The following is a 52,917-nucleotide window of genomic DNA, read 5'->3' on the forward strand; positions in this document are numbered from 1 at the left end:
GGGGAGGTCGCGCCGAAGGCGCGGTCGGGGTGACTGCCGTGACCGCAAAACAAAAAAGGCCGCCCGGAAGCGGCCTTTCGATTGCTTGAAGCCCGATACGCTTAGCGCTTCGAGAATTGGAAGCTGCGGCGGGCCTTCGCCTTGCCGTACTTCTTGCGCTCGACGACGCGGCTGTCGCGGGTCAGGAAGCCGCCCTTCTTGAGCACGGCGCGCAGTGCCGGCTCGTAGTAGGTCAGCGCCTTGGAAATGCCGTGACGAACGGCACCGGCCTGGCCGGACAGGCCGCCGCCGATGACGGTGGCGACGATGTCGTACTGGCCGGCGCGGTTGGAAGCGATGATCGGCTGGTTGAGGATCATCTGCAGGACCGGACGCGCGAAATAGGTCGCGAATTCCTTGTCGTTGACGACGATCTTGCCGGAACCCGGCTTCACCCAGACGCGCGCAATGGCGTTCTTGCGCTTGCCGGTGGCATAGGCGCGGCCCGACTTGTCGAGCTTCTGGACATGGACGGGTGCTGCCGGCTGGGTGTTGGTGTTGCCGGTGGCGGCGCCCAATTCTGCGAGCGAGGAAAGCTCAGCCATCTTATGCAACCTTCTTGTTCTTGGCGTTCAGCGCGCCGACGTCGAGGGTGACGGGCTGCTGGGCGACATGCGGATGTTCCGTGCCTGCATAGACGCGGAGGTTCTTCATCTGGCGACGGCCGAGCGGCCCGCGCGGGATCATGCGTTCGACGGCCTTCTCGACGACACGCTCGGGGAAACGGCCCTCGAGCAGCTGGCGCGCGGTGCGCTCCTTGATGCCGCCGGGGTGACCGGTGTGCCAGTAGTAGACCTTGTCGGTGAACTTCTTGCCGGTGAACACCACCTTGTCGGCATTGATGACGATGACGTTGTCGCCGTCGTCGACATGCGGGGTGAAGGTGGGCTTGTGCTTGCCGCGAAGATGATTGGCGATGACAGTGGCGAGACGGCCGACGACGAGACCCTCGGCGTCGATCAGCACCCACTTCTTCACCACATCCGCAGGCTTCTGCGAAAAGGTTGCCATGGATTTCTGCTTTCGATTTTGACCTTCCGAAGAAGGCGTTTCTTGTTGCTTGGATTGGCGACAAGGCACTTGCCCGCCGCCAATAACAAAACGGCGGCCTTTGCGGGCCGCTGCTTCGTGACGGCTTATAGGCGAGGGGAGTGGGCACGTCAAGGCGCAGGAAACGCACGTCTGCTCGCAAAGTGTAATAAAAACAAAGGTTTGACCAAAAGGTATTATTTTACCACATCGGCGGCGCGCTTCGGCGGGATCGAATAGGTGCCGGTCGCATGCGCTACCGTGTGTTCCCTCGGTCCGCCGACGATGTCGATATCGAACACCATCAGGCTCTTGCCCAGCTTCAGGATGCGGCAATGGCCGTCGATCGGGCCGGCCTCGGCCTTGCGGACGAAATTGATGTTGAGGTTGACGGTAACCGAAAGCGCATCCGGCCCGGCATGGCTGAGCACGCAGACATAGCCGCCAATGTCGGCCAGCGTGAACAGCGAGGGCCCGGACACCGTGCCGCCGGGCCGCAAATGCCGCTCGTCGGCATTGAGCCGCACCGTGCAGCCGCCCGGAAACACATCGAGCGCCTCATACGACGTGAACTCGTCGTTGAGCTGCGGGTAGACGCTGGCCATCAGCGCATTGACTTCAGCCGCCGTCAGCACCGGCTTGAGATTATCCTGGGCGGGCATGTCGGTCTCTCGTTCTATGCCGGGCCTGTATGAACGCAATGATGCGCTTCTGGCAACACCTCTGGCGCAAGCGATGGGTGTTGATGAAACTCGATCCGATATTAGATAGTCTGGCGGCGCCCGGCGGAATCGCGGAGACCCTTGTCATGGCCGAAATCCTTTCGATCAAACCTGTTGCCATAGACGGGCCGGTCATCGCCGGGCTGGACAAGGGCGTGCTGCGCCTGACGCTCGCCAATCCGCCCGCCAATGCCTTGTCGCTTTCCGTCATGGCGGCATTCAGCGCCGAGCTCGACCGTGCCAAGGCCAACAAATCGGTCCGCGTCATCGTCTTGGCGGCCGCCGGGAAAGTCTTCTGCGCCGGTCACGATCTCAAGGAAATGACCGCGCGCCGCGCCGACGCCGACAAGGGCAAGGGGTTTTTCGAGCAGACATTTTCGGCTTGCGCGGCGTTGATGCAGCAGATCGTGCGCCATCCGCTCCCGATCATCGCCGAAGTCGATGGCCTAGCCACCGCTGCGGGGCTGCAACTGGTTGGCAGTTGCGACCTCGCCATTGCCTCGCATGAAGCGACCTTCTGCACGCCGGGCGTCAATATCGGCCTGTTTTGTTCGACGCCGATGGTGGCGCTGTCACGCAACGTGTCTCACAAGCACGCCATGGAAATGCTGCTCACCGGCGAGACCATCGACGCCGCAACCGCCAAGGAATTCGGCCTGGTCAACCGCGTCGTGCCGCGCGAATACCTGAATCAGATCGTCACCAAATACGCGCAAACCATTGCCTCCAAATCATCTCTGGTGGTCAAGACCGGCAAGGAAGCCTTTTACGCGCAGGCCGAGATGGGGTTGGCGGACGCGTATGCCTATACCGGCCGCGTCATGGTCGAGAACATGCTGGCCCGCGACGCCGAGGAAGGCATCGGTGCCTTCATCGGCAAGCGCAAACCGGAATGGACGGACGAATAGGTTTTCGATCCATGGAACCGCGCATCTCCATCATCACCATCGCCACCGACGATCTCGAGCGCGCCGTGCGCTTTTACGAAGGCATGGGCTTGAAGCGCCACGCCGGCATCACCGATGGCGTCGCCTTCTTCCAGATGGGCGGCGCCATTCTCGGCCTGTTCCCGAGGCCAAGCGCCGAGGAGGATTCAGGCATTGCCTTCGCCGCAGCACCGTCGGCGGTCTACCTCGCCTACAACACCCGCTCCGATGCCGAAGTCGACGACGTGCTGGCGGCCGCCGAGAAGGCCGGCGGCAGGATCGTCAAGCCGGCAGGCCGCGCCTTCTGGGGCGGCTGGTATGGATATTTCGCCGATGCCGACGGCCATGTCTGGGAAGTCGCACACAATCCGGCCTTCCCGATCGCGGATGACGGCACCATCTCGCTGCCGGACTGAGCGTCCGCATGGGCTATCGCAAGCAACTGACCCGGCTTAAGGCGCCTTATCTCAAACGCATCCTGATTGACCCCGAGCGCGTGGAAGATTGGGAAAAATATCCATGGAACCTGCCGCTGTTTCGCGGCCGTGAATTCGAGCTCGAATTCACCACGCCGATCACCATCATTGTCGGTGAAAACGGCACCGGCAAATCGACACTGCTGGAAGCCATCGGCGCGCTGGCCGGTTACGACGAGGCCGGCGGCGGCAAGGGCTATCGTCCGGTCGATCATTCCATCGCCATCGACAAGAGCGGTGCGGCACTGGCGAATACATTCCGCGGCCACTGGCTGCCGAAGGTCACCGCCGGCTGGTTCTTTCGTGCCGAATCTTTTTACTCGGTCGCGCGCTATCTCGACCAGGCGGCACTCGAAGACCCGTTCAGGCCACCGCCACCGGACTTTCTATCGTGGTCGCATGGCGAAGGCTTCATCCGCTTCTTCGAGGAGCGCTGCCGCCGGCAAGGCGTCTACATCCTCGACGAGCCCGAAAGCGCGCTGTCGCCATCGCGGCAGATCGAGCTGCTGAAGATGCTGCGGCGCATGGACCGGTCCGGCACGGCGCAAGTAATCATGGCGACGCATTCGCCGCTGCTGATGGCTTGTCCCGGCGCGCGGCTCTTCCGAATCAGCCGTTTCGGCCTCGATCCGGCCGATTTCAGCGACACCGATCATTTTCGTATGATGCGCGACTTCTGCACCGACCCCGAGACGTTTATGGAGGAAGCGCTGAGGGAAGGCGACGAATGACTGTTCCTGACGATGATCTCAATTGGCGGGTCGAGCAGGCTTGCCGCGAAGGCTTCCCGGCGTCGTCCGAGACGGTCGTCGATGGCTGGCTTCTGCGTCGGTCAGGCGGCAAGATTCGCCGAACCAACTCGGTTAATCCGCTACGTGGCAAACGGGCAGGGCCCGAAGCGGCGCTAGCGGCCGCGGAGGTATTCTATGCCGACCACGGTCAGACGCCTTTGTTTCGGGTCGCTGCCATTGCCGCCGAGATGGACACGATTCTTGACCGTCACGACTATGCCTTTGAAGGCGGCACGATCCACCTGCTCGCTGATATCGAGCCGTTCAAAGCATCGCGCGACGCACAGGTCGTCATCTCAACAATGCCAAGCGAAAATTGGTTCGACGCGCGATTTCGCATGGGAGCCTACGGCGACATAGATCGCCTCGTCTTTCGCGAAACGACCGGGCTGATCGCCGGGGAGAGGGCTTTTGCGTCGAGCGAACGCGACGGCGAAATTGTCGCCCTGGCCTTTGGTGTCATCCGTGATGGACTGCTGGTCGTGGAATCGGTTGAAACCGATGGCCGCTTCAGGCAGCAAGGGCTGGGCCGCAAGACGGTTGGCGGCCTGATCGGCTGGGCGGGGGGGCGGCGCTTCGGCCGCCTGCCTTCAGGTCGTCGCCGACAACGCGCCAGGCCGCGCGCTCTATGCCTCGCTTGGGTTCAACCGTGAACTCTACCGCTATCACTACCGCAGGAAGGCCGCATGAACCACGACGCATACGACAATGCCTATATCGGCGGCATCCTCAATTCTGTGAAGACCATCGCCATGGTCGGCGCGTCGGCCAACGATGTCAGGCCGAGCTTTTTCGTGCTGAAATATCTGCTGGCCAAGGGCTTTTCGGTGTTTCCGATCAATCCGGGGCAGGCGGGCAAGGAAATCCTCGGCCGCATGACCTATGCTAGCCTTGCCGATCTGCCGGAGCCGGTCGACATGGTCGACATCTTTCGCGCCTCTGCAGCGGTGCCCGGCATTGTCGATGAGGTGCTGAAGCTCGATCCCTTGCCGAAGGTGATCTGGATGCAGCTTGGCGTGCGCGACGACGAGGCGGCGACGCGTGCCGAGGCGGCCGGTATCAAGGTGGTGATGAACCGCTGCCCGAAGATCGAATATGGCAAGCTGTCGGGCGAGATTGGCTGGACCGGCGTCAACTCCGGTGTGCTGTCGTCGAAGAAGCCGCTGATGCGGTCGGGATTCCAGAGTTTCGGTGTGCGCCAGAAGTAAGGCAGTGAATGGTGAATGGTGAATAGAAGGATTTTCCTGGAAGCCGGGTAAAGGCGCATATGAGCGGCTTGCAATCAAGGTGGGACTGGCCGACTTTGCGACCACCATTCATCGCTCACCATTGACCATTGACCATTTCATCATTCACACGTTTACCGCTCACGGAGGTTTTCGATGACCCGCACGCCCGGTTTCAACACGCTCGCCGTCCATGCCGGCGCCAAGCCCGACCCGGCGACGGGCGCGCGCGCCACGCCGATCTACCAGACGACCTCCTTTGTGTTCGACGATGCCGACCATGCCGCTTCGCTGTTCGGGCTGAAAGCCTTCGGCAACATCTACACCCGCATCATGAACCCGACCCAGGCGGTGCTGGAGGAACGGATCGCGGCGCTTGAAGGTGGCACAGCGGCGCTTGCCGTTGCTTCCGGCCATGCCGCACAGGTGATCGTGTTCCACAATCTCATGCGGCCTGGCGATAATTTCGTCGCCGCCACAAGGCTTTACGGTGGTTCGATCAATCAGTTCGGCCATGCCTTCAAGAATTTCGGCTGGGAGGTGCGTTGGGCCGACACCAACGACGTCTCCACCTTCGAAAGCCAGATAGACGACAAGACCAAGGCGATCTTCATCGAGAGCCTGGCCAATCCCGGCGGCACCTTCGTCGACATAGAGAAAATCGGCGACATCGCCCGCAAGCACGGCTTGCCGCTCATCGTCGACAACACGCTGGCCTCGCCCTATCTGGTGCGGCCGATCGAGCATGGCGCCGACATCGTCGTCCATTCGCTGACCAAGTTCATCGGCGGCCACGGCAATTCGATCGGCGGCGCCATCGTCGATGGCGGCACGTTCGACTGGTCGAAATCCGGCAAATATCCGATGCTGTCGGAGCCGCGCCCCGAATATGGCGGCCTTGTCCTGCACGAAACCTTCGGCAATTTCGCTTTCGCCATCGCCGCGCGCGTGCTTGGCCTGCGTGACATCGGCCCGGCCATTTCGCCGTTCAATGCCTTCCTGATCCTGACCGGGCTGGAGACCCTGCCGCTCAGGATGCAGCGCCATTGCGACAATGCGATCACCGTAGCCGGCTGGCTGTCCAACCACCCCAAGGTCGCCTGGGTCAACTATCCCGGCCTGCCCAGCGACAAGAACAACGCGCTGCAGAAGAAATACTCGCCGCAAGGCGCCGGTGCTGTCTTCACCTTCGGCCTGAAGGGCGGCTACGAGGCCGGCATCAAGTTCGTCGAGGCGCTCGAACTGTTCTCGCACCTCGCCAATGTCGGCGACACCAAGTCGCTGGTCATCCATCCGGCATCGACCACGCATCGCCAGCTTTCCGACGAGCAGAAGGTCAAGGCGGGCGCGGGACCGGACACGGTCCGGCTTTCCGTCGGCATCGAGGATGTCAACGACATCGTCGCCGATCTGGAACAGGCTTTGACCAAGGTTTGATTTTTTGAGCGAGTAGTGAGTAGTGAGTAGTGAGTAGTGAGTAGTGAGTAGTGAGTAGTGGTCGGTATTCACTAGTTAGCAGTGACTAGTGATTAGCCACCCGTTCGAGGGAGCGCTTTCCGCTCACTACTCACTGCACTACTCACTACTCACTAACCTGTTGGAGGCAAACCCTGTCCGCGCATTACCTGGCCATATCGACCGACAGCGTCGACGCCGAGATTGGCGCCCCGGCGCCGAATCGTCTGATTGCGGGCGATCCGAAGTTCCGCACCTGGAATGTCGAGGAGCGCGATGGCCGCCTCTATGCCGGCATCTGGGAAGCGACGCCGGGCAAATGGCGCATCGAATATGACGAATGGGAGTTCTGCCACATCCTGTCCGGCGTCTCGGTGGTTGCCGAGGATGGCGGCGAGGCGCGCACGGTGCGCGCCGGCGACAGCTTCGTGCTCAGGCCAGGCTTCAGGGGCAGCTGGGAAGTGCTTGAAACGACCCGCAAGGAGTATGTGATCAAGCTCTGACGCTCGCGGCGCGCTTGGACTTCACAAAAGCCGATCGATGTCAGTGTCGGAAAAGCCGTATCCGCTCATCATCTCCCTGTGCCAGGGACTTCCAAGCAAATCACTGAGACATGAATCGACGCGCTGGAGCAGGGTGGCACTGCCTTTGGCGAGAGCGAAAGCGCCGGGCGCTGGCTGTTTTTCGACTGCCGGGACGTCGACGACGTCGAGAGGCGCGTCGGGTCGCCGGCTCAGATAGCCGCGATGCGCGAGCGCTGCACTCGCATAGGCATGCACCACGCCGGCCGCGACGGCGTTAGCTGCTTCGGCCTGAGTGGCAAATATCCTTAGCCGTTCGGGCTGAATAGCGTTTTGCAGGGCCGTCCGGTGCTGGATCTGGCCCGATATGACGCCGATCAGCGCCGTCCGATCATTGGCGACGGACCGATAGCCATCGAAGGCGCGGGGATTGTCTTTCGCGACCAGCAATCCATTCGCCAGCATCCAGATCGGCCTTGTGAAGTCGACCAGCTTCCGGCGGTCGTCGGAAATGAACAGGCCGGTGGTTATGTCCCACCGATCTTCGGCAAACCCAGGCAGCAGCTCGGCAAACTCGGTCTCGATGGGCAAAAGTTCCAGCCCGAGCGTCAGGCAGACCCTCTTGGCCAGTGGGCATCGCTGCCGCCCAGACGTCCCGATCCGTCGATAAAGCAGAAGGGTGGTTCCTGTAGAAAGGCGAATCTCATTTTCTCGGGCATGCGTCGGCTCCGCCGTCCTCACAAGCTCACAATGAGCTTTTCCAGCCCATGAAAATGATAGGTGTCGCGGAAGCGCGGCTGCTCCGCAAGATGGAGTTGCGGCTGCCGCTCGAACAGGGTTTTCAGCGACACCTGCAATTCCAGCCGCGCCAGCGGCGCACCAATACAGAAATGGATACCGGCGCCGAACGAGACATTCTTCTGGTCTGGTCGGCCGGGCCGGAAGGCGCCAGGTTCGGCAAAGGCAAGCGGATCATGATTGGCCATGCCGAGCAGCAGGCCGACCGTCTCGCCCGGTTGTACGACAACCCCGGATGTCACCTCGACCTCCTGATAGGCGTAGCGGGTGAACATGTGCAGCGGCGCGTCGAAGCGCAGGCACTCCTCGACCGTCGCAGCGGTTGCTTCCGGCGAGGTGAAGAAACGGCCGGGGTCGCCGCCTTGCGCCAGCAACGTGCGCACGGCGTTGCCGGTTTGATGGACGGTCGCCTCGTGGCCGGCATTGAGCAACAGGATGGCGGACGAGACCAACTCGTCTTCCGACAGCTTTTGGCCATCCTCCTGCGCCGCGATCAGCAGCGACAGCAGGTCGTCGCTAGGCTTCTTGCGCCGCTCGGTGACATAGCCGCGCAAAAAGTCGGAAAAATCGCGCGCGGCGCGATTGGCCGCTTGCTCGGTCTCGCGCGTGCGGCCATGCATGTACATGGCCACCATCCGGTGCGACCAGTCGAGCAGTTGCGGCCCCATTTCGACCGGCACGCCAAGCATTTCGGCAATGATGGTGATCGGCAACGGCGCGGCGAAGCTGGGCAAAAGATCGACCTGGCGCGGTTCGAAACGGTCGATCAGCTCATTGGCCAGCGCCTCCACGCGCGGCCGCAGCCGCTCGACCTGGCGCGAGACGAAGGCGCGGTTGACCAGGGTTCTGAGCCTGGTGTGCACCGGCGGCTCCAGCTCCAGCATCGAATTGCTCTCGATGCCGTCGAAAGCGGCCAAATGCGAGCGATCCTCGCCGATGCCGCGGCTGTCGGGAATGCCGGCCGGGTTCTGGCGGCCGAAGCGGCGGTCGCGCAACAGCCGGTTGACGTCGTCGAAGCCGCCAAAGCACCAGAAGCCGAATTCCTCCCAGAAGAAGGCATTCGATGCGCCATGCAGGACGGCATAGGCGTCGTAAGGGTTCTGGAAAAACGCCGGTTCGTGCGGATCGAGCCGCAGGCGGCGCGTGGCTGGATCAAAGGCGAGGTAGGGCGGCATGGATGTGGTCATGCCAGACCATTAGCGCGGCTTGCCGGCTTGGTGCCAGACCGTATGTTGGCCCCCGACGGGCCTATGAATTGAGCTAACCGAGACGGACCTCGGCGAAGTACCGAAGTCTAGTCCTGGCAATGCCTGGCAATATGCACGCGGCGCCAGCTGGTCGAGCCTTCCTGCACCACCACCCGGCGCGCCACCCTCTGGTATGACGGCGCTATCTGGGTGACGTGCCGCCGCTCGGGCCGCACCAGCACTTCATGGGCGACGCTTTCATATTCGGCCGGCAGCACAACCCGGCGTGTGCGCTCCGGTTCAAGCATCACCGTTTCGGCGACACGCGCGTAGCGGGCCTTGCGCCACACCTTGCACAGCACCTTGCGGCCCTGGATGACGCGCCATTCCCAGGCATAGCCGCCATCGTCGACCTGGACCGTGCGGTAAACGGTGCGGGTTCTCGCCGGTACGATGTCATAGGTGACTCGGGGCGGCGCGATCTGCTCGACGCGCTCCATGGTGCCATAGATCGGCGGATCATAGTCGACCAGCTGCCCGGGACTGACCATGACGTCTTCATAGACGGTGTCATAGAGCGCCGGCCTGTGCACCGGCTCATAGCATTCGGCGGCCCGGCCGTCGGCAACCGCATCGGACACCATGCCGAGACCGGCAAGGCCGGAAATGGCGAGGCAAACAGTTTTCCTGATCATGGCACTCCTCCTGTTTGAACGCGAGAAGGTGAGGTTCAACGTTGAACTGTAGGGGATGGTTCTCCGGGGGAAAGCGGTTTCGCCGCGTTTCGTTAAGCGACGCGGTTAAGGAATTGCTACACCGCAAAAACGCCGTTGGCCGCCTTCGGGCTTCCCTTGCGCGGAAACCTTGATTCGACTTAACCAGATGGCTAGGAGAGGCGGCCTTGCGCTAGGGTGAGCCGGCATCCTATTTACATTCTAACCATCAAGAACCGATTCTGCCCGATTTCCCGGCGCCGGAATCCCCATCTCCAAAAAGGGTAGTCCATGAAGAACCCCGTCGAAACCTACATGAACCTCGTTCCGATGGTGGTCGAGCAGACCAATCGCGGCGAGCGGGCCTACGACATTTTCTCGCGCCTGCTGAAAGAGCGCATCATTTTCATCACCGGCCCGGTCGAAGACGGTATGGCGACGCTGGTTTGTGCACAGCTTTTGTTCCTCGAAGCCGAGAACCCGAAGAAAGAGATCAATCTCTACATCAACTCGCCGGGCGGCGTGGTGACCTCGGGCATGGCGATCTACGACACCATGCAGTTCATCAAGCCGGCAGTGTCGACGCTGTGCATCGGCCAGGCGGCGTCGATGGGCTCGCTGCTTCTGACCGCCGGCCACAAGGACATGCGTTTTGCCACGCCGAACGCCCGTATCATGGTTCACCAGCCTTCCGGCGGTTTCCAGGGCCAGGCCTCCGACATCGAGCGGCACGCGCAGGACATCATCAAGCTGAAGCGCCGCCTCAACGAGGTCTACGTCAAACACACCGGCAAGAGCTACGAAGACATTGAAAAGACGCTTGACCGCGACCATTTCATGACCGCCGACGAAGCCAAGGATTTCGGCCTCATCGACAAGGTCATTTCGTCGCGCGAGCCGGTCGAAGGCGCTGCGGCATAAGCGCTGCATGGCAGTTGGATGGCGGGATAACGCGCTTTTGCTGGGATTTGCGGCATTTCGGCCACAATTGGCTGTTCCCTCGGTGGATGGGATTGCCTACGTTAAGGCTATGTTGATTTTCGACGGCTTAGCTTTGTGCAGGGTTGGCGCGAATCATTGCGACGTTTTCTGATTTGTGTTTCGTACGGAATGCGTTGCGGGAGCCGGGACACTGGCGGCGGCGAATTCCCGCGATAGATAGAATATGCGCCCTTTCAGCCAGACCATCGGCGGGCGGCCATGAAAGGACAGGAAAATGAGCAAAGTCGGCAACAACAGCGGTGATTCGAAGAACACGCTTTATTGCTCGTTTTGCGGCAAAAGCCAGCACGAGGTGCGCAAGCTGATCGCCGGCCCAACGGTGTTCATCTGCGACGAGTGCGTAGAGCTGTGCATGGATATCATCCGCGAGGAGAACAAGACCTCGATGGTGAAGTCGCGCGAGGGCGTGCCGACCCCGCAGGAGATCCTGAAGGTTCTCGACGACTATGTCATCGGCCAGCCCTACGCCAAGCGCGTGCTGTCGGTGGCGGTCCACAACCACTACAAGCGCCTGGCGCATGCCGGCAAGAACAACGACGTCGAATTGGCGAAGTCCAACATCCTGCTGATCGGCCCGACCGGCTGCGGCAAGACGCTGCTTGCCCAGACGCTGGCCCGCATCATCGACGTGCCCTTCACCATGGCCGACGCGACGACGCTGACCGAAGCCGGTTACGTCGGCGAGGACGTCGAAAACATCATCCTGAAGCTCCTGCAGTCGGCCGACTACAATGTCGAGCGCGCCCAGCGCGGCATCGTCTACATCGATGAAATCGACAAGATTTCGCGCAAGTCCGACAACCCATCGATCACCCGCGACGTGTCGGGCGAGGGCGTGCAGCAGGCGCTTCTGAAGATCATGGAAGGCACCGTTGCCTCCGTGCCGCCGCAGGGCGGCCGCAAGCATCCGCAGCAGGAATTCCTGCAGGTCGACACCGCCAATATCCTGTTCATCTGCGGCGGCGCCTTCGCCGGGCTGGACAAGATCATCTCGGATCGCGGCAGGAAGACTTCCATCGGCTTCGGCGCCATCGTGGCTTCGCCCGAGGATCGTCGCACCGGCGACGTGTTCCGCCTGGTCGAGCCCGAGGATCTCTTGAAGTTCGGCCTCATCCCCGAGTTTGTCGGCCGTCTGCCGGTCCTGGCGACGCTTGAAGACCTCGACGAGCCGGCGCTGATCCAGATCCTGACCGAGCCGAAGAACGCGCTGGTCAAGCAGTATCAGCGGCTGTTCGAGATGGAGAGTGTCGACCTGACCTTCCACGAGAATGCGTTGTCGGCGATCGCCAAGCGCGCCATCGAGCGCAAGACCGGCGCCCGTGGCCTGCGCTCGATCATGGAAGCGATCCTGCTCGACACCATGTTCGAACTGCCCGCTCTGGAAGGCGTGCGCGAAGTGGTGATTTCGGAAGAAGTGGTGACCGGCAGCGCCCGGCCGCTCTACATCTATTCCGAGCAGAAGGAAAAGAAGGGCAACGTCAGCGCCTGATCTGGCATCTGGTCTAACCTTTTTATGGAACGGCGCCCGCGGGGCGCCGTTTTGCTGTGGTGAGGTACCAATCCTTGTAACGGAGTGGATGAACGGACCGTGTCGACCCTTGATCTTTGCCCACCGTGCATCCAACTAACACTGGAAGGCCGAGGTGCCGAATTCTGTGCTGTAAAACTCCCGTCACAAACGGTGGTAGGCGGAACGATCCCCGGTCGTTAATATGAGATTCGCGGTTGGCTCGATTAGCGGCCGCGACATGAAAGGTTGGACAATGGCCAAAATATCCAAGGCTCCCAGCGACGGCGTCTTCGCAGTCCTCCCACTGCGCGACATCGTGGTGTTCCCGCACATGATCGTTCCGCTCTTTGTCGGGCGTGAAAAGTCGATCAAGGCGCTGGAAGAGGTTATGGGTCAGGAAAAGCAGATCCTGCTTGCCACCCAGATGAATGCCGCCGATGACGATCCCACGCCCGATGCGATCTTCGACATCGGCACGCTCGCCAATGTGCTGCAATTGCTGAAGCTGCCCGACGGCACCGTCAAGGTGCTGGTCGAAGGCGCTTCGCGTGCCAAGATCGTCTCGTTCACCGACCGTCCGGACTTCCACGAAGCTACCGCCACGGCGCTGGTCGAGCCGGAGGAGGAAGAGGTCGAGGTCGAGGCGCTCGCCCGTTCGGTCGTCACCGACTTCGAAAACTACGTCAAGCTGAACAAGAAGATCTCGCCTGAAGTGGTGGGTGCCGCCAGCCAGATCGACGACTATTCCAAGCTCGCCGATACGGTTGCTTCGCACCTCGCCATCAAGATCCCCGAGAAGCAGGAGATGCTGGCCACGCTGTCCGTCAAGGAACGGCTGGAAAAGGCGATGGGCTTCATGGAAGCCGAAATCTCCGTCCTGCAGGTGGAGAAGCGCATCCGCTCGCGCGTCAAGCGCCAGATGGAGAAGACGCAGCGCGAATACTACCTCAACGAGCAGATGAAGGCGATCCAGAAGGAACTCGGCGAAGGCGAGGACGGCCGCGACGAGGCCGCCGAGATCGAGGCGCGCATCAAGAAGACCAAGCTCTCCAAGGAGGCCCGCGAAAAGGCGGAAGCCGAGTTGAAGAAGCTGCGGACGATGTCGCCGATGTCGGCGGAATCGACCGTCGTGCGCAATTACCTCGACTGGATCCTGTCGATCCCGTGGGGCAAGAACTCCAAGGTCAAGCAGGACCTGGCGTTTGCGCAGAACGTGCTCGACACCGATCATTTCGGCCTCGACAAGGTCAAGGACCGCATCGTCGAGTATCTCGCCGTGCAAAGCCGCCAGAAGAAGCTGAAGGGGCCGATCCTGTGCCTCGTCGGCCCTCCCGGCGTCGGCAAGACCTCGCTCGGCAAGTCGATCGCCAAGGCGACCGGCCGCGAGTTCATCCGCATGGCGCTTGGCGGCGTGCGTGACGAGGCCGAGATCCGTGGCCACCGCCGCACCTATATCGGCTCGATGCCCGGCAAGGTCATCCAGTCGATGAAGAAGGCCAAGAAGTCCAACCCGCTCTTCCTGCTCGACGAGATCGACAAGATGGGCCAGGACTTCCGCGGCGATCCGTCATCGGCTTTGCTCGAGGTGCTCGATCCCGAGCAGAACTCGACGTTCATGGACCATTACCTCGAGGTCGAATACGACCTGTCGAGCGTGATGTTCGTGACGACGGCGAACACGCTGAACATCCCTGCGCCCCTGATGGACCGCATGGAGATCATCCGTATCGCCGGCTACACCGAGGACGAGAAGATCGAGATCGCCAAGCGTCACCTGATGCCCAAGGTGATCCGCGATCATGCCCTGCAGCCGAAGGAATTCTCCGTCGGCGAGGACGCGATCCGCGGCATCATCCAGACCTACACCCGTGAAGCGGGCGTCAGAAGCCTGGAGCGCGAGCTGATGAAGCTCGGGCGCAAGGCGGTGACCGAGATCCTGAAGACGAAGAAGAAGACGGTGAGCATTACGGCGGCGAACCTCGCCGATTACCTCGGTGTTCCGCGCTTCCGCTTCGGCCAGGTCGAGGCCGACGATCAGGTCGGTGTCGTCACCGGTCTTGCCTGGACAGAAGTCGGCGGCGAGCTGCTGACGGTCGAAGGCGTCATGATGCCCGGCAAGGGCCGCATGACGGTGACCGGCAATCTGCGCGACGTGATGAAGGAATCGATCTCGGCGGCGGCCTCTTATGTCCGCTCGCGGGCCATCGATTTCGGCATCGAGCCGCCGCTGTTCGACAAGCGTGACATCCACGTCCACTTGCCCGAAGGCGCCACGCCGAAGGACGGTCCGTCTGCAGGTGCTGCCATGGCGACAGCCATCGTGTCTGTCATGACTGGTATTCCGGTCCGGGCTGATGTGGCGATGACTGGCGAGATAACGCTTCGCGGCCGCATCTTGCCGATCGGCGGCCTCAAGGAGAAGCTGCTCGCCGCATTGCGCGGCGGCATCAAGAAGGTGCTGATCCCGGAAGACAACGCCAAGGATCTGGCGGAAATACCGGACAATGTGAAGAACGGTATGGAGATCATTCCGGTCTCACGTGTCGGCGAGGTTCTGAGGCACGCGTTGGTGCGCATGCCGGAGCCGATCGAGTGGGTCGAGCCAGTCAATCCGCCGGCTTCCACCGATACCGTTGACGATGCTGGAAAGTCGCTTGCACATTAGAAATTACTAAAGTTGCAGTGCACAAAGAGAGAGCCGGGCCTTGAGCCCGGCTTTTTCATGTGAAAAACCCACCTTTTCCGGGCTTTTTTCAACTTATTTCCGGCTTTTTGACTTGGGTTTGCGAGCGCTTCTTTCTAAAGTCCCTCTCCTGCCGGATGAGTCGAAAGTTCCGGTTTTCTCATGGAAGGGAATTTTTATGAACAAGAACGAACTGGTTTCCGCTGTCGCTGAATCCGCGAGCATTTCGAAGGGTGACGCACAGTCGGCGGTTGAGGCGGTGTTCTCCGTCATCACTGGCGAACTGAAGAAGGGCGGCGATGTACGGCTCGTCGGCTTCGGAAATTTCACCGTCTCCAAGCGTGCGGCATCGACTGGCCGCAACCCGCAGACTGGCGCGGAAGTGAAGATTCCGGCGCGTACCGTGCCGAAGTTCTCGGCCGGCAAAGGCCTCAAGGACGCGGTCAACTAAAAATTTTTCAGAGAATGTTGAAAAGCCGGGTTCGCCCGGCTTTTCTTTTGCCTCGATGCCAAGGCGAGGCGGCAGGCCGTCAGCCCGCTGAGGCAGGCCGTTAGCCCACCGGCGCATCCGCGCGCATCAGGCCTTCCTGCGTGAGGTCCGCCCACAGCGCCGCGGGCAGCTTGGCATCGAGCAGGGTGCGGTTGCTTTCGACTTCACTCGGCCGCTGGCCGCCGGGGATGACCGACACCACGGAAGGGTGCAGCAGCGGAAACTGCAGCGCCGCCTCGATCAGCCTGACGCCATGGCGCTGGCAGACGGCCTCGATGCGCCCGACGCGTTCCATGATGTCCCTTGGCGCCTCGGAGTAATTGTAATAGGCGCCTGGCTTTGGCCCGGTCGCCAGGATGCCGGAATTGTAAGGACCGCCGAGAACGATGCCGATGCCGCGTTGCTCACAGAGCGGCAGGAAGGTGGCAAGCGCTTCCTGTTCCAGAAGCGTGTAGCGCCCGGCCAGCAGGAACAGGTCGAAGTCGCCACGCTCCGCCAGCGTCTGGCAAACCTCCCATTCGTTGATGCCGCCGCCGAAGGCCTTGATCACGCCCTGGTCGCGCAGCGCAACCAGTCCGTTGTAGCCCGAGGCCATGAATTCCTCGATGCGCTGGTCTGACGCCTCCTTGCTGCCATGGGTGAAGATGTCGAGGTCATGGACGAAAAGGATGTCGATGCGGTCGACGCCAAGCCGTTCCAGCGACGCCTCGAACGAGCGCATGACGCCGTCATAGCTGTAGTCGTAGACCTCCTTGCGCGTCGGTGTGTCGAAGAACTTGCCGATGCCGGTTCGTTCCTCCGGCGGGCAGGCGCGCAACAGGCGACCGACCTTGCTCGACAGCACATAGTCGTCGCGCTTCCTACCACGCAGGAAGGCATTGAGCCGTGTTTCGGCAAGGCCCAGGCCATAGAGCGGCGCGGTGTCGTAGTAACGGCAGCCGGTCGCCCACGCCGCCTCCAGCGTCGCGTTGGCATCCTCGTCGGGGACGGCGCGGTAAAGGTTGCCGAGCGGCGCGCTGCCGAAGCCAAGCTCGGTGAAGTCGAGGCCGCCATTGCCGATGCGGTCGAAATGCCGTGTCTTCATGTCGTGCTGATTTCCTGGATTGATTGTCTGACATGACACTATCACGCCGCTGGCTCAGCAAAAGCCGCCATGGCCGTTGGACAGGCATTTTCGCGGTGATAGCATGAACAAAAACAAGCCTTTTTCCGAAAGCGCGCAACCCGAAATCACCGGCCACAACCCAGCCGGACAGATGGGACTCTCATGACGAATGCCGGCTCGGATATGTTTTCGACGGCCCTGCAAGAGCTGGGCTCCGTACTGGCGCGCGTCGACGAAGCCGGCATCGACACCGCCTGCGAAACCCTGGCCCGCGCGCAAAAGATCGTCGTCTATGGCTGCGGCCGCGAGGCCTTGCAGCTCAAGGGTTTCGCCATGCGCCTCTATCACCTCGGGCTTGAGGTGTCGGTGGTCGGCGACATGAACACGCCACCGCTTGGCGCAGCCGATGTCTTCCTGGTCAGTTCCGGCCCGGGCGAGACGACGACGGTGCTCACCTTGATGCAAGTCGCCCGCAAGGCCGGCGCCACCGTGCTTTTGCTCACCGCCGAGGCAGGCAGCAGTGCGGTCGCCCTTGCCGACTTCACCTTGCTGATCCCGGCGCAGACCATGGCGCGTGACCAGGGGCCGCAAAAGACATCGCTGCTGCCGATGGGCTCGGTCTTCGAAGGGGCGCTGTTCCTGCTGTTCGAGGTGATGGTGCTGAAGCTCAAGGCGCTGACCGGCCAGTCGTCCGAGGCCATGCGCACCCGCCACACCAACATGGAATAGATCATGCGCTACGAACTGATGCTGCCGCACCAGATCCGCAAGGCGATCGCCGAGAACTGGCCGGTCGCTCTCCCGCTCGGCGTGCTCGAATATCACGGCGAGCACATGGCTGTCGGCATGGACACGCTGGCCGTCATCAAGACGCTGGAGCTCTACGAGAAGGAGGCCGACATCGTCATCCTGCCGGCTTTCTACTACGGTGCGGCGAGCTATGTGGTGGCAGCACCCGAAGGCAACGGCTCGGTGCAGGTCGGCGGCAACCAGCTGGCGCCGTTCGCCGAAGAATTGTTCTACAGCCTGCTGCGCATCGGCTTTCGTAACATCAACGCCATCATCCACCACCAGACCGAGAACTTTGCCGCCGGCATGCCGACCGATCTCGCCTTCAAGGCCGCCGGCCGCCAGGCGATCTTCCGCTTCCTCGAGAAGCAGCGCGGCGAGGGCTGGTGGGGCTCAGACGAGATGGCCGATTATTATGCCGGGCACGCCGCCGGCGAGAATTTCTTCAACTGGGTGCAGGTGCACCCGCTGATGTCGGCTGCCATGAACGGGAAGTATCCGTTCGATCACGCCGGTGTTGGCGAGACATCATTGATGCTGGCACTGTGTCCGGAAGCGGTCGATGCCGGGCGTTTTGGCGAGAATACCGCGTGGTATACGGCGAGTGCGCCGGAGGCCTCGGCGGAGCTGGGGCGAAAGGGTGTGGCGATGATCATGGATCACCTGAGGGCGATATTGGGGCGCTAGCAGACAAAGTCGCTCTGTAGCTTCACACCCCGCTCTGTCCTGCCGGACATCTCCCCCGCAAGGGGGGAGATCAGATGTCATTTCCGCTTTCGCCAATCACCTACGTCGCAAGAAAAGCGATGCAGCCAAAGCTGCCGATCTCCCTCCTTGCGGGGGAGATGGCCGGCAGGCCAGAGGGGGGTGCTGTCCCGCCGAGGTCAACAGTAGAGGGGCACGCCGCCTCTCGCCTACTTCACCGCCCCAGCCGTCATGCCCATGATCAGATACCGCTCAAGCGCAATCCCGATGACCGCCAGCGGTGCGATCGCGGCGGTGGCAAGAGCCGCCATCGACCACCAGTTGATGCCTTGCGAGCCGGTCTGGCTCGCCACCATGACCGGGATGGTCTTGGCGTCGGTCGAGGTCAGCAGCGCGGCGAAAAAATACTCGTTCCAGCACAGCACCATCGCCAGGATGAAAGCGGCGACCATGCCCGGCAGCGCAATCGGCATGACGATGCGGAAAAAAGCGCCCCAGATCGAGAGGCCGTCGACCAGCGCTGCCTCCTCGAGCTCGACCGGGATCGAGTTGAACTGGTCGCGCATGATCCAGATGACGATCGGCAGCACCATCAGCGTGTAGAGCAGGATCAGGCCGATGCGTGTGTCGAGCAGACCGACCTCGCGGTAGAGCACCAGGAAGGGCAGGGCCAGCACCACCGGCGGCAGGATCAGCTGCGACAGGAAGAAGAAGGAGATGTCCTCGTTCTTGAACCAGGCGAACTGATAGCGGTAGCGGGTCAGCCCATAGGCGGCGAGGCTGCCGATGACGATGGCGAGGCTCGACGCGCCGACCGAGGTGATGACCGAATTCATGAAGCGCTTGAAAAACTCCTCCCGCACCGTCGAGGTCTGGAAGATCGAATCCGGCGACAGGCCGAGCGAGCGCCAGCCTTTCCAGTCCGGTTGGAAGTCGACGAACGGGATGAGGTGTCCTTGCGTGACGTCGACCGCGGTCTTGAACGAGGTGGTGATGGTCCAGTAGATCGGGAACAGGCAGATGAAGGCCCAGAACGCCAGCGCGCCATAGATGAAGATGCGATTGGCCAGAAAACCCAGCGGTGAGCGGATTTCCGAGGCAGCATAGTCGGTGGTCTGGACGCTCATTGTGCCTCGTCAGTTCACGTTGCGCACGAAGCGATTGGCGAATTTCAACAGCCAGGTCACGAACACGACGATGATGACGAGATAGGCCATCGCCAGCATGGTGCCGTAGCCGACATTCGAACGGTCGCGGTATTCGCGGTAGATGAAGCTCGACACCGAATCCGTGGCGCCGCCAGGCCCGCCGGAGGTGACGGTAATGATGATGTCGGCGAGCTTCAGCTTGAAGATGATGCGCAGGATCACCGCCGTGACCGACACCGGCAGCATCAGCGGGAAGGTGACCTGCCAGAAAGTCTGCCAGGGCGTAGCGCCATCGACGCGCGCCGCTTCCAGCACGTCGCGCGACATCGCCTGCAGGCCGGCAAGCAGCATGATCATCATGAACGGGATGAAGGTCCAGGCGTCGAGCACCATGATCGAGATGCGGGCGGTGATCGGGTTGGAGAAGAAGGCGGGGTTTTCCCAGCCGAGATGGCGCGCCAGCGTCGCCGCCGGCCCGAAACGGTACTCCATCAGCGATTTGCCGATCATCCACGACACCGCGACCGGCGACAGCATCAGCGGCATCAGGAAGACGACTCGGAAGAATTTGCGCGCCCGGATCTGCGCGTTGAGCAGCAGCGCCAGGCCGAAGGCAATCACATACTCAACCAGCACGGCGAGCACATAAAGCACCATGTTGAACAGCGCGTTGCGGTAGTAGGGATCGGCCAGCATCTGCCAGAAATTGTCGAGCCCGTTGAACTTGCGGCCGGAAAAGGACGACAGGTTCCAGTCGGTCAGCGCGATATAGAAGCCGAACAGCGTCGGGAAGATCACCATGGCGATGGTGAACAGCAGCGCCGGCAGCAGGAACAGCGCGCGCTGGCCGTCCTCGCCGCGCGTCAGCACCTGGCCGATGCCAAGCGTCACGCCCCACAGAACATAGGCGTAGACGATCGGACGCCAGGTCTCGAAGCCGAGCGTGGTGATCTCGTTCTTGTAGAGGATCTCAAACGCGATCACCGCCAGCAGGCCAAGCGTGGCGGCCGCCATCAGGGCAAAACCCGCCCGCTTGCGGGCCGGCGAGATCAGATCGGCTGGGCCGGCGTTGGCCGGCCATACATTGGTGGTCTGGTCAGCCACGCGTCCCCGTCCGTTTAAAAAATCAAGCCTGCGACCGGCCCGAGCCGGTCAGGTCCGGCGGCTTGCACCGCCGGACCTGTTGTCACGATAGGATCAGCCTACACGCCGAGCGAGGCCTTGTAGAGCTTGATCTGGTTTTCGCGGCCGATCTGGTCGGTCAGCTTCTCCCAGGCCGCGGCAATGGCGTCGGCGCCTTCCTGCGCCTTCATCTTGCCGGCGAATGTGTTGGCCAGAATGTCCTCGGCAGCCGAATAGTACTGGAAGATGCCGGGGATGCGCGGTTCGATCGCCGCGTTCGGATGGTTGTAGCTGTCGGCTTCCGACTTCAGATACGAGGTGATGAACGCCTCGTCGTAGCCTGCCGCCACCCATTCGGGAATGTCGAAATGCGAGTTGCGGTAGGGCTGGAACCCGGACGGATACATCGCCGTCCAGATTGACAGGTCCTTGCCGCCGAGATGAGCGGCGGCCGACCATGCCGCTTTTTTCTTCTTTTCGTCCGTATCGACGCGGGCCATGACATAGACGCCCCAGCCGAGATAGGCACAGTTTGGCGCATAGTTCGGGCCGCTGGCGAGTTTGTCCCAGGCGCCGGTCTTGGCATTGTAGACGTCGTCGGACCCCGGCAGGATCGAGAAGCCGGTGACGTCGCCGATAACCGAGCTATCGTTGGTCTTGACGTTGGAGCCGACGTCGCCCCACCAGGTGACCATCGAGCCGGTGCCGGCCAGGAACTGCTGGAAGGCTGTCGTATTCGGGTCGGCGTTGATCTGGTCGGCGGGCTCCGACGGCAGCGCGTCGATGACGTCCTGGATGGCGCGCACCCAGGCCGGATTGTTGATGCGCGGCTTCATCGTGTCGGCATCGAACAGCCAGGCCTTGTCGTCGGGATGCTTGGCATAGGCGGTGGCGCGGCTGCCGAGGAAGTAGAAGCCGAAACCGCCCCAGGCCTTGGGCGCATCGAGATAGCCGAAGACGTCCTGGTCCTTGAACTTCTTGCCCTTGAGGAATTTTGTGACCGCCTGGACTTCCTGCCAGGTCTTCGGCACACTCCATTCGGTGGTCGCGCCGCCGTCCTTCCACGCCTTGGCGAGGTCGGCATCGGCAAAAACGTCGGTGCGGTAATTGAAGTTGTGCGCATCGCCATCGACGGTGATCCGGTACTGCTTGCCGTCCCAGGTGCCGACCGGCGGCTGCAGATAGGCCACGACATCCTTCATGTCGATCTGCTCTTTGACCCAGTCGGGCATCTCGGACGTCAGGCCCTTGCCGCAGACATCGCCTTCGAAGGGCGCGCCCATCTCGATGATATCGAAGTCGACGGTGCCGGTGGCGATCGACTGCTGCAGGCGGGCATTGTAGTCGGCCTGCGCCAGGTCGATCCAGCTGATCTTGGCGCCGGTATAGGCCTCCCACGGCTTCAGGAAGCCGCGGAACAGCACATTGTGCAGGTTCTGGTTGTTGAGGCCCATGAAGGTGAGCTCGACGCCGGCGAATTCGCCTTCCTTGACGTTGGCCTTGGTGGCTTCCAGGCAGAGTTCGCCGACCTTCTGGAAATCGGCATCCGTCGGCTGACCCTTGCCGACGCCGGGGATCTGCAGAATTTTGGAGCGTAGCTCGCTGGCGGCTTCAGCCGGGCGGGTGAAAGCGCCGAGCCCAGCGCCCGATGCGGCGGCGATCGCGGCCATCGAGGCCGCGCCTTTGAGTATGTCACGCCGGGTGGCACCCGCGCGGACGAGTTTTTCGTACAGACCGACTCTCATCTATTCCTCCCAGAACAACAGTCGTGAATTAAAATGCCAATCCCTCCGACGCCGAAACGTCGGCGGTTCTCCTTTATCATACGGGGACGTGGGACCCCACCCTGCGTCGCCTGGAGCTCCGATTTTCGGATAAAAATCCGACTGCCGGATTGGCAACAGCTAATATTTGCGTAATCGATTACCTTGTCAACACGAATGGCTTTTTATCGATAACATACCGACTTGCCCTTGCCGTTGGCAATGGCTAGCTTCACCGCGAGAAAAGGGGGGACGATGGCTCAAGTCGCGATCAGCAATGTGGCCAAGGGGTTCGGAACCGTCAAGGTCCTGCACGAGGTCAGCGTCGATATCGCCGATGGCCAGTTCGTGGTGTTGGTCGGCCCGTCGGGCTGCGGCAAGTCCACGCTGCTCAGGATGGTGGCCGGGCTGGAGACCGTCTCCGGCGGCACGATCGCCATTGGCGAGCGCATCGTCAACAATCTGCCGCCGGCCAAGCGCGACATCGCCATGGTGTTCCAGAACTACGCGCTCTATCCGCACAAGACGGTGGAGCAGAACATGGCGTTTGCGCTGAAGCTGCGCAAGACCGATCCAGCCGTGGTCGCCGAGCGGGTCAAGCGCGCCGCCGACATTCTCGACCTCAATCCGTACCTGAAACGTTATCCGCGCCAGCTATCCGGCGGCCAGCGCCAGCGCGTCGCCATGGGCCGCGCCATCGTGCGCAATCCGCAAGTCTTCCTGTTCGACGAGCCGCTCTCCAATCTCGACGCCAAGCTGCGCGTGCAAATGCGCACCGAGATCAAGGAACTGCACCAGCGGCTGAAGACCACCACCATCTACGTCACCCACGACCAGATCGAGGCCATGACCATGGCCGACAAGATCGTCGTCATGCGCGATGGCCGTATCGAGCAGGTCGGCGCGCCATTGGAATTGTTCGACCGGCCGGCCAATCTGTTTGTCGCCGGCTTCATCGGCTCGCCGTCGATGAACCTGCTCAAAGGCGTGGTGCGCAAGGGCGACAAGGTCGAGATAGCAGGCACGCTGTTCCCGGTCGCGGCCGGCAGCGCCGCCAAGGAGGGCCAGGCCGTGGTCTATGGCGTGCGGCCCGAGCATCTCGAAATCCATCCCGACGGCGTGCCGGCAAAGATCTCGGTGGTCGAACCCACGGGTTCCGAAACGCTGGTCTTCGTGCGCTTCGGCGACAGCGGCGAGATGGTGGCGCTGTTTCGCGAGCGCCACGACTTCAAGCCCGGCGACACGCTCAATCTCAAGCCGCGCCTCGACCAGGTCCATCTCTTCGACGCCGAGACCGGCAACCGGCTCTGATTTCCAATCGACTTTGACCAAACTGTTTGACGAGGACTGCCATGCTCAAAGGGATCAACCCATTGCTCAATGCCGATGTGCTCCAAGCGCTCAGGGCAATGGGACACGGCGACGATCTGATCATCGCCGACACCAATTTCCCCGCCGATTCGGTGGCAAAGCAGACCGTGCTCGGCAAGCTTCTGCACATCGACGCCTCGGCGGCCGATGTGGTCAAGGCGGTGCTGTCGCTCTATCCGCTGGACACTTTCGTCGACGATGCGGCCGCGCGCATGGAGATCGTCGGCAAGCCGGACGAGATCCCGCCGGTGCAAAAAGAGGTGCAAAAGGAGATCGACAAGGCCGAGGGCAAGGCCTGGCCGATGATCTCGGTCGAGCGCTACGCCTTCTACGAGCGCGCCAAGAAAGCCTATTGCGTCATCCAGACCGGCGAGCGCCGCTTCTATGGCTGCTTCGCCTTTCGCAAGGGCGTCGTGCCGCCGGACGCCGAGTAGGGCCATGGCGTCGGGCAAGCCTGTCGTCATTCTGGGCGTTTTCGTCGCCGACACCGCTTACCGGGCCGATCGACAGCCGCGCATGGGCGAGACCATTCTTGGTAATTCCTTCAAGCTGGGACCTGGCGGCAAGGGCTCGAACCAGGCGGTGGCGGCAGGCAAGCTCGGCGCCGACATCACTTTCCTGACCCGGCTTGGCGTCGATGCTTTCGCCGACATGGCCAAGGCGACCTGGGCAGAGGCGGGCGTGAAATCCGCCGTCATCGACACGCCGCAAAGCTATACCGGCGCGGCCTACATCTTCATCGAGGAGACGACCGGCAACAACGCCATCATCGTCAGCCCGGGTGCGGCGATGCTGATCTCGTCTGAAGACATCGAGGCCAATGCCGGCCTGATCCGTGGAGCCGGCGTCTTCGTCACCCAGCTCGAACAGCCGATCGACGCGGCACTGCGCGCACTCGAGATCGCGCGCGGGGCAGGGGTGACCACCATTCTCAATCCGGCGCCGGCGGCCAAGCTGCCGGACCGCATCTACACGCTGTGCGACTATGTGACCCCCAACGAAACCGAGGCGGAGGAACTGACCGGCATCAAGGTTTCTTCGATCGACGACGCTCGCCGCGCCGCCGACAGCCTGCTCAAAAAAGGCGTCGGCTCGGTCATCATCACGCTCGGCGAAAAAGGCGCGCTGCTGCACACGGCCGCTCGGTCCGACCATGTCCCGGTGGTCAATGCCGGCGCAGTGGTCGAAACTACCGGTGCGGGCGATGCCTTCAATGGCGGCCTGGCCGCCGCACTCGCCAAAGGCGTGGAGCCGCTGCAAGCCGTCCGCTTCGCCTGCGCCGTCGCCGGCATTTCGGTGACAAGGCCGGGTACGGCGCCCTCCATGCCGACGCTGCAGGAGGTCGAGGCGCTGCTGGCCAAGGGGTGACGTCGTTGCGGGAGAGACCGAATTCAGATCCGACCGGATCTGAATTTCCACATGAAAGACCATGTTCTAGACGATTATGTCACATTTCTCCTGAGGAGAAATGGCGCGAGTGACGGGGCTCGAACCCGCGACCTCCGGCGTGACAGGCCGGCGAAAACGCCTGATTAATCAACGAATGGTTTCAATTCCTCACGCTCTCGAATTTGCGGGAAAAAGCGCGAAATTGAAACTTGCTTATCAGAACTCCTCGTCAACTCCGCGAGATATTAACTTTGATCGACGCATCCGCTGCTGCCAGCCTAGCGGCTGGACCGGGACAGACTGCTCCCGGCGACTTCTGGATCGGCTGGAGACGGCAGATCGATGCGCTGGCTTCCGCCGGATTCCGGGTCATCGTTCCCGACCAGAGGGGCTACAACACCAGTGACAAGCCGAAAGCCATCCGTGAATACACGCTCCCGAAGCTCGTCGGCGATGTCGTTGCCATCGCCGACGCGCTCGGCATCGGAAGGTTTCACCTCCTCGGTCATGACTGGGGCGGTATCGTCGCCTGGGCGGCAGGCGCAAAGCTGCCGCACCGCCTGGAAAGGCTCGTCATCCTGAACGCGCCCCATCCCGAGGTGCTGCTTGCCCATTCCTTGCGATCTCCGACCCAGTTCCTGCGGAGCAGCTATGCGGCCTTTCTTCCAGTTCCCCTTGCTGCCGGAGGCTTTTCTGGGGGCGGGGCGCTCGGCTCTGCTGGCACGGGCGCTCATCAAATCCAGCCGAACAGATGCCTTCACGGCGGAGGAAATCGCAGAGTATCGGCAGGCCTGGGAACGGCCGGGGGCGCTGACAGGCATGCTCAACTGGTATCGGGCGCTGCGCTTCCGCCCAAGCCTGAAGGAGGATCACGACGCCGACCCTTGTACTGTGGGGGATGCAGGACCAAGCTCTGGAATATGGCCTGGCCGAGCGCAGTCTGGCCCTTTGCAACGATCGGGGCCTGCAGACGTTCGAGAAGGCGACGCATTGGGTACAGCGCGAAGAGGCCAGCGCGGTGAATGCCGCGCTTCTGGCGTTCCTGGACGGCTGAGATGCCGTTCCGTTCTGCAGGTGGCCTGACTCGCCGTGATCTCCTGACCGTGCTCGCTGCCGCGGTCACAACCCACCACCTTACCTCCTCTGCTGATGCAGCATTGGCAGAGGCCTCAACGGAGCATCCGATGCCACACGTCGTCCTTCTCGGGGATTCGATCTTTGACAACGCTGCCTATGTCGCGCGCGGGCCCGACGTAGTGCGGCAGCTGCGGGAGCGCTTGCCGGAGGGGTGGCGTGCAACGCTAAACGCCGTCGACGGCGCCGTCACAAGCGGCGTCGAGCGGCAGCTTGAACGGCTCCCCCAGGATGCTAGCCATCTTGTCGTCAGCGTCGGTGGCAATGATGCTCTTCGTCATGCAGGGATTCTGGAGCAGGGGGCCTGTTCGGTGGCCGAGGTTCTGGACAGGATCAGCGATATCCGGGAGGAATTCGAGCACGACTACTGTACGATGCTCGAGGGGGCGCTGGGCCAAAACCTACCCACCGCTGTCTGCACGATCTACGAGGCGCGCTTTCCCGACCCACAGCGTCGTAGACTTGCCGCAACTGCCCTGACGGTCCTCAACGACGTCATCACCCGGGCGGCGTTCTCGCGCGGTTTGCCGCTCGTCGACCTGCGCTTGGTATCGAATGAGGACGCGGACTTCGCCAATCCTATCGAACCGTCAGTGCAAGGCGGCGCGAAGATCGCGGCAGCCATCGCGGCACTTGTAGTCGAGCACGATTCAGCCGGACGTCGGTCGGTGGTCTTCGTCGGCTAAACGGCGTAATCGCGCCCGATCGTCTGCACTCCCGATGGTCGGTCGGACTGAAAGCAACAATTCAGACGGCCAGCACGATCTTGCCTTGAATACTGCCGTCGGCGGCGCGCTCATGTGCGCGCGATGCCTCGGCCAGCGGGAATGTGCTGTCGATGACGACACGCACAAGGCCGTCGTCGAGCAGGCGGGCGGCTTTTGCCAACTGCGCGCCATTGGATCGAACCTGTGTGGATGAGACCGTGATCCCCAGCCTCTCTGTCTCTTCGTGACCAGCGAAGCCCAGTGGGTTGACCAGGAACAGCGCGCCGCCCGGCTTCAGAACATGGAAGAAGCGCTCCATGTCCGCGCCGCCCACCGCGTCGAGGACAAGGTCGACGTCTCGAACGACATCTTCCGCCGCGGTTGTCTTGTAGTCGATGAATTGATCCACGCCGAGATCGCGCATCAGCGCCTCGTTCTTGGCCGATGTCACCGCGATGACGCGCGCGCCCCGCCATTTCGCCAACTGGACGGCCAGATGCCCGACACCGCCTCCGGCACCATTGATGAGCACCGTCTTGCCGTCGAGGGGCACCGGCTCATGCGGTAAGGGCTGGAACGGATTCGGCTCGTCGTGGCCAAGTTCGATCAAGAACTGCCATGCCGTCAGAAGCGACATCGGCGCACCAGCCGCATGAATATGGTCGATGCCGGCTGGTTTCAATGCAACATGCGATGCCGGCACACTGACATAATGCGCGTAGGCATTGCTACCCGTCATCAAGTTATCGGGGAAGCGAACCATTGCGTAGACCTCGTCACCGATGCTGAACTCAGCGACGTCAGCGCCAACCGCTTCAATGACGCCCGACACGTCCGTGCCGAGAATCAGTGGGAAGGACGCGTTGGGTCGCCATTCTGGCGGCAGTGCGCGATAGCCATCCCGCAGATACCAGTCGGGCGGATTAAGCCCGGCCGCCTGGACTCGGACAAGCACCTCGCCGGGCTTCACACCCGGCCTAGGCGCGTCTTCGTACACCAGCATCTCGGGACCACCGAATGCGTGCAGACGGACTGCCTTCATCTTATCGCTCATTGGTGAAATCTCCGCTCATCCATGTCATTGGAGCGAATCTAGCGGCATGACCGCCGGTTGATAATCGGTGCCGATGGCGGTTAAGTAATGCCATGGCGGAACATATCACTTTGGATCGGCTCACTGGCATCATCGCCTTCGCGCGTGCGGGATCGCTGGGCAGCTACACGGCAGCGGCGCGCGCGCTGTCGATTTCCCCTTCGGCGGTCAGCAAGAGCGTCCAGCGGCTCGAGCGGCATTTAGGAGTGTCGCTGTTTACCCGTACAACGCGCTCGCTCACCTTCACGCCCGAAGGGCGCGACCTGCATGAGCGCGCGCTGCGTCTGCTACGCGAGGCGGAGGAAATAGAGCAGGCGGCAATGACCGCGCGCTCCGAACCATCGGGCACGTTGCGCGTGGCCGCGCCGCTGCCGATCGGACTGCATCTGATCGCTCCGGCTTTACCGGCTTTCCGTCGGCTCCATCCGAACCTGATCGTCGATCTCAGGCTGGGTGACCAGATGGTGGACATGATCGAGGAAGGGATCGATGTCGCCATACGCATCGGTGATCTGGCTGATACCCGGCTACTATCACGCAAGATCGCACCCCATCGGCTTTGCTGCTTCGCCTCGCCAGCCTATCTCGAGGAACGCGGCACACCGACCCATCCCGATCACCTGGAAGGGCACGACACCGTCAACCTTCGATATCAGAGCACAGGCCAGGCCTTTCGCTGGCCCTTCCGGATTGGCGACCGTGAAATCGAGATCGTGCCCAATTCCGGTGTGGTCGCCGATGCCAGCGATGCCGTGCTCATCATGCTGGCAGCCGGCGGTGGGATAGGCATAGGCGCCTCCTTCATGGCGGCTCCCTATGTGAAGCGCGGCGAACTGGTCCCAGTGCTGTCCACGTTCGCGGTCGAGCGAAACAATGTCACCGTGCTCTGGCCGGCAAGCCGACGCGCCAACCCCGCCGTGCGCGCCTTTCTGACCATGCTCGACGCCGCTTTCACTCTGCGAATGGCAGCTTCAAGCATCGACTGATCTGGCGCGGAAGGGTCGCTAAAGGGCGAAAGCGGTCAATCCTGCTGATTGGCTGAACGGCAGCTATTCCGGGCACAACGTCCAAAAGCTGCTATTCCGTTTCGGCCCCACTACAGGCCGCCCCTCCTCGTCGAATAGCATTAGACTAGTTGATCGGCTACAACGACCTAGATTGCTAGCAACGGGGAGGGCACATGTCGGCGAGTGCTTACGCATTGACTGGCTTCATCTCGTGGGCGCTGGCCCTGCTGATCGTGATGGAAGTTATCCGGAGCTACCTGGTGATCTCTGGGCAAGTCCCGGCAAACGGCTTTACGCCAGATAACGGAGCCCTCTCCCCGTTTATGCGGAGGTTAGCCCGTGCCCACGCCAACTGCATTGAAGGGCTTCCAATCTTCGGAGGTCTGCTCGGAGTCGCGATCATCATTTCAAAGACAGATGTCACGGATCCCTTGGCCTCCACGATGTTAGGCGCACGTATAGTGCAGTCGGTGATCCACCTCGTCTCAACCAGCCAACTCGCGGTCAGTCTCAGGTTCACCGCGTTCGCTGTGCAAATGGTGATTGGTGCGTATTGGTGCTGGTTGCTGTTGATCTGAAGAGTGGCGGAGCCCCGACGCAAAAGTGGGCCACCTCGATTCCGGGAGCCTTGGCAAACCCACTCCGGATCGTGACCCGAAAGACTGTCCCTTTTGACAGGCGAGCGAACCGCAAAACTGGCAGTGGCAAAACCGCCGTTGAGGCATGATATTGGTGTTGGATTTTGGGGCTACTCCCCAGCTTCGGAGAAGGATCGGCGTTCAGAGAGCAATTTGCACGCCTGGGCGCTGCGGCGCTCCCCAGCTTTTGGCCACACGCACGCCCTGCAAACGCTCGGCTCAAGAGCGCCTGGCAGCGGAGCAGAGAATTGTTGGACTTTGTGAGTGTTAGAGGGAGAGGAACTGAGATTCAACCTTCTCCACCTGCACTTGTTCCTTGCACGCTGGCCTCAGCAGCACCTAATCCTGCCACCCAACCTGGAGGAGCAAGCCAGTGCTACCGAGCTATGTAGACACCGATCGGCTCGCGCTGTAGCCATAGGCCTCCGCCCGTCGGGGTTCACCGGCGCCGGGGTGGGGGGGCGGCCTAGGGGGGCCAGCAACGCGCACGTCAGCCAAGCTATCTTTGAGTCGCCGGGTCCGGAGACCGCCAGGCTGGATTATACCCGACAAATCTTGTTAGGCTGCCGTTCTGGGGGTCGCACGATGAACGAGGTTGAAAAGCTGGCCGTCGAGGTTGTCGCGACCGGCCTTGGCTGGCCCGAGGGCCCGACGGTGCTGCCCGATGGCCGAATTGTCATCGTCGAAAGCTATCGCAGCCAGCTGACGGCCATAGATCGCGACGGAAGTGCTCGCCAGTTCGCGTATGTTGCCGGAGCGCCCAACGCCTGCGTTCTCGGATCGGATGACCTGCTCTATGTCTGCCAGAACGGCGGCACGACCGGACCTTGGCGGGCCGCGGACATGACGACGCCATCGATCCAGCGGGTTGCCGAAGGCGGAAAGCCGGAAATCCTGCTGAGCGAAGTCGCGGGCATTCGGCTCAATGGGCCAAACGATCTTGTATTTGCTGCTGACGGCCGGCTCATCTTCAGCGATCCCGGCACATACAACCCGGGGAATCCGGACCCAAGCTACATTTTTGCCGTCAACCCCGATGGCAGTGCTTACCTTGCTCTCGGTTTCGACAAGCCGACCTTCCCCAATGGTGTGGCGATCGAAGCCGACGGCTCGATCATTTGGGGGGAGTCCTATACGGGGCGCGTCAAGCGGCAGCGTCCGGATGGTTCCGTCGAAGACCTGGGCCGCTTGCCTGGGGCCAATCCGATCCCGGACGGGCTGAAGGTCGGAGCCGATGGCCGCCTTTATGTCACGGATATTGCCGCCAACGGCATTCACGTTCTGAAGCCCAACGGCACAGCGGAGGGTTTCTTCGTCTGCGGCAAGGCAACGACCAACTGCGTCTTCTCGGGCGAGATGCTTTGGGTGACAAATGCCGGCGTGCTGGCGACCGGCAGCGATCCCTCCTTTGAGGGAACACTCTCCTGCGTGCGTGTTCCGGGAGGCGGTGGACCGACGCATCATGGTCGCATCGGCGGAAAGCAACCGTGAGTAGCTCCTCGTCCGCCTCAAACACAGGCGATGACCGCGGTGCGGGCGGTGCGGCATCGTCTGCTTCGATGGCGGCGTTGAAGTGCCTGTACAGCGTGGCCGCGGTCCGCGTCGCCGCGCGGCGGACTTTGCCACGCCCGGTGTTCGACTTCGCCGATGGCGGTGCCGAGGATGAGCGAACGCTGCGCCGGAACGAGCAAGCTTTTAACGAGGTTGCCATTCTGCCGCGACCACTCAACGGTGCAACGACGCGAGACCTTTCCCTTGACCTCTTCGGCGCGAAACTTGCCATCCCGCTGGGCATCGCGCCAACCGGCCTGGCTGGGCTGTTCTGGCCCGACGGCGAGCGCGCAGCCGCCCGAGCCGCAGCGGCCGCAGGGACATTCTACTGCGCCAGCCACGGATCGGTCTGCACGCTGGAGGATATAGCAGCCACCGGAAGTAGCCCACGGTGGATGCAGGTGTTCGTCTATACCGATCGCGGCTTCACCCGAGAAATGGTGGATCGGGCGCGTGCCTCAAGCTACGACGCGCTGGTGCTCACCATTGATAACCAGATGCTTGGCAACCGTGAACGCGACATCCGCAACGGTTTTGCCATCCCGCCGCGCTTCGGTGTGGCCGGAACCCTCGCGGCCGCCACCAAGGCGGCGTGGCTTCTTCGTATGCGCACCCGACTCCCGAAACTGACTTTCGGCAACTACGCGCGCCCCGGAGATACGGCGACGGTCGGTGCATTGGCGGGCCGAATGGCCGCAATGCTCGATCCCGGACTCTCCTGGGCCGATGTCGACTGGCTGCGCACTGTCTGGTCCGGACCGTTGTTGCTGAAAGGCGTCCTGCATCCCAGCGAAGCCGCCGAGGCTGTAGCCCGAGGAATCGACGGCATCATCGTATCCAATCATGGGGGACGTCAGCTTGACGGCGCCGCCGCATCCCTGGACGCGTTGACGGCGGTTGTCGCGGCTGTCGCCGGCCGCGTACCAGTGCTTATCGACGGCGGCATCAGGCGAGGCTCTGACGTCGTCAAGGCCCTGGCGCTCGGCGCCTCGTGCTGTCTGATCGGGCGGCCGCAGTTGTGGGGGCTCACGGTCGCCGGCGAGGAGGGGGTACGCCACGTGCTCGAACTCTACCGCAAGGAGATCGACCGCGTCATGGGACTGATGGGCGCGCGGAGCCTGCGCGACCTCGGGCCGGACTGTATTTCGTTCGTTCAGGGAATGGGGCCGCTACATGATTGAAGACCCACCACTGCTCACCATCAAGCGCCGTTTCGAACGGCCCGCAGCAGAAATCATCAGTGCTTTTGCGGGCGTGCCGGTTAGCCAGGTCGTAGACGCGATGGGGGGACGCGGCGCCTTGCATTATGCGATCAAGCCACTGTCGCCAGCTACTGCGACGATGGTCGGCGTCGCCGTGACCTGTCACTGCGGTCCCGCCGACAACCTCGCCCTGTTTGGAGCACTGGATGCCGCAGCAAGTGGCGATGTCATCGTCGCGGCCACCGACAGCTTTGCCGGTACCGCGGTAACTGGCGATCTCGTGCTCGGCATGGCGCGCAACAAGGGGGTCGCCGGCTTCATCACTGACGGTCTGGTGCGCGACGTTGTCGGGATCGAGGCGGTCGGGTTGCCGGTTTACTGTGCCGGGGTCATTGCGAATTCGCCTGCGCGAAATGGTCCAGGCACGGTCGGATTCCCGGTGGTGCTGGGAGGAGTGACTATCTCGCCGGGAGACATACTGGTCGGCGACCGCGACGGTGTCGCCGTGGTGCCTCGCCTGGAGGCTGAGACTGTGCTGGCCCGGCTCTCCGCCATCAGGGCGGCTGAGAAAACTCTTGATGGCCTGGTGCGGCAAGGTCTCGAGATGCCCGACTTCGCCAAGGTCGTCCTCAAATCGAACAGGGCGCGCTTCGTTGACTGAGATGTGAGCTTCTCTAGCTGCGGGACATATGAAGCGCAACACGATTTCGTCCTTCCGATTTGGCACGAAACAGAGCCAAATCGGCGGCATTGACGAAATCGTTTGGCGTCTCGTTCTCGGTGGGCACCGCTGTTGCGACGCCGACGCTGATGGTCACGCGATCCGGGCCGTGGGGTATGTTCAACTCTCGCACGCTCTGGACGAGCCGCTCGGCGATCGCACTGGATTGTTCCAGTATGGTGTCGACCAGCACGATGACGAACTCTTCGCCTCCGTACCGCGCAGCGAGATCGGTGGAGCGGCCGGAACCGCTCTGGATTACGCGGGCGATTTGCTTCAGCACATCGTCGCCGGCCATATGGCCATAGGTATCGTTGTATCGTTTGAAGTTATCGGCATCGATCATCAACAGCGACAGTGGGGACTGTGCGCGAAAAGCGCGTTTCCATTCAGCCGCCAGATATTCGTCAAAATAGCGCCTGTTACCGAGACCTGTCAGGCCATCGATCCGCGTCAGACGTTCAAGCTCTAGATTTGCACTGATCAGCTGTCGCTGGCTTTCCCTCAGCGCTCGGTGTGCCGAGTCTCGCTGGACGTGATCCAGATAGGCCCGCGTGTGATATCGAATGCGTGCAATCAACTCGATACGATCCGGCAGTTTGACGAGATAGTCGTTCGCGCCCGCAGCGAAGGCTTCGCCCTTGGTGGCTGGATCTTCCTTGCTCGACAGCACAATGACTGGAACCGCGCGTGTCGACGCATGCTTCCTGTATTCTCGCACCAGATGTAGCCCATCCACCCCGGGCATGACGAGATCCTGCAGGATGACGGTTGGCTTTACCTCATCCGCGACCGTCATCGCTCTCAACGGGTCGGTGCAGAAGTGTAAGGAAATATCGGGCTCGTTGGCTAGGGCGCGCCTGACCGCCTCGCAAACCATGATCTGATCATCGATGAGCAGAACCATGGATGAATAGTTATCTGCAAGTGGCGGGACCAACTCTGGTTCTTGCGTCATCGGAAGGGGCCTTTCACGTGGAGCGCTCGCAGGCTTCGATTATACGTGAGCCGATCGCACCCAAAGGAAGAATATCAACAGCCGCGCCGATGTCGGCGGCGGCCTTCGGCATGCCATAGACGGCACTGGTTGCTCTATCCTGCGCGATTGTGAGATGTCCCTTGTCACGGAGCTGTCTCAGCCCGCGCGCACCATCCCTGCCCATGCCTGTGAGCAGAACACCAATCACCGAGCCAGGCCACCATTGCGCCGCACTTTCGAAGAACACATCTACCGACGGCCGATAAACATTGTCCTTGGGGCTGGGCGTATAGCCAAGTTGCTGAGCTGACTTGAAAACCAGATGATCCGCAGAACTGGCAACGAGAACGGTGCCCGCTTGTGGACTATCCCTTTCCCCCGCCGGACGGATCGGGAGACGCGTATGCTGCCCTAGCCAATCAACAAGGCCTGGAACGAACTGAGCATCGAGATGCTGGACGAGCACAATCGCGCCGCGAAAATCAACGGGAAACGCGCTCAGGACTGCGGCAACGGCAGCCGGCCCGCCCGCAGAGGCGCCGATTGCTATCACGTGTCGAGTTGACGGCTCAGCCGCACGTGACATCCGCCTTTTTGCCTGGGTAGGCGCATCGCCGATCAACTTGCCTATCGTTCGTATCTTGTTCGTCAAAAGCCGGGCGGATTGCGAGGACGCGTTGCCTTCGATGCCCACTGACGGAATATCGACTGCGTCAAGCGCGCCATGACCCATTGCTTCGTAGACGCCGGCGAGGTTGGCTTCGATACTGGCGGTCACCAGCAAGATTGAGCACGGGGTTTCCGCCATGATTCTGCGGGTCGCTTCCACGCCGTCCATCTCTGGCATCGCTAGATCCATGAGTATCAGATCCGGCAGATCACGTCTGCAGACCTCGACCGCCTCACGCCCATTAGTCGCGATCCACGCGACCTGATGTTCGCCGGTCAACAGAACCAGTCGACGCAGAAGTTCAACCGCCATCGGCATGTCGTTAACTACGCCGATTCTCATTCGTTGGCTTCCAATCTCGATCTCATTCAGCCGCCTCGCCAATCATGTCCACGACGGCATGGATCAGCGCCTCGTCCTGAAAACTACTCTTGGTCAGATAATAGTCCGCACCTGCGTCGAGCCCGCGCGCGCGATCTTCTTCCCGATCCTTGTATGAAACGATCATAATGGGTGTGTTCTTGAGATCAGCGTCCTTTCTGATCAAACTCACCAGCTCGATGCCATCCATGCGAGGCATGTCGATGTCGGTGACGACGAGATCGAAAGGACCAGACCGGACGGCATTCCACCCGTCCATGCCGTCTACCGCCACTTCGACCTCATAACCGTAATTGCCGAGCATCTTGCGCTGGAGTTCGCGAACCGTCAGTGAATCGTCAATCACGAGCACGCGCTTGCGCCTGCTCGCTTCGGGACCGCCCGCGGCGCGCCGAAGAGCTCGAAATCCGCTGGACGATGCAAGCTTTTCCACCGATCGGATCAGATCGTCGACGTCGAAGATCAGAACAGGCGAACCGTCTTCCATCAGGGCCGCTGCGCTGATGTCCTTGATCTTGGCAAACCGTGGATCGAGAGGTCTGATCACTAACTCGCGTTCCCCGAGAAAACGGTCAACGATCAGGCCGTACGCATCGCCCCGACCCGCATCCACGACGACGACCGATAGTTCGTTCGGTTCCGATCCGGGCTCACCTCGATCGAGCACCTCGCGAGCGGTGACCAGCCCGATCTGTCGATCGTTCAATCGAAAATGCGGCCGGCCCTGCAGGACGTTGATCTCCGTCCGCTGCAGTTTCAAAGTCTTGGAAATGGCAGCGAGTGGAAAAGCATAGGGCTCTCCATCGACATCGACGAGCAGCGTGCGCAGGACCGACAATGTCAGCGGCAATTGCAGTTGAAATCGGGTTCCGTGGCCAAATTCTGAGGAGACGCTTGCGACTCCCCGGACTTCCTTCGTCATGGCTTGCACTGCATCGAGCCCCACACCGCGACCTGAGACGTCGGTAAGGCCCGCTTTCATGGAAAAGCCTGGCAGAAACAGAAATGCGAGCAATTCGCTTTCGCTGAGTGTTTCAGCACTTTCCCTGGTTGCAAGTTGCCGGGCGACGACGGTCTCGCGCAGCTTCGAGAGCTCTATCCCCCTGCCGTCGTCCACCACGGCTATCTGCAGCAGCCCGGCATTGTGCCTCGCTTCGAGCCTGATGAGCCCCTCTTCGGGTTTGCCCATCGCGAGGCGCTCCTCAGGCGGTTCAAGCCCATGGTCTACAGCGTTGCGCAGAAGGTGCCCCAAAGGGGCATCGAGCTGCTCGAGGATATCGCGGTCGATGCCGGTCGAGCCGCCTACGATCTCCAGTCGCACCCGCTTGCCAAGGGTACGACCGAGGTCGCGGATCATTCTCGCATAGTGTCGCACGCCGTCCTCAAAAGGCCGCATCCGGCTCGCCAACGTTTCGTCGTACAATCTGTTGGCAAGATCGGTCGCTTTCCGATCCACTGAATCCAACTCATCGAAACGCTCCGCCAGGAACGCTTGGCTCAACCGAAGCTTTCGCTGCGCTTCAGCCAGCGCCTCCACCACCGCCGCATCGTTTGAAACCGGCGGCAGCACTGCATGAAGATTGTCGAATGCACTTGCGAGGTCCGATTGAAGTCGCTTCAGCCGTAGCAGCCCGTCAGCGAATGGCCTGAGCCGCCGAGCTTCCATCAGCGACTCGCCAGCCAGCCCGAGCAATCGGTTCAGGCTGTCTGCCGTCACCCGAACCATTCTATCAGAGCTGATGCTGCCGTGGGCTTGCGGCACCGCCCCAACGAGGAGGTTCGCTGAAGAGGTCGTCGCCAGTTGCTCCTGGGCATGATCTGGAGTTGCGAAATCAGCTGCAGAATCTTGGGGCCCGGGCTTTGCCTGGGGGAGGGACAACCCCTCGAACTTCGCGAGAAAGGTTTCGACTTCTGAGTTGGCGCTCTCGCTCGATGATCCCGATGCGATCAATTTCAAAAGGTCAGAACCTTGCAGAAGCGCGTCTATATGCTCCCGTCGCACCCTCAGATGCCCGCGTTGCGCTGCGACCAGGCAGTCTTCCATCGCATTTGCAACTTTGACTGCGGGCATCAGGTCGATGATGCGGGCAGCTCCTTTCAGGGAATGCGCGGCACGCATGCATGCTTCCAGGGCGTCGGCGGCGATAGGATCGCGTTCGAGTGCCAGAAGTCCAGAGGTCAGAGCCCGTGACTGCGTCTCCAGTTCGGCCTGGAAGAGGCTGAGCATCGAAACCTGGCTGAAGTCTTCATCTGTCATGCGATGCTCCGATCCAGCATCGTGAGCAGTTGTCGTGGATCGAGACAGCCAACGGCTCGTCCTTGCCATAGCAGCACGGCAACCGTAGCGGCAGACAGTGCCTTGCCAATCATGGCCGGAACAGCGAGAGTGTCGCGTTCCTGGTACCGATGTAAGCCGTGGATCTCATCAACCATAAAAGCAACCCGCTTGTCGCGCTCGCCTACCACGACAAGGCGGCGAAATACCTTGGTTCGTGTGCCTTGTTCCCCTTCCTTGCGCTCGTCTATCCCGAGCAATTCGGCCAGGGACAGGCAAATGAGCAATTCACCACGGACATTCGCAATGCCGAGCAGTGCACTGTTCCTGCGATGTGGAAGTGAATGAACGCGACGAGATTCAGCCACTTCATGAAAAATACCGACCGGAAGTGCCAGCCATTCCTCCCCCAAACGGAAGAGAACGGCCGTCTGCAGCGCGTCGCTGTCTGCCGAATCGATCCCTGCACGACCAGCGTTGTCAGGCCATTCGTCGCGAGATGCCGAGGGAGCTGCACGGTCGAGGAGGCGTCGTGCGATCTTCTTGTAGGTCGGGCAATTGCGGCAGTGGAGATGCTGCTCTAGTAGCGGACATGACTTGTCACCCCGTACGCCTATTTGCCGCCAGCAGTCGTTGATTTCGATCTCCTCCACCGGCTGAGCGATCCTTGTCGAAGCCGCCATCAACTGCCGCTCCTTTTCTGGACCCGACCCAGCCGGCCGGCCAGCGCCTCGGCGCCGTTATGGTCGCCTTGCTTGCTAAGCAGCAAAGCCAGATGGACAAGAGCTTCAAGATGATTTGGCGCGAGATAGAGCGCCTTGCGATAACTTTGCGCGGCTTCGGGTGCAGAACCATCCGCATCCTGGACGAGGCCTAGCAGGTAGAAGATTTCTGCGGAAGGACCGAACTCCCTGAGATGCGCCAGGGCGACCTCCTGTGCCTCCTTTACGCGTCCTGCATTGGCGATCCGTTCAACCGCGATGAGGCTTTCCGAGGCGTGTGCAAGCGGCTTGGCCGGAGCCTGCCCGCGGCCTTCATTGCCAATTGTCGGTCGGAACGGACGAAGAGGCTCGCTCTTGTTGACCTTAGGGCTTAGCGTCCGCACCGGGACGGCGGCCGAAACTTTCGGCGCCGTGGTCTTGACGGGCTCCGATTTCAGAAAGGCGAAGGCCAATGGCCATTCAGCGGAAAGAAAGCCATGCACCCTTGGAAGAGCTGCTTCCGCCGGACCGACCAGAAGAAGTCCGTCTTTGGCCAGCAGGTCCTTCAGGCAGATCAATGCGCGATCCTGCAGCTCTCGATTGAAATAGATCAGCAAATTGCGGCAAAGCAGGATGTCATAGACCTCTTGCCCGAAAGGCGCGTGAGAACCGAACAAGTTTCCTACCATGAACCGAACCTGTTTCAGCACCCCAGCAACAGGCCGCAACCCGCCCTCGGCCGCTTCGAAATAGCGATCCTTGAATTCTAAATGGCTGCCGCGAAACGAATTGCGGCCATAGATGGCGTGTTCAGCCGTCGCGATATTGCGGCTGCTGACGTCCACGCCATCGATCTTGAACTCATGTGCCTCAAAGCCGGCATCGAACATGGCCATGGCGACCGAGTAAGCCTCTTCGCCGGTTGAACATGGCAGGCTCAGGATTCTTATCGGCTGAGCAGGCTTGTGCGCGCGCGCATGCCGCGCCAGCATCGTGAACGCTTCTCGGTCGCGAAAGAACCAGGTCTCTGGGATCACCACCGCATTGATCAGCTCCTGCAGCTCCTGCGAGGAACCGGCCAAGTGTTGCCTATAGGCCTGAGGGTTGGTTATCCGGCATGCTTCCATCCGTTCTCTGACCGCCTGACGAACCACTGTCGGACCAACGCTGGCACTGTCCAGTCCAATGGTTTCCGTCAGGAGCTTTTCTATTGCTCCGGTCATTGATCACCTATTGCCGCCTGGCGGAGCAAAGCGGTACGAATCTCTTCCGAAAGCAGCGCTTCCACTTTGACCCACTGAATGATCTCCAAACCATCGGAAGCCACCGGCCCAAGATAGGGCGGGGTTCCTGGTTCCAGTCCGAACGGCGCGAAATCGGCCGGGTCTCGCTCGATCGTATCCGTCACCCGTTCCGCGATCAGCCCCAGCAGGCGTCGCTCGCCATCATCCGCCGGATAGCGCGTCACAACGATCCGGGTGCTCAACAGGCGCTCCGATGGTCGGCCAAGCGCAAGAAGGGTGACATCGATCAGGGGGATGGGTATTCCGTTATAGCTGACCAAACCCACCACACCAGTTGGCGCACCCGGAAGAACTTTCACGTCGATATAGGGCAGCACCTCTTCAATTTTGTGGACATCGATCAAGTAGCGATCCGGACCCATGCTGAAGGCGAGGAATAGCATTGTCACCTCCTACTGCCGGCTCGCTATGCTCGTAGCTTGAACCTCGATATGCTACTTCGCATGCCGCCTGAGACTTGATTGAGCTCGTCGATCGCGAGCGTCGATTGCTGAAGGGACTCGACTGTTTGCTGAGCTGCCTCGCTTAGCTGGGTTAGCGTGTCGCTGATCTGCCCCGCGCCGGTCGCCTGTGCTTGCATGCCTTCATTGGCGACTTCGAAACGTGGCACCAGCCCCTGAACCTGCTGAATGATCTCGAAGAGTTGCCCGCCGACCTGCTGGATGTCCTGCATACCCCGACGGACCTGCTCGGAAAACTTGTCCATGCCCATCACCCCGGCCGCGACTGCCGACTGGATGTCCTTGACCATTTGCTCGATATCGTAGGTGGAGACAGCTGTCTGGTCCGCGAGCCTTCGGATTTCCGTCGCCACCACTGCAAAACCCCGGCCATATTGGCCTGCCTTCTCCGCCTCGATGGAAGCGTTGAGCGACAACAGGTTCGTCTGATCGGCCACTTTGGTGATGGTCGTCACCACCTGATTGATGCTGCCGGCTTTCTCGCTCAGGATCGCCAGTTTGGAATTGATCGCGCCAGCCGCTTCCATGACCTGCTGCATGGTTTCTTCCATACGGGTCAGCCCCGCTTGCCCCCCGCCAGCCACGGCAGCGGTTTGTTCGGCAACTGTGGAGACCTCGTTCATCGTGCGGACCAGTTCGTTTGATGTGGCGGAGATTTCCTTGGCTGTCGCTCGGATTTCTGTTGTGGTCGCTGCGATTTCAGTCGCAGTTGCCTGCTGTTGCTTGGAGGTGGCGGCGATCTCAGTTATCGACGTGCCGACCTGTATGCTGGACCTTTGAACCTGACCAATGAGGGTTGTGAGATCGTCCGCCATTGCGTTGAAGCCGTCGGCAAGCACGCTGAATTCGTCTCGGCGCCTCAGATCGAGCCGTTCGCTGAAGTCGCCTTGCCGCATCAATTGAACCGCGTCGACCAAACGGGTGAGCGGACCTGTAATGGCGCGAAACAGCTGGTAACCCAAAAGAAGGGCTAGCCCGAGGGCTATCAACAAGCCAACGCTCAAACCGACTTCGGCCGTTCTGACGATCGAGCTGATCCGCTGCGTCGCGCTGTTTGCCTCGCCTCTGTGATCCTCAACCATGGCCTGCAGAGCGGACTGCAATTTTACAAAGATCGGCTCTACTTCGTTCTTGATAGCTGGGCTTTCATTGGGAGTTTCACCTTTCGACAAGGCAGCCCGGCTTGTTTCCAGCACAGCAGTTTCAGCCAGACGGAATTGGTTGGCGAGTTGTTTGACGGCTGCATAATTCTGCTTGTCGATATCGGAGACGATCGTTGCCTCATAGTCGTCCATCGACCGCTGCACCTGGTTGCGATTGGTCGTGATCGCGTTTTCAACCGTGCTTCTGTCTGACGGGTTGTCCTGAAGGGCATATTCCTGAAGCAGACTATGGGCCGCCATCTGGCCCGTCATGATCTCGGTACTGTGATAAAGGTCCGGAAGGATGCCCTTCTCGACCTCAGTCGCCTCCTCCCCCGCCTGAAGAAACCAGGCGTACGCGATGAGGGCTATCACGGACATGACCACCAGAACGGCTGCGAAACTGACGAGGATGCGGTGGCGTATTGTCAGACTCTTCATGGAACCGGTTCACCAATGGGGGGCATCGTGGGCTGCGCGACAAGCGCTCGTTCCGACATATTCGAAAAGGTGCGTCGAAAAGCGGTAGTCTGATGCTGAATGGTTTCTTTTCCGTTCCATAGCTAATGATGGCGAGGCGGCTCGCCAATCGGCGCCGCCAGAAGCGGTGGTCAAAGGACGACTGCCGTCCACGCACATCAGCCCGAGATCGGCTGGATGGCACGCCGCGTCAGGAGGAGCGTGGATGAGCTGCTTGAGGCCACGAATTGAATGACTGCTTAGGCCAGGTCGAGGCAAGAAAGCCGACGTCCTGCTTGCTGCCCCTAAGCTGCCAGGCGGGAACGCGCCTCATATCAGCCGTCCAGCATGATCGTCGCACTGAAAGCGGATCGCCGAAACCACATGTCGCAAACTGGCCAGCGCGTAGATTGGCGCCGAGTACGGGTTCGACATGCGCAGGTGACGATAACTAAATGGCAAGCGCCCCCGCCTGAGGCCCCTCAGGACTAAAATGATCTTGAGACAGTTTCAAATGCGCATCCTCAAGCGGCGGCCGCCAACCGCACAAGGATGAGCACAACGTGACGAGCGCTCTGGAGCGTAGAGGGGACTAACCCGACAATCCCTTCCTTTGCGACATTGCGGCGGGGAAAAAGATTACGAGATGGAGCAGGCGTATTGCCAAAAGGGTCCAGCAGCGAGAGTTCGCGTTTTCCGCCTCGGCTGTGAACCCGCTTCCATTCGCTGATCTTGCTCAGGTCGAGGTCTACTTGCCATCGAGGGCTCATGTCCCAGCTCATAAGCAGGCGGTTGGGTAGGTCTCGGCCAGCACACGGCCCGGTGGCACTCCTGGGGTCCACACCGCAGGTTCAAACTGACCACCGACCCAGGGTTCGAAGACCGTTCCCGATCGGAACACCGAGCAGATTGTGCTCGCTCTCCCTCAAGTTACTGAAATCTTCGTGAAGACATTGAAGGCGTCGCAAAGGACGCCTCGACAACGACGGAGTGCTTTAAGGGCCCGGCCACCGGATGCTTAGATCTCGTTGACAAGGGGTGCTATGGGATCATAACGTACCTGATTGGTATAACAGGTATGCCACATGATCGGAGTTCTGATCAAACAGCGGAAGCTTTCGGACGAGGTGGCAGCGCACCTCGAGCGGATGATCCGAGAGGGAGAGTTGGCCGAAGCCGACCGTCTCCCATCTGAACGGGAACTCATGCGGCAGTTCGGGGTAGGGCGGCCTTCCATCCGTGAGGCGCTGCTGCATCTGAGCAAAATGGGCCTTGTCGAGGTAAAATCGGGGGAGCGTGCCCGCGTCACTCGACCCACTCCTCAATTCGTGATCGACGCCCTTTCAGGGCCGGCTCGGCACATGATTTCGGCGCCGGGAGGGGTTCACGACTTCCAGAGCGCGCGGTTGTTTTTCGAGGTCGGCCTTGCCCGCAACGCCGCTGTGCATGCTACCCCGGAAGACATTGAGAGCCTCAAGGAGGCGCTCGAACTCAACCGTCAATCAATCGGCGACCTGGCGCGCTTCGAGCGCACGGACGTAGACTTCCATTACGTGCTGGCGGTAATCACCCGCAATCGGATCTTTACAGCTATTCACGCGGCGTTGGCTGAATGGTTGCTCGAACAGCGTCGCACCACATTGGCCAAGGGTCAAGACCGCAAGGCTTACCAGGCTCATCGCGAAATCTTCGAGGCCGTGGCCGCGCGCGATCCAGACGCGTCAGAGACGGCCATGCGCAGCCATCTCGAATATGTGGCCAAGCGGTACCTGCAACTTGCGAGGCCCAAGTGATGACCGGATTTGTCGTCTGGGTCGATTTCCGCCTGAGGCCTGGTGCCCGGGACAGGTTCCGAGAACTTGTCGACGCCAATGCAACCGCGTCGATGCGCACCGAGGCCGGCTGCCGCCGCTTTGACGTGACGGAGGCGCGTGGCGAACCGGATCGGGTCCTGCTCTATGAAATTTACGATAGCGAGGCCGCATTCGAGGACCATTGCCGCACCGCTCATTTCGACGAATTCAATACGCGGAGCGCGCCGCTCGTCGTGACCAAGTTGGTGACGACCTGCGACCTCGTTCTTGAGGCCACGCATTGAAGAGAACGTAGGCGGATTGCCCCATTGGGGCGAACGGGAGGAAGTGCATGTCAGAGCCAAGTCTCAGGGCGTTAGCTTCTCACAGGCGGGTCAAGCTCGGTACGCTCGTCGCCGAGTTCGCCACGCCGGGAATCGGTCACATCCTGAAGTCCGCTGGCTGCGATTTCGTCTTTTTCGACATGGAGCATTCGGGATTTAGCTTGGAGACGCTGAAGAGTGCGATTCGCTATTTCGAGGCGGCTGACCTGCCGGTCATGGTGCGTGTGCCATCGCAGGACTACCACTTCCTTGCCCGCGCCATGGATATGGGCGCCGAAGGCCTGATCGCGCCGATGGTGAGCAGCGTCGAACAGGCGCAGCACATCATCAATTCCATGAAGTACCACCCTGCCGGCGCCCGCGGCGTGGCGCTGCAGATCGCTCATGACCGCTACCGCCCAGGCTCGGTCGCTGATAAATTCGAGGCCGCCAACAAGCGCTCCACGTTCATCTGCCTGATCGAGACCGCCGACGGCGTCAAGAACATTGACGGCATCGCGGGACTGGACGGGGTTGATTGTCTTTGGGTCGGACATTTCGATCTGTCCGTCTCGCTCGGCATTCCTGGCGACTTCGCCCACCCCACTTTCACTGCTGCAATGGCCAAAATCGTTGCCGCCGCCAAAAAGCACAACAAATCGCTTGGACGCTTGGTGCCCAACGTCGCCCAGGGACACGAGTTCTACGCACAGGGCTTCGATTTCATTTGTTATTCAGGCGACGTTTGGGTCCTGCACGACGCGATCGCCGACGCGGTTTCCAAGATCCGGGCCGGGTGCCAATAGGAGCGGAGGAGACGATGGACGGCGTAGAATTCAGGGTGGCGCTTTCCGGTGATTTCCGCAAGCCGGACGGCTCGCCGACCTACCCAGATTTCGATCTGGAGCCGCTGCGCAATGCGACAGGTGTCGAGATGGTGTTCCTGGAGTCAAACAGTCCGCTTCGCGCCGACCAACTTGAGGATTTCGATGCGCTCATCCTCCTCGCCCATCGTTTCGATGCCACGAGTGTCCCCAGGAGCGGCCGCCTGGCCGTCGTTGCCCGCTTCGGGGTCGGCTACGACACTGTCGACGTTGAGGCATGCACCGCAGCCGGTATTGCCTTGGTCATCACGCCCGATGGCGTGCGACGGCCCGTCGCCGTATCCGTCATCACCTTCATGCTGGCGCTGACCGGCAAGCTGCTGACAAAGGACGCGCTCACCCGCAAAGGGTCTGTTGGTTTTGAGAAGCGCTCCGAACATATGGGGGTCGGCCTCGTCGGGCGTACGCTTGGGTCGCTGGGCATCGGCAATATCGGTGCCGAGGTCTTCCGCTTGGCGAAGCCCTTTGACATGCAATTCATTGCCCATGACCCGTTTGCCGACAAGGGGGTCGCTGCCGACCTGGGTGTCGAGCTGGTCGGGCTGGAGGATCTGTTTCGCCGCGCCGACGTGCTGTCGGTGAGTTGCCCCCTGTCGCCCCAGACCCACCACATCGTCAATGCCGAGCGGATCGCCCTGATGAAGCCGACAGCTTACCTGATCAACACCGCGCGCGGCCCGATCGTCGACCAGAAAGCGCTGACGCAAGCGCTGCAGGAGCGCCGCATCGCCGGCGCCGGTCTCGACGTGCTGGAACAAGAGCCTCCCGAGGCAGACGATGCGATCCTCAAACTCGACAATGTCATCCTGGCGCCGCACGCGCTTTGCTGGACCGACCAGTGCTTTGCCGGCAACGGTGCCGCCGACGTCAAAGCGGTAATGGAGGTGCAGCGTGGTCGCGAGCCGCGCGGCGTGGTCAATCGCGAGGTGCTTTCGAGCGAGCTGTGGAAGACCAGGCTGTCTGGGCTCGCCGCCCGCTTTGGAACCTAGGAGGACACTGATTTTCGGCGCGCCGCCGCGGCCTCTTTGCGGCGACCTTACGGGAGGAAATGCTTGACCGCTGCGCCGGCGGACGAGTGAAGCAAAAGGAAAATGGGAGGACCAAGCACTATGAACGATCGTGAAAAACGTGACTTTCAGGCAGGTCTCGAAGCAGAGGTCGACGCCTTCATGCGCGGCGAAACCACCCGCCGAACTTTCATCACCCGCTTCGGTCAGATGACCGGCATGTTGGCCGTGTCCGGCCCGCTGCTGGGGATGATGACCGATTGGGCGCTGGCGCAGCAAACATTGGAATTGGCGGACGCCACGTCGCCGCTCGGCCAGGCGCAGGCCGCAGCCCTGAAAGCATCGAAGGAAGGGCCTCCGGACGGTTCCGCCTTTCGCGCGGCGGAGGCGGCCAAGGCGCATTCGGGCGTCACCCTCAACATGACCTACGAGGCTGGCCTGCAGGCACTCGACCCGCGCAATTTCAGTGGGCCGATGTGGGAGCAGCTTACCGGGATGAAGTCGAATGTCGTCGAGCTGTCGAACCCGGACCAGTACTCCAAGGCGGTCGCCGAGCACATCGCCGGCTCGGGTGCCTATGACGTCCTCGACATCTCGCCGGCCTGGACGCCGTCGCTTGCCGATGGCGGCGTCATCGCCCCTCTAGACGACTACATCGCCAAATACATGAACCCGGCAGACCTCGAGGACTATCATCCCCTGTACAAGGCGCTGCCGACCTACAAGGGTAAGATCTGGGGGTTCTTCGACGACGGCGACATGTTCGCTCTCTACTACCGCAAGGACATTTTCGAGGACCCTAAAATGGTGGAGGCTTACCAGGCGAAGTTCAACGCCAAGCTTGGACCGCCCAAGACATGGGAAGAATATGCCCAGATCGCCCAGTTCATCACCGACCAGATGGCGCCAAAGGTCTATGGCGCGGGACATTTCCGCAAGGCGGGCAGCCCCGGCAATCAGTTCGACTTTCTGCAGCAGTACCGGGCCAACGGCGGAAAACTCTTCGGCGACGACATGAAGGCAGGTTTGGTTTCGGATGCCGGCGTCAAGACGCTGACAAACATGCTCGCCGCAAACAAGGCCTCGATCCCCGGCAACAACGAGCTCGACGCCGTCTCCTTGTGGGCGGCTTTCCTGACCGGCAAAGTCGCGATGATCTATTCCTGGCCTCCTAGCGGCCGTATGGCGGCCAACTATTCGCAGTCGGCCACGGCAATCAACTTCATTCCGCAGTCCCAAATCGCCGGCAAGGTCGGCTATGCCGTGGTTCCGGGAAATCCGGAACATGCCACCGGCTACAACAAGGCACTGTCGGCCGACTCGCCCAACGCTGAGGCGGCGTATCTGTTCATGCAGTGGGTATGCTCGCCACCCGTCTCGCTGGCACGTTGCATGCTGCCCTACGCTCTACGCGACCCGTACCGCATCTCGCACTTCAAGTCCGAGCTCTACGGCGCGCTCTTCCCGAGTGCCAAGGAGTACCTTGCCAACCTCAACAACTCGGCAAATGTCGGTCTGCTCGACCCGATCATGCCAGGCGCGCAGGACTACTTCTTGAGCATCGATCGCATGTGCACGGCGGTGTGGGCTGGTGCGGATCCGAAGGCGTCGCTTGAAACGGCGGCCGCCGAGTGGAACGAGACGACCGACCGACTGGGTGTGGATTCGCAGAAGGGCTTCTACACCGAGTTCTTGAAACTGCCTGGCGCCACCGCCGACAACACGGTGGAAAAACTTGGCATGGCGGTCACCCTCTGAGGGCAGGCGGACTTCTCTGGAGCAATCGGTGTTGCGGGCGCTTGGCTCGCAACACCTCCCCGCCAAGCGGCGATTTTGGATACGCCTATGCAGCCCACCGCCACGATCCGTCGTTTGAAGGCAGCCGGCGCACCGCCCCGGCTGTCTGCCTTTGCTCAATGGGCAGACCGTCATTTCAAGTGGCTGCTGGTCGGCCCCGCTGTGCTGCTGATATTGGCACTGTCGATCTATCCGCTTCTGTTCTCGCTGGTGGTATCCTTCATCAACTACGACTTCCAGGTGCCGGGCCACGCCTTTGTCGGATTGAAGAACTTCGAGCGGGTCGTGTTCGATCCCGTAGCACGTTGGTCCCTGTTGCTGACAGCATCGCTGTCGGGCATCAGCGTCGCTATAGAATTCGTTCTCGGCCTCTTGGTGGCGCTGACAATGGTGCGCAGCTTTCCGGGCCGCGGTGTGATCATGTCGATCCTGATCGTGCCGCTGTTCATCAGTCCGGTCATCGTCGGCCAAGCCTGGACGCTGCTTTTACAGCGGCCTTTCGGACCGACGAACTATATCCTGACGCAACTATTGGGGCAGGAGGTTACGATCGGCTGGATGACGGAGCGCCCGTGGCTCTACGTCTCGCTGATCATCGCCGATGTCTGGCAGTGGACGCCGTTCATGTTCGTCATCCTGCTCGCCGGGCTGACCGCAATCCCACCCAATCTCTATGAGGCGGCAGAACTCGACGGCGTCAACGCCTGGCAGGTTTTTTGGGCGATCACGCTCCCGCATCTCGGGCCGATGATGCTGCTGGCGCTGACCTTCCGTCTGCTCGACGCAATCCGTATGTTCGACACCATTTTCATCATGACAGGGGGTGGCCCGGGAACACAAACCTACACGGCCTCCTATTATCTTTATACCATCGGCTTCACACAGTTTCATCTGTCGCAGGCAACAGCAGGAAGTTGGCTGTTCCTGATCTTTACGGCGCTCATCGTGACGTTGCTGGTGCGTCGGCTCTTGAAGGTAGAACCGGTCTGATGGCCGCCGTCGCGCCCGCCCGCCGCAGGAAACGCCGGTCGTTGCCGATCGGCCGAATTCTGCTGCTGGGGTTCTTCCTGGTGTTCGTGCTGTGGCCGCTCTACTGGATGTTCAACACCTCCATCAAGCCCAGCGACGACTACCTCACCGTACCGCCTGTCTGGTTCCCCGCCGCTCCGACGCTTGTCCACTACAAAGCTGCGCTGTTCGCCTATCGTGGTCTCGACGGGCTCATCAACAGCCTGATTATTTCGCTTTCGGCCACGGTGCTTTCGGCGCTGCTCGGCACGCTGATGGCCTATAGCCTGGCGCGCTACGACACCGGCGGCAAGCATCTGTCTTTCTGGGTGCTGTCGCAGCGCTTTTTGCCGCCGATCGGGATCGTGCTGCCGGTGTTCCTGATCTATCGCCAGGTCGGGCTCTACGACACTCATGTCGGCCTGATCATCGCCTATACGGTCTTCACGCTGCCGGTCTCGGTGTGGATGATGTTCGCCTATTTCCGCGGCATGCCGAAGTCGATGGAGGAGGCGGCCCTCGTCGATGGCTGCACGAGATGGGAGGCGTTCTGGCGCGTTGCCATGCCGCTCGCAGCACCGGGCATCGTCGCGGCGGCTGTCTTCGCCTTCATTGCATGCTGGACGGAGTTCTTCTTCGCTCTGATCTTGACCAGCCGAACTGCCTTTACACTGCCAACGGTCTTCCGCGCCTTCATCGGCTTCCAGGGCGCGCAATATGGCGAAGCCGCGGCCCTTGCCATCGTCTCCCTTGTGCCATCGATCGCCCTCGGGGTCCTTGCTCAACGTCATCTGGTGCGCGGGCTGACGCTCGGCGCCGTTCGCGGTTAGGAAAGCTCCCGCATGGCCGAAGTCAAAATTACCGGCTTGCACAAGCGCTACGGCGCGTTCCATGCCGTGCGCGGCATTGACCTCCACATCCGCGACGGCGAGTTCACCGTCCTGGTTGGACCGTCCGGCTGCGGCAAGTCCACGCTGCTCCGGACCATCGCCGGCCTGGAGGAGATATCGGAAGGCACGATCGAGATCGGCGGCGAGGTGGTCAATGATTTCCGGCCGCGCGATCGCGACGTGGCAATGGTGTTTCAAGATTATGCGCTCTATCCGCATATGAGCGTGGCCAAGAACATTGGCTTCGGCCTCAAGGCTCGCAAGATGCCGAAGCCAGAGGTCGAGGTGCGCGTCGCCGAGGCGGCACGCATGCTTGGCATCACTCCCTTGCTGGGGCGTTTTCCGCGCCAATTATCCGGTGGCCAGCGCCAGCGCGTCGCCATCGGCCGCGCCATAGTCCGCAACCCCCGCATCTTTCTATTCGACGAGCCGCTGTCCAACCTCGACGCACAGCTTCGCGACGAAATGCGCGGCGAAATCAAACGCCTTCACCAGGACATTGCGACAACGATGATCTACGTCACCCATGACCAGATCGAAGCGATGACGTTGGCTGACCGTATCGTGCTGATGCGCGACGGGTTGATAGAGCAGCAGGGCGCGCCACTCGAGTTGTTCGAGCACCCGGCCTCCACGTTCGTCGCTGGGTTCCTGGGTTCGCCGCGGATGAGCTTCCTGCCAGGCACCCTTGCCTTGGACGCAGGCGCCGCTGCCATCCGGCTCGCAGATGCACTGCTACCCTTAGCGCCCGGCAGGGGGCTGAAGGGCGTCGCGGACGGACAGCAGGTGCTGCTCGGGTTAAGGCCAGAACACCTCACTCGTGCGCACACTGCCATGCCGGAGCAGGGCACGTTTCGCTATGAGGCAACGATCGACCTGCTGCAGCCGACCGGCTCGCGCAGTTACGCGACATTCCGACTGGCCGGCGCGCCGGTGATGGCTGAGCTGCAGGCGCACGATGTCAGCCGTCCGGGCGAGAAGCTTGCGATCGACATCAACATGAACCGGGCCTCGATCTTCGACGCCACGACGGAGCGCGCAATTTGACCTCGACAGCTTCCCTGGCAGTCCGCTTGTGTGGCACCGAGCAGCTCGAGGCACCGCTGCGCACACTGCGCGCCGGATCCTTGTCGGTCGCCTTCGACAATGGCGCCTTGCGTTACATCCGCATCGGGACGATCGAGGTCTTGCGCGGAATCTCGTTTCTTGTACGGGACGAAAACTGGGGAACATGTACCACCGTTCTCGATGATCTGCGGATCGACGAGAGGCCGGATGCGTTCGCCATTGAATACCGTGCAACATGTGCCGCAACATCCGGCCGCCTGATTTACCGGGCGCGCGTCTCAGGCAGTGGCGATGGTGCGCTGTCGTTTGTGGCGGAGGCAGAGCCCGAGACTGACCTTTTGACGAATCGGACCGGCTTCGTGGTCCTTCATCCGATCGAGGGCTTAGCCGGCAAGCCGATAAAGGTGCTGCATGAGGATGGTCACGACGAGCTATCGTTCTTTCCGGACCACATCGATCCAAAATGTCCGTTCACCGACATCCGGGCGTTGTCGCACGAGATCGCGCCTGGGATCTGGGCGACATGCGCCATGGAGGGTGATGCCTATGAGATGGAGGACCAACGCAATTGGTCTGACGCCTCGTATAAAACATATGTCCGCCCTCTGCGTCGCCCGTGGCCTTACAGACTGCCCAAGGGCCAGAAATTCACGCAGGCCGTCCGGCTTCACGTGTCAGGAACGCTCCCTACCGGGACGTCTGAAAATCGCAATCCACTCATCAACCTGACCATCGGCGGACCGGTCGGCCGAGTGCCCCGCACTGGCGTCGGCGTCGCCGCCGACGAGGCAAAGCACGCGCTCGAAACCCCCGAGCTCCTACGACGAATGGCTCCCCAGTGGATGGTCTGCCAGGTCGATCTCCGGATCGCACACGGCCAGGACGAACTAGAAAGCTACGCCGCGCTCGCACGGCTGACCGGCGCTGGAGTGGTCCTCGAGATTATCACCAAGGGCACGCGCGATCCATTCGGCGAATTGGCGCCGGTCGCGGATGCTGTCCACTCACTCGGCCTCAAACTAGAAGCTGTCTCCGTCTTTCCGGCGCAGGACATGACATCCGTACAGCCGGGAGCACCGTGGCCGACTATGCCCAGCTTCCACGAAAGCTACTCCGCCGCTCGCCGGGCTTTCCCGGGCATCGCGCTGGGCGGCGGCATGGCCGCTTACTTCACCGAACTCAACCGCAAGCGTCCGCCAGCCGAAGCGCTCGACTACGTGACCTTCACCACCTGTCCAAGCGTGCACGCCGTAGATGATGTCTCGGTGATGGAGACACTTCAGGCAATCCCCCATCTAATCCGTTCCGCGCATGCTTTCATGGGGGAACGCTTGCCACTGCGTATCGGTCCCATCCAGCTCGGCTGCCGTGAGAACCCATACGGAAAATCCACTGCGCCGAATGAAGCGAACGCTCGCGTCTGTCTATCGCGCATTGATCCTCGTCAGCGCGGGCTGTTCAATGCGGCTTGGACTGTCGGATATTTCGCGGCCTGCGCTCGCGAAGGAATCGAGGCCGTCGCGTTCGGTGACTTCGCCGGCCCCTTTGGCCAAATCCATAGGAAGGCTGATTTCGTGCAGCCATGGTATGATCAGCAGGATGGCCCAACGGTCTATCCCGCTTTCCATGTCTTGGCTGGTCTCTCAAAGCTCGGCGGAGCCACCTTGCTGTCGGTAGGAACTGCCGGCGCTGACGGCGTCGCCACGATCGCGGCTGAAAAAGATCGCCGCGTGACCCTGTGGGTCGCTAACCTTACCGCCAAGACGCAATCTGTGCGGCTTTCGGATTCGCCGAGCAGCGCCCGCATTGCTCTTCTCGGCGCCGAGCAGTTCGAGCGGGCGGCAACCGATCCCGACTTCATGGAAAGTTCCGCAAGACCGCTGGATGATCAAAGCATCTCGCTTGGCGCCTACGCCGTCGCGCGAGTCGACCTCGATCGATCGTCTTAGGCCTAGTGATGTTCGCTGTTTGGCCAAACCCCCGTCAAAGATGAGGGTGGTAGTTCCATACTCTAAGGCAGCGCGTGGAATCCATCTCGCTTATACGTTGTACTATCGCGACGGCGACCAGGCTCGCTAGGTTCCGCCTGCCGAGACGCCAAGTTTTGAGGACGCTCGCGCCGAAGCGATCCGTTGCGGAATCGGCCTGTTGGCTGATCTGGGCGATGACGATATGACCGGATGGTTAGTGCGCATGCGCGATCAGGCAGGCAACGAGCTTTGCACGATCAACGTCTGCGAGGCCGAAGCCGCACCGCAAACGGAAACAAGCCGGTTAGGCAGCACCGCTCATGTCTGTGTCGATACGCCAGCCCTTATTCAATTAGATCGTCGCCAGTCGGAACTTTTGTGATGTTGAGCCCTTGTCCATTGAACAGTGGAGGTACCAATGGCTAACCTGGGAAAATTGGCGATCGCGATGCTCGGCGTCTTGGCATACCAAAATCGCGACAAGATCGGCGACATGATCCGTGGAGCGGGTGATCGCAACCCAAATGATCCGCAAGGCGGGATTCTGGATCAGCTTTCAAAAGGCGTTTCGGGGACCGCGCTTGGCGATATTCTCGACCGGTTCAGAGGGGCAGGCGCCGGATCGAAGGTCGATTCGTGGGTAGGCACCGGGCCGAACGAGCCGATCCAGCCAAGCGAGGTGGAAGCAGCCATAGACGAAGACACCCTGACTTCCCTCTCGATGCAGACCGGCCTTTCGCGCGAGGAGCTCATAAGCCGGATCACGCGAGATTTGCCTGAGGCCGTCAGCAA

The 52,917-nt window shown here is 61.3% G+C and carries 51 protein-coding genes and 2 pseudogenes; 35 read left to right on the forward strand and 18 right to left on the reverse strand.

What is annotated here, in order from left to right:
* Positions 1–101: 101 nt before the first annotated feature.
* The 3 genes from rpsI to NKI61_RS18195 form a co-directional block, all read right to left on the reverse strand.
* Complete coding sequence (gene rpsI / locus NKI61_RS18185; RefSeq protein WP_023669408.1) at positions 102–584, reverse strand: 30S ribosomal protein S9; 483 nt, start codon at positions 582–584, stop codon at positions 102–104.
* Position 585: 1 nt separating this feature from the next.
* A complete protein-coding gene (rplM, locus tag NKI61_RS18190; protein WP_023669409.1) occupies positions 586–1,050 on the reverse strand; it encodes a 50S ribosomal protein L13 in 465 nt (154 codons plus the stop codon).
* Positions 1,051–1,265: 215 nt separating this feature from the next.
* On the reverse strand, positions 1,266–1,730 hold the full coding sequence (locus NKI61_RS18195; RefSeq protein ID WP_023669410.1) for a PaaI family thioesterase: 465 nt from the start codon (positions 1,728–1,730) through the stop codon (positions 1,266–1,268).
* A 146-nt stretch (positions 1,731–1,876) separates the two neighbouring features.
* On the opposite strand from NKI61_RS18195, the gene NKI61_RS18200 reads away from it, so the two are divergent.
* The 7 genes from NKI61_RS18200 (at position 1,877) to NKI61_RS18230 (ending at position 7,167) form a co-directional block, all read left to right on the forward strand.
* On the forward strand, positions 1,877–2,698 hold the full coding sequence (locus NKI61_RS18200) for an enoyl-CoA hydratase (protein ID WP_023734125.1): 822 nt from the start codon (positions 1,877–1,879) through the stop codon (positions 2,696–2,698).
* Between the two features lie 11 nt (positions 2,699–2,709).
* Positions 2,710–3,132, forward strand: coding sequence for a VOC family protein (locus NKI61_RS18205; RefSeq protein WP_023689472.1), 423 nt, complete (start codon positions 2,710–2,712; stop codon positions 3,130–3,132).
* An 8-nt stretch (positions 3,133–3,140) separates the two neighbouring features.
* Positions 3,141–3,923 carry an AAA family ATPase gene (locus NKI61_RS18210; protein ID WP_352840221.1) on the forward strand — a complete coding sequence of 261 codons (783 nt, stop codon included), beginning with the start codon at positions 3,141–3,143 and terminating at the stop codon, positions 3,921–3,923.
* On the forward strand, positions 3,920–4,636 hold the full coding sequence (locus tag NKI61_RS32930) for a GNAT family N-acetyltransferase, cg3035/Rv0428c family (RefSeq protein ID WP_502899904.1): 717 nt from the start codon (positions 3,920–3,922) through the stop codon (positions 4,634–4,636). The genes NKI61_RS18210 and NKI61_RS32930 overlap by 4 nt, the downstream gene beginning before the upstream one ends.
* Positions 4,637–4,669: 33 nt before the next feature.
* Positions 4,670–5,191, forward strand: coding sequence for a CoA-binding protein (locus NKI61_RS18220; RefSeq protein WP_352840223.1), 522 nt, complete (start codon positions 4,670–4,672; stop codon positions 5,189–5,191).
* 174 nt (positions 5,192–5,365) lie between these two features.
* Positions 5,366–6,646 (forward strand): O-acetylhomoserine aminocarboxypropyltransferase, encoded by a 1,281-nt coding sequence (locus NKI61_RS18225; protein WP_023669415.1) that lies wholly within the window; start codon positions 5,366–5,368, stop codon positions 6,644–6,646.
* A gap of 173 nt (positions 6,647–6,819) precedes the next feature.
* Positions 6,820–7,167 (forward strand): cupin domain-containing protein, encoded by a 348-nt coding sequence (locus NKI61_RS18230; protein WP_023734124.1) that lies wholly within the window; start codon positions 6,820–6,822, stop codon positions 7,165–7,167.
* Positions 7,168–7,188: 21 nt separating this feature from the next.
* On the opposite strand, the gene NKI61_RS18235 is transcribed toward NKI61_RS18230, so the two are convergent.
* The 3 genes from NKI61_RS18235 to NKI61_RS18245 all read right to left on the reverse strand — a co-directional run bounded on the left by NKI61_RS18235 (position 7,189) and on the right by NKI61_RS18245 (position 9,865).
* Positions 7,189–7,776 carry a transporter substrate-binding domain-containing protein gene (locus NKI61_RS18235; RefSeq protein WP_352535704.1) on the reverse strand — a complete coding sequence of 196 codons (588 nt, stop codon included), beginning with the start codon at positions 7,774–7,776 and terminating at the stop codon, positions 7,189–7,191.
* A gap of 146 nt (positions 7,777–7,922) precedes the next feature.
* A complete protein-coding gene (locus NKI61_RS18240; RefSeq protein WP_352840224.1) occupies positions 7,923–9,170 on the reverse strand; it encodes a cytochrome P450 in 1,248 nt (415 codons plus the stop codon).
* A 107-nt stretch (positions 9,171–9,277) separates the two neighbouring features.
* Complete coding sequence (locus tag NKI61_RS18245) at positions 9,278–9,865, reverse strand: hypothetical protein (protein WP_352840225.1); 588 nt, start codon at positions 9,863–9,865, stop codon at positions 9,278–9,280.
* A gap of 309 nt (positions 9,866–10,174) precedes the next feature.
* Here NKI61_RS18245 and clpP point away from each other — a divergent pair, with 309 nt between their 5' ends.
* The 4 genes from clpP to NKI61_RS18265 all read left to right on the forward strand — a co-directional run bounded on the left by clpP (position 10,175) and on the right by NKI61_RS18265 (position 15,529).
* Positions 10,175–10,804 (forward strand): ATP-dependent Clp endopeptidase proteolytic subunit ClpP, encoded by a 630-nt coding sequence (gene clpP, locus NKI61_RS18250; protein WP_023682306.1) that lies wholly within the window; start codon positions 10,175–10,177, stop codon positions 10,802–10,804.
* 295 nt (positions 10,805–11,099) lie between these two features.
* Entirely contained in the window at positions 11,100–12,374 is a 1,275-nt protein-coding gene (gene clpX, locus NKI61_RS18255) for an ATP-dependent Clp protease ATP-binding subunit ClpX (protein WP_023682305.1), read from the forward strand.
* Positions 12,375–12,648: 274 nt separating this feature from the next.
* On the forward strand, positions 12,649–15,060 hold the full coding sequence (gene lon / locus NKI61_RS18260) for an endopeptidase La (protein WP_352840226.1): 2,412 nt from the start codon (positions 12,649–12,651) through the stop codon (positions 15,058–15,060).
* A 196-nt stretch (positions 15,061–15,256) separates the two neighbouring features.
* Positions 15,257–15,529, forward strand: coding sequence for an HU family DNA-binding protein (locus NKI61_RS18265; protein WP_023669423.1), 273 nt, complete (start codon positions 15,257–15,259; stop codon positions 15,527–15,529).
* 100 nt (positions 15,530–15,629) lie between these two features.
* On the opposite strand, the gene NKI61_RS18270 is transcribed toward NKI61_RS18265, so the two are convergent.
* Positions 15,630–16,652 carry an aldo/keto reductase gene (locus NKI61_RS18270; RefSeq protein WP_352840227.1) on the reverse strand — a complete coding sequence of 341 codons (1,023 nt, stop codon included), beginning with the start codon at positions 16,650–16,652 and terminating at the stop codon, positions 15,630–15,632.
* Between the two features lie 183 nt (positions 16,653–16,835).
* Between NKI61_RS18270 and NKI61_RS18275 the strand changes: the two genes are divergently transcribed.
* Both NKI61_RS18275 and NKI61_RS18280 read left to right on the forward strand, forming a co-directional pair.
* A complete protein-coding gene (locus NKI61_RS18275; RefSeq protein WP_352538790.1) occupies positions 16,836–17,402 on the forward strand; it encodes an SIS domain-containing protein in 567 nt (188 codons plus the stop codon).
* 3 nt (positions 17,403–17,405) lie between these two features.
* Positions 17,406–18,149, forward strand: coding sequence for a creatininase family protein (locus NKI61_RS18280; RefSeq protein ID WP_352840229.1), 744 nt, complete (start codon positions 17,406–17,408; stop codon positions 18,147–18,149).
* A gap of 227 nt (positions 18,150–18,376) precedes the next feature.
* Here the strand turns inward: NKI61_RS18280 and NKI61_RS18285 are convergent, their stop codons facing one another.
* From NKI61_RS18285 to NKI61_RS18295, 3 genes are all read right to left on the reverse strand, one after another.
* A complete protein-coding gene (locus NKI61_RS18285; protein WP_023669427.1) occupies positions 18,377–19,294 on the reverse strand; it encodes a carbohydrate ABC transporter permease in 918 nt (305 codons plus the stop codon).
* Between the two features lie 9 nt (positions 19,295–19,303).
* Complete coding sequence (locus NKI61_RS18290) at positions 19,304–20,419, reverse strand: carbohydrate ABC transporter permease (protein WP_023682300.1); 1,116 nt, start codon at positions 20,417–20,419, stop codon at positions 19,304–19,306.
* Positions 20,420–20,517: 98 nt separating this feature from the next.
* Positions 20,518–22,182 (reverse strand): ABC transporter substrate-binding protein, encoded by a 1,665-nt coding sequence (locus NKI61_RS18295; RefSeq protein WP_352650133.1) that lies wholly within the window; start codon positions 22,180–22,182, stop codon positions 20,518–20,520.
* A gap of 273 nt (positions 22,183–22,455) precedes the next feature.
* On the opposite strand from NKI61_RS18295, the gene NKI61_RS18300 reads away from it, so the two are divergent.
* The 6 genes and pseudogenes from NKI61_RS18300 (at position 22,456) to NKI61_RS18325 (ending at position 26,780) form a co-directional block, all read left to right on the forward strand.
* Complete coding sequence (locus NKI61_RS18300) at positions 22,456–23,511, forward strand: ABC transporter ATP-binding protein (RefSeq protein ID WP_352840230.1); 1,056 nt, start codon at positions 22,456–22,458, stop codon at positions 23,509–23,511.
* Between the two features lie 41 nt (positions 23,512–23,552).
* Positions 23,553–24,005, forward strand: coding sequence for an RbsD/FucU family protein (locus NKI61_RS18305; protein WP_023669431.1), 453 nt, complete (start codon positions 23,553–23,555; stop codon positions 24,003–24,005).
* 4 nt (positions 24,006–24,009) lie between these two features.
* Complete coding sequence (gene rbsK / locus NKI61_RS18310) at positions 24,010–24,939, forward strand: ribokinase (protein ID WP_352625283.1); 930 nt, start codon at positions 24,010–24,012, stop codon at positions 24,937–24,939.
* A 272-nt stretch (positions 24,940–25,211) separates the two neighbouring features.
* Positions 25,212–25,580: pseudogene (locus NKI61_RS18315) on the forward strand (alpha/beta fold hydrolase); the annotation flags it as partial.
* A 278-nt stretch (positions 25,581–25,858) separates the two neighbouring features.
* Positions 25,859–26,014: an alpha/beta fold hydrolase family protein gene (locus NKI61_RS18320; RefSeq protein WP_023742813.1), complete on the forward strand. Its 156-nt coding sequence runs from the start codon at positions 25,859–25,861 to the stop codon at positions 26,012–26,014.
* A 1-nt stretch (position 26,015) separates the two neighbouring features.
* The gene (locus tag NKI61_RS18325) at positions 26,016–26,780 is read left to right on the forward strand and encodes an SGNH/GDSL hydrolase family protein (protein ID WP_352650131.1); all 765 of its coding nucleotides are present in this window, start codon (positions 26,016–26,018) and stop codon (positions 26,778–26,780) included.
* Positions 26,781–26,841: 61 nt separating this feature from the next.
* Here the strand turns inward: NKI61_RS18325 and NKI61_RS18330 are convergent, their stop codons facing one another.
* Positions 26,842–27,855, reverse strand: a complete 1,014-nt coding sequence (locus NKI61_RS18330) for an NADP-dependent oxidoreductase (protein WP_023700514.1) — start codon at positions 27,853–27,855, stop codon at positions 26,842–26,844.
* Positions 27,856–27,947: 92 nt separating this feature from the next.
* On the opposite strand from NKI61_RS18330, the gene NKI61_RS18335 reads away from it, so the two are divergent.
* The 5 genes from NKI61_RS18335 to NKI61_RS18355 all read left to right on the forward strand — a co-directional run bounded on the left by NKI61_RS18335 (position 27,948) and on the right by NKI61_RS18355 (position 32,953).
* On the forward strand, positions 27,948–28,880 hold the full coding sequence (locus tag NKI61_RS18335) for a LysR family transcriptional regulator (RefSeq protein ID WP_352840232.1): 933 nt from the start codon (positions 27,948–27,950) through the stop codon (positions 28,878–28,880).
* A gap of 194 nt (positions 28,881–29,074) precedes the next feature.
* Positions 29,075–29,479, forward strand: coding sequence for an MAPEG family protein (locus NKI61_RS18340; RefSeq protein WP_023682292.1), 405 nt, complete (start codon positions 29,075–29,077; stop codon positions 29,477–29,479).
* 513 nt (positions 29,480–29,992) lie between these two features.
* Positions 29,993–31,030 carry an SMP-30/gluconolactonase/LRE family protein gene (locus NKI61_RS18345; protein WP_156933968.1) on the forward strand — a complete coding sequence of 346 codons (1,038 nt, stop codon included), beginning with the start codon at positions 29,993–29,995 and terminating at the stop codon, positions 31,028–31,030.
* 68 nt (positions 31,031–31,098) lie between these two features.
* Complete coding sequence (locus NKI61_RS18350; RefSeq protein ID WP_031246463.1) at positions 31,099–32,271, forward strand: alpha-hydroxy acid oxidase; 1,173 nt, start codon at positions 31,099–31,101, stop codon at positions 32,269–32,271.
* Positions 32,264–32,953, forward strand: coding sequence for an RraA family protein (locus NKI61_RS18355; protein ID WP_023682289.1), 690 nt, complete (start codon positions 32,264–32,266; stop codon positions 32,951–32,953). The genes NKI61_RS18350 and NKI61_RS18355 overlap by 8 nt, the downstream gene beginning before the upstream one ends.
* Before the next feature lie 13 nt (positions 32,954–32,966).
* Here the strand turns inward: NKI61_RS18355 and NKI61_RS18360 are convergent, their stop codons facing one another.
* The 7 genes from NKI61_RS18360 to NKI61_RS18390 form a co-directional block, all read right to left on the reverse strand.
* The gene (locus tag NKI61_RS18360) at positions 32,967–33,920 is read right to left on the reverse strand and encodes a response regulator (RefSeq protein WP_023669440.1); all 954 of its coding nucleotides are present in this window, start codon (positions 33,918–33,920) and stop codon (positions 32,967–32,969) included.
* A gap of 64 nt (positions 33,921–33,984) precedes the next feature.
* Positions 33,985–35,004, reverse strand: coding sequence for a chemotaxis response regulator protein-glutamate methylesterase (locus NKI61_RS18365; RefSeq protein ID WP_023682287.1), 1,020 nt, complete (start codon positions 35,002–35,004; stop codon positions 33,985–33,987).
* Positions 35,005–35,026: 22 nt separating this feature from the next.
* Positions 35,027–37,300: a hybrid sensor histidine kinase/response regulator gene (locus tag NKI61_RS18370; RefSeq protein ID WP_023742810.1), complete on the reverse strand. Its 2,274-nt coding sequence runs from the start codon at positions 37,298–37,300 to the stop codon at positions 35,027–35,029.
* Positions 37,297–38,001, reverse strand: a complete 705-nt coding sequence (locus tag NKI61_RS18375) for a chemotaxis protein CheW (protein ID WP_084559018.1) — start codon at positions 37,999–38,001, stop codon at positions 37,297–37,299. The genes NKI61_RS18370 and NKI61_RS18375 overlap by 4 nt, the downstream gene beginning before the upstream one ends.
* Positions 38,001–39,242, reverse strand: a complete 1,242-nt coding sequence (locus tag NKI61_RS18380) for a CheR family methyltransferase (RefSeq protein ID WP_023742809.1) — start codon at positions 39,240–39,242, stop codon at positions 38,001–38,003. Before NKI61_RS18380 ends, NKI61_RS18375 begins: the two co-directional genes overlap by 1 nt.
* Entirely contained in the window at positions 39,239–39,706 is a 468-nt protein-coding gene (locus NKI61_RS18385) for a chemotaxis protein CheW (RefSeq protein ID WP_023700505.1), read from the reverse strand. The genes NKI61_RS18380 and NKI61_RS18385 overlap by 4 nt, the downstream gene beginning before the upstream one ends.
* Positions 39,707–39,729: 23 nt before the next feature.
* Positions 39,730–41,367, reverse strand: a complete 1,638-nt coding sequence (locus NKI61_RS18390) for a methyl-accepting chemotaxis protein (RefSeq protein WP_023689447.1) — start codon at positions 41,365–41,367, stop codon at positions 39,730–39,732.
* Positions 41,368–42,470: 1,103 nt separating this feature from the next.
* Here NKI61_RS18390 and nanR point away from each other — a divergent pair.
* From nanR to NKI61_RS18445, 11 genes and pseudogenes are all read left to right on the forward strand, one after another.
* Positions 42,471–43,178, forward strand: a complete 708-nt coding sequence (gene nanR / locus NKI61_RS18395) for a transcriptional regulator NanR (RefSeq protein WP_023742808.1) — start codon at positions 42,471–42,473, stop codon at positions 43,176–43,178.
* Positions 43,178–43,483, forward strand: coding sequence for a putative quinol monooxygenase (locus NKI61_RS18400; RefSeq protein WP_023742807.1), 306 nt, complete (start codon positions 43,178–43,180; stop codon positions 43,481–43,483). The genes nanR and NKI61_RS18400 overlap by 1 nt, the downstream gene beginning before the upstream one ends.
* A 47-nt stretch (positions 43,484–43,530) precedes the next feature.
* Positions 43,531–44,307, forward strand: a complete 777-nt coding sequence (locus NKI61_RS18405) for an HpcH/HpaI aldolase family protein (protein ID WP_023726880.1) — start codon at positions 43,531–43,533, stop codon at positions 44,305–44,307.
* A 14-nt stretch (positions 44,308–44,321) separates the two neighbouring features.
* Positions 44,322–45,374, forward strand: coding sequence for an NAD(P)-dependent oxidoreductase (locus NKI61_RS18410; RefSeq protein ID WP_023742805.1), 1,053 nt, complete (start codon positions 44,322–44,324; stop codon positions 45,372–45,374).
* A gap of 120 nt (positions 45,375–45,494) precedes the next feature.
* Positions 45,495–47,150: an extracellular solute-binding protein gene (locus NKI61_RS18415; protein WP_023742804.1), complete on the forward strand. Its 1,656-nt coding sequence runs from the start codon at positions 45,495–45,497 to the stop codon at positions 47,148–47,150.
* Positions 47,151–47,237: 87 nt separating this feature from the next.
* Entirely contained in the window at positions 47,238–48,179 is a 942-nt protein-coding gene (locus NKI61_RS18420; protein ID WP_023705662.1) for a carbohydrate ABC transporter permease, read from the forward strand.
* Positions 48,179–49,027, forward strand: a complete 849-nt coding sequence (locus NKI61_RS18425) for a carbohydrate ABC transporter permease (protein ID WP_050586890.1) — start codon at positions 48,179–48,181, stop codon at positions 49,025–49,027. Before NKI61_RS18420 ends, NKI61_RS18425 begins: the two co-directional genes overlap by 1 nt.
* Before the next feature lie 12 nt (positions 49,028–49,039).
* Positions 49,040–50,134, forward strand: a complete 1,095-nt coding sequence (locus tag NKI61_RS18430; RefSeq protein ID WP_023705660.1) for an ABC transporter ATP-binding protein — start codon at positions 49,040–49,042, stop codon at positions 50,132–50,134.
* Positions 50,131–52,104: a D-apionate lactonase family protein gene (locus tag NKI61_RS18435; protein WP_352840233.1), complete on the forward strand. Its 1,974-nt coding sequence runs from the start codon at positions 50,131–50,133 to the stop codon at positions 52,102–52,104. The genes NKI61_RS18430 and NKI61_RS18435 overlap by 4 nt, the downstream gene beginning before the upstream one ends.
* A gap of 154 nt (positions 52,105–52,258) precedes the next feature.
* A pseudogene (locus NKI61_RS18440) lies at positions 52,259–52,507 on the forward strand (hypothetical protein); the annotation flags it as partial.
* Positions 52,508–52,543: 36 nt separating this feature from the next.
* Positions 52,544–52,917: YidB family protein (locus tag NKI61_RS18445; protein WP_352840234.1), on the forward strand; the 374-nt coding region annotated here is incomplete at its 3' end.

This window comes from Mesorhizobium sp. M0514 (assembly GCF_040321145.1).
GTDB lineage: Bacteria > Pseudomonadota > Alphaproteobacteria > Rhizobiales > Rhizobiaceae > Mesorhizobium.

What these genes read in the sequence shown, in the direction of transcription:
- NKI61_RS18425 (WP_050586890.1), top strand. Translation starts at nt 48,179, where the DNA reads ATGGCCGCCGTCGCGCCCGCCCGCCGCAGGAAACGCCGGTCGTTGCCG.
- NKI61_RS18400 (WP_023742807.1), top strand. Translation starts at nt 43,178, where the DNA reads ATGACCGGATTTGTCGTCTGGGTCGATTTCCGCCTGAGGCCTGGTGCC.
- NKI61_RS18340 (WP_023682292.1), top strand. Translation starts at nt 29,075, where the DNA reads ATGTCGGCGAGTGCTTACGCATTGACTGGCTTCATCTCGTGGGCGCTG.
- NKI61_RS18330 (WP_023700514.1), bottom strand. Translation starts at nt 27,855, where the DNA reads ATGAGCGATAAGATGAAGGCAGTCCGTCTGCACGCATTCGGTGGTCCC.
- NKI61_RS18195 (WP_023669410.1), bottom strand. Translation starts at nt 1,730, where the DNA reads ATGCCCGCCCAGGATAATCTCAAGCCGGTGCTGACGGCGGCTGAAGTC.
- NKI61_RS18300 (WP_352840230.1), top strand. Translation starts at nt 22,456, where the DNA reads ATGGCTCAAGTCGCGATCAGCAATGTGGCCAAGGGGTTCGGAACCGTC.
- nanR (WP_023742808.1), top strand. Translation starts at nt 42,471, where the DNA reads ATGATCGGAGTTCTGATCAAACAGCGGAAGCTTTCGGACGAGGTGGCA.
- NKI61_RS18280 (WP_352840229.1), top strand. Translation starts at nt 17,406, where the DNA reads ATGCGCTACGAACTGATGCTGCCGCACCAGATCCGCAAGGCGATCGCC.
- NKI61_RS18225 (WP_023669415.1), top strand. Translation starts at nt 5,366, where the DNA reads ATGACCCGCACGCCCGGTTTCAACACGCTCGCCGTCCATGCCGGCGCC.
- NKI61_RS18275 (WP_352538790.1), top strand. Translation starts at nt 16,836, where the DNA reads ATGACGAATGCCGGCTCGGATATGTTTTCGACGGCCCTGCAAGAGCTG.
- clpP (WP_023682306.1), top strand. Translation starts at nt 10,175, where the DNA reads ATGAAGAACCCCGTCGAAACCTACATGAACCTCGTTCCGATGGTGGTC.
- rplM (WP_023669409.1), bottom strand. Translation starts at nt 1,050, where the DNA reads ATGGCAACCTTTTCGCAGAAGCCTGCGGATGTGGTGAAGAAGTGGGTG.
- NKI61_RS18405 (WP_023726880.1), top strand. Translation starts at nt 43,531, where the DNA reads ATGTCAGAGCCAAGTCTCAGGGCGTTAGCTTCTCACAGGCGGGTCAAG.
- NKI61_RS18240 (WP_352840224.1), bottom strand. Translation starts at nt 9,170, where the DNA reads ATGACCACATCCATGCCGCCCTACCTCGCCTTTGATCCAGCCACGCGC.
- NKI61_RS18325 (WP_352650131.1), top strand. Translation starts at nt 26,016, where the DNA reads ATGCCGTTCCGTTCTGCAGGTGGCCTGACTCGCCGTGATCTCCTGACC.
- NKI61_RS18270 (WP_352840227.1), bottom strand. Translation starts at nt 16,652, where the DNA reads ATGAAGACACGGCATTTCGACCGCATCGGCAATGGCGGCCTCGACTTC.
- NKI61_RS18220 (WP_352840223.1), top strand. Translation starts at nt 4,670, where the DNA reads ATGAACCACGACGCATACGACAATGCCTATATCGGCGGCATCCTCAAT.
- NKI61_RS18205 (WP_023689472.1), top strand. Translation starts at nt 2,710, where the DNA reads ATGGAACCGCGCATCTCCATCATCACCATCGCCACCGACGATCTCGAG.
- NKI61_RS18365 (WP_023682287.1), bottom strand. Translation starts at nt 35,004, where the DNA reads ATGAGAATCGGCGTAGTTAACGACATGCCGATGGCGGTTGAACTTCTG.
- rbsK (WP_352625283.1), top strand. Translation starts at nt 24,010, where the DNA reads ATGGCGTCGGGCAAGCCTGTCGTCATTCTGGGCGTTTTCGTCGCCGAC.
- NKI61_RS18370 (WP_023742810.1), bottom strand. Translation starts at nt 37,300, where the DNA reads ATGACAGATGAAGACTTCAGCCAGGTTTCGATGCTCAGCCTCTTCCAG.
- NKI61_RS18265 (WP_023669423.1), top strand. Translation starts at nt 15,257, where the DNA reads ATGAACAAGAACGAACTGGTTTCCGCTGTCGCTGAATCCGCGAGCATT.
- clpX (WP_023682305.1), top strand. Translation starts at nt 11,100, where the DNA reads ATGAGCAAAGTCGGCAACAACAGCGGTGATTCGAAGAACACGCTTTAT.
- NKI61_RS18210 (WP_352840221.1), top strand. Translation starts at nt 3,141, where the DNA reads ATGGGCTATCGCAAGCAACTGACCCGGCTTAAGGCGCCTTATCTCAAA.
- NKI61_RS18360 (WP_023669440.1), bottom strand. Translation starts at nt 33,920, where the DNA reads ATGGTTCTGCTCATCGATGATCAGATCATGGTTTGCGAGGCGGTCAGG.
- NKI61_RS18320 (WP_023742813.1), top strand. Translation starts at nt 25,859, where the DNA reads ATGCAGGACCAAGCTCTGGAATATGGCCTGGCCGAGCGCAGTCTGGCC.
- NKI61_RS18245 (WP_352840225.1), bottom strand. Translation starts at nt 9,865, where the DNA reads ATGATCAGGAAAACTGTTTGCCTCGCCATTTCCGGCCTTGCCGGTCTC.
- NKI61_RS18420 (WP_023705662.1), top strand. Translation starts at nt 47,238, where the DNA reads ATGCAGCCCACCGCCACGATCCGTCGTTTGAAGGCAGCCGGCGCACCG.
- NKI61_RS18335 (WP_352840232.1), top strand. Translation starts at nt 27,948, where the DNA reads ATGGCGGAACATATCACTTTGGATCGGCTCACTGGCATCATCGCCTTC.
- NKI61_RS18355 (WP_023682289.1), top strand. Translation starts at nt 32,264, where the DNA reads ATGATTGAAGACCCACCACTGCTCACCATCAAGCGCCGTTTCGAACGG.
- NKI61_RS18410 (WP_023742805.1), top strand. Translation starts at nt 44,322, where the DNA reads ATGGACGGCGTAGAATTCAGGGTGGCGCTTTCCGGTGATTTCCGCAAG.
- rpsI (WP_023669408.1), bottom strand. Translation starts at nt 584, where the DNA reads ATGGCTGAGCTTTCCTCGCTCGCAGAATTGGGCGCCGCCACCGGCAAC.
- NKI61_RS18285 (WP_023669427.1), bottom strand. Translation starts at nt 19,294, where the DNA reads ATGAGCGTCCAGACCACCGACTATGCTGCCTCGGAAATCCGCTCACCG.
- NKI61_RS18305 (WP_023669431.1), top strand. Translation starts at nt 23,553, where the DNA reads ATGCTCAAAGGGATCAACCCATTGCTCAATGCCGATGTGCTCCAAGCG.
- NKI61_RS18350 (WP_031246463.1), top strand. Translation starts at nt 31,099, where the DNA reads ATGGCGGCGTTGAAGTGCCTGTACAGCGTGGCCGCGGTCCGCGTCGCC.
- NKI61_RS18375 (WP_084559018.1), bottom strand. Translation starts at nt 38,001, where the DNA reads ATGGCGGCTTCGACAAGGATCGCTCAGCCGGTGGAGGAGATCGAAATC.
- NKI61_RS32930 (WP_502899904.1), top strand. Translation starts at nt 3,920, where the DNA reads ATGACTGTTCCTGACGATGATCTCAATTGGCGGGTCGAGCAGGCTTGC.
- lon (WP_352840226.1), top strand. Translation starts at nt 12,649, where the DNA reads ATGGCCAAAATATCCAAGGCTCCCAGCGACGGCGTCTTCGCAGTCCTC.
- NKI61_RS18415 (WP_023742804.1), top strand. Translation starts at nt 45,495, where the DNA reads ATGAACGATCGTGAAAAACGTGACTTTCAGGCAGGTCTCGAAGCAGAG.
- NKI61_RS18430 (WP_023705660.1), top strand. Translation starts at nt 49,040, where the DNA reads ATGGCCGAAGTCAAAATTACCGGCTTGCACAAGCGCTACGGCGCGTTC.
- NKI61_RS18380 (WP_023742809.1), bottom strand. Translation starts at nt 39,242, where the DNA reads ATGACCGGAGCAATAGAAAAGCTCCTGACGGAAACCATTGGACTGGAC.
- NKI61_RS18385 (WP_023700505.1), bottom strand. Translation starts at nt 39,706, where the DNA reads ATGCTATTCCTCGCCTTCAGCATGGGTCCGGATCGCTACTTGATCGAT.
- NKI61_RS18390 (WP_023689447.1), bottom strand. Translation starts at nt 41,367, where the DNA reads ATGAAGAGTCTGACAATACGCCACCGCATCCTCGTCAGTTTCGCAGCC.
- NKI61_RS18295 (WP_352650133.1), bottom strand. Translation starts at nt 22,182, where the DNA reads ATGAGAGTCGGTCTGTACGAAAAACTCGTCCGCGCGGGTGCCACCCGG.
- NKI61_RS18200 (WP_023734125.1), top strand. Translation starts at nt 1,877, where the DNA reads ATGGCCGAAATCCTTTCGATCAAACCTGTTGCCATAGACGGGCCGGTC.